This is a genomic window from Vicinamibacterales bacterium (genome assembly GCA_035699745.1).
Classification (GTDB): Bacteria; Acidobacteriota; Vicinamibacteria; order Vicinamibacterales; family 2-12-FULL-66-21; genus JAICSD01.
Genome location: DASSPH010000061.1, coordinates 57672 through 103122, shown reverse-complemented (window position 1 = coordinate 103122; position 45451 = coordinate 57672). Strand labels below are relative to the sequence as shown.

At 68.3% G+C, this 45451-nt stretch carries 41 protein-coding genes (1 of these 41 running past the window's edge); 26 read left to right on the top strand and 15 right to left on the bottom strand.

Annotated elements, in window-relative coordinates:
• From VFK57_13685 to VFK57_13675, 3 genes are all read right to left on the bottom strand, one after another.
• On the bottom strand, window positions 1-452 hold a 452-nt coding region (locus tag VFK57_13685; GenBank protein HET7696759.1), incomplete at its 3' end, for a DNA methyltransferase.
• A gap of 150 nt (window positions 453-602) precedes the next feature.
• The gene (locus VFK57_13680; GenBank protein ID HET7696758.1) at window positions 603-812 is read right to left on the bottom strand and encodes a hypothetical protein; all 210 of its coding nucleotides are present in this window, start codon (window positions 810-812) and stop codon (window positions 603-605) included.
• Between the two features lie 151 nt (window positions 813-963).
• Window positions 964-1476, bottom strand: coding sequence for a hypothetical protein (locus VFK57_13675; GenBank protein HET7696757.1), 513 nt, complete (start codon window positions 1474-1476; stop codon window positions 964-966).
• A gap of 308 nt (window positions 1477-1784) precedes the next feature.
• Here VFK57_13675 and VFK57_13670 point away from each other — a divergent pair, with 308 nt between their 5' ends.
• Window positions 1785-2852, top strand: coding sequence for a serine hydrolase (locus VFK57_13670; protein HET7696756.1), 1068 nt, complete (start codon window positions 1785-1787; stop codon window positions 2850-2852).
• 63 nt (window positions 2853-2915) lie between these two features.
• On the opposite strand, the gene VFK57_13665 is transcribed toward VFK57_13670, so the two are convergent.
• The gene (locus tag VFK57_13665; GenBank protein HET7696755.1) at window positions 2916-3767 is read right to left on the bottom strand and encodes a formate dehydrogenase accessory protein FdhE; all 852 of its coding nucleotides are present in this window, start codon (window positions 3765-3767) and stop codon (window positions 2916-2918) included.
• 282 nt (window positions 3768-4049) lie between these two features.
• Here VFK57_13665 and VFK57_13660 point away from each other — a divergent pair, with 282 nt between their 5' ends.
• Both VFK57_13660 and VFK57_13655 read left to right on the top strand, forming a co-directional pair.
• Entirely contained in the window at window positions 4050-4355 is a 306-nt protein-coding gene (locus tag VFK57_13660) for a hypothetical protein (GenBank protein HET7696754.1), read from the top strand.
• 7 nt (window positions 4356-4362) lie between these two features.
• Window positions 4363-7086, top strand: a complete 2724-nt coding sequence (locus tag VFK57_13655; GenBank protein ID HET7696753.1) for a TonB-dependent receptor — start codon at window positions 4363-4365, stop codon at window positions 7084-7086.
• Window positions 7087-7636: 550 nt separating this feature from the next.
• On the opposite strand, the gene VFK57_13650 is transcribed toward VFK57_13655, so the two are convergent.
• Window positions 7637-10021, bottom strand: coding sequence for a sulfatase-like hydrolase/transferase (locus VFK57_13650; GenBank protein HET7696752.1), 2385 nt, complete (start codon window positions 10019-10021; stop codon window positions 7637-7639).
• A 20-nt stretch (window positions 10022-10041) separates the two neighbouring features.
• Between VFK57_13650 and glgA the strand changes: the two genes are divergently transcribed.
• From glgA to trxB, 3 genes are read left to right on the top strand one after another with little or no spacing between them, the layout of a single operon-like run.
• Window positions 10042-11778: a glycogen synthase GlgA gene (gene glgA, locus VFK57_13645; protein HET7696751.1), complete on the top strand. Its 1737-nt coding sequence runs from the start codon at window positions 10042-10044 to the stop codon at window positions 11776-11778.
• A gap of 4 nt (window positions 11779-11782) precedes the next feature.
• Window positions 11783-12112 (top strand): thioredoxin, encoded by a 330-nt coding sequence (gene trxA / locus VFK57_13640; GenBank protein ID HET7696750.1) that lies wholly within the window; start codon window positions 11783-11785, stop codon window positions 12110-12112.
• Entirely contained in the window at window positions 12112-13089 is a 978-nt protein-coding gene (gene trxB / locus VFK57_13635; GenBank protein ID HET7696749.1) for a thioredoxin-disulfide reductase, read from the top strand. Before trxA ends, trxB begins: the two co-directional genes overlap by 1 nt.
• A gap of 26 nt (window positions 13090-13115) precedes the next feature.
• Here trxB and mnmA read toward each other — a convergent pair whose 3' ends face one another.
• Together mnmA and VFK57_13625 are read right to left on the bottom strand one after the other, a co-directional pair.
• Window positions 13116-14174, bottom strand: a complete 1059-nt coding sequence (gene mnmA, locus VFK57_13630; protein ID HET7696748.1) for a tRNA 2-thiouridine(34) synthase MnmA — start codon at window positions 14172-14174, stop codon at window positions 13116-13118.
• A 10-nt stretch (window positions 14175-14184) separates the two neighbouring features.
• Entirely contained in the window at window positions 14185-15345 is a 1161-nt protein-coding gene (locus VFK57_13625) for a cysteine desulfurase family protein (protein ID HET7696747.1), read from the bottom strand.
• Window positions 15346-15719: 374 nt separating this feature from the next.
• Here VFK57_13625 and VFK57_13620 point away from each other — a divergent pair, with 374 nt between their 5' ends.
• The 3 genes from VFK57_13620 (at window position 15720) to VFK57_13610 (ending at window position 17677) form a co-directional block, all read left to right on the top strand.
• On the top strand, window positions 15720-16121 hold the full coding sequence (locus VFK57_13620; GenBank protein ID HET7696746.1) for a polymer-forming cytoskeletal protein: 402 nt from the start codon (window positions 15720-15722) through the stop codon (window positions 16119-16121).
• A 91-nt stretch (window positions 16122-16212) separates the two neighbouring features.
• Window positions 16213-16884, top strand: a complete 672-nt coding sequence (locus tag VFK57_13615; protein HET7696745.1) for a class I SAM-dependent methyltransferase — start codon at window positions 16213-16215, stop codon at window positions 16882-16884.
• Window position 16885: 1 nt separating this feature from the next.
• On the top strand, window positions 16886-17677 hold the full coding sequence (locus VFK57_13610) for an SAM-dependent chlorinase/fluorinase (GenBank protein ID HET7696744.1): 792 nt from the start codon (window positions 16886-16888) through the stop codon (window positions 17675-17677).
• Window positions 17678-17755: 78 nt separating this feature from the next.
• Here VFK57_13610 and VFK57_13605 read toward each other — a convergent pair whose 3' ends face one another.
• Window positions 17756-18268, bottom strand: a complete 513-nt coding sequence (locus VFK57_13605) for a four helix bundle protein (protein HET7696743.1) — start codon at window positions 18266-18268, stop codon at window positions 17756-17758.
• Window positions 18269-18579: 311 nt separating this feature from the next.
• Here VFK57_13605 and VFK57_13600 point away from each other — a divergent pair, with 311 nt between their 5' ends.
• The 8 genes from VFK57_13600 to VFK57_13565 all read left to right on the top strand — a co-directional run bounded on the left by VFK57_13600 (window position 18580) and on the right by VFK57_13565 (window position 29007).
• Complete coding sequence (locus tag VFK57_13600; GenBank protein HET7696742.1) at window positions 18580-19785, top strand: acyl-CoA dehydrogenase family protein; 1206 nt, start codon at window positions 18580-18582, stop codon at window positions 19783-19785.
• Window positions 19782-20771, top strand: a complete 990-nt coding sequence (gene glpX / locus VFK57_13595; GenBank protein ID HET7696741.1) for a class II fructose-bisphosphatase — start codon at window positions 19782-19784, stop codon at window positions 20769-20771. Before VFK57_13600 ends, glpX begins: the two co-directional genes overlap by 4 nt.
• Window positions 20772-20988: 217 nt before the next feature.
• Window positions 20989-22230: an MFS transporter gene (locus VFK57_13590; protein ID HET7696740.1), complete on the top strand. Its 1242-nt coding sequence runs from the start codon at window positions 20989-20991 to the stop codon at window positions 22228-22230.
• Window positions 22230-22880, top strand: coding sequence for an L-threonylcarbamoyladenylate synthase (locus VFK57_13585; protein HET7696739.1), 651 nt, complete (start codon window positions 22230-22232; stop codon window positions 22878-22880). The genes VFK57_13590 and VFK57_13585 overlap by 1 nt, the downstream gene beginning before the upstream one ends.
• Before the next feature lie 72 nt (window positions 22881-22952).
• On the top strand, window positions 22953-24242 hold the full coding sequence (hflX, locus tag VFK57_13580; GenBank protein HET7696738.1) for a GTPase HflX: 1290 nt from the start codon (window positions 22953-22955) through the stop codon (window positions 24240-24242).
• A 6-nt stretch (window positions 24243-24248) separates the two neighbouring features.
• Entirely contained in the window at window positions 24249-25598 is a 1350-nt protein-coding gene (locus VFK57_13575) for a tetratricopeptide repeat protein (protein ID HET7696737.1), read from the top strand.
• Between the two features lie 25 nt (window positions 25599-25623).
• Window positions 25624-26184 carry a CDP-alcohol phosphatidyltransferase family protein gene (locus tag VFK57_13570; GenBank protein HET7696736.1) on the top strand — a complete coding sequence of 187 codons (561 nt, stop codon included), beginning with the start codon at window positions 25624-25626 and terminating at the stop codon, window positions 26182-26184.
• Window positions 26185-26313: 129 nt separating this feature from the next.
• Window positions 26314-29007, top strand: a complete 2694-nt coding sequence (locus VFK57_13565; protein ID HET7696735.1) for a hypothetical protein — start codon at window positions 26314-26316, stop codon at window positions 29005-29007.
• Between the two features lie 82 nt (window positions 29008-29089).
• On the opposite strand, the gene VFK57_13560 is transcribed toward VFK57_13565, so the two are convergent.
• The 7 genes from VFK57_13560 to VFK57_13530 all read right to left on the bottom strand — a co-directional run bounded on the left by VFK57_13560 (window position 29090) and on the right by VFK57_13530 (window position 37023).
• The gene (locus VFK57_13560; GenBank protein ID HET7696734.1) at window positions 29090-30019 is read right to left on the bottom strand and encodes a UDP-glucuronic acid decarboxylase family protein; all 930 of its coding nucleotides are present in this window, start codon (window positions 30017-30019) and stop codon (window positions 29090-29092) included.
• Window positions 30020-30102: 83 nt separating this feature from the next.
• Complete coding sequence (locus tag VFK57_13555; GenBank protein HET7696733.1) at window positions 30103-31539, bottom strand: undecaprenyl-phosphate glucose phosphotransferase; 1437 nt, start codon at window positions 31537-31539, stop codon at window positions 30103-30105.
• The gene (locus VFK57_13550; protein HET7696732.1) at window positions 31539-32813 is read right to left on the bottom strand and encodes a glycosyltransferase; all 1275 of its coding nucleotides are present in this window, start codon (window positions 32811-32813) and stop codon (window positions 31539-31541) included. Before VFK57_13550 ends, VFK57_13555 begins: the two co-directional genes overlap by 1 nt.
• Before the next feature lie 56 nt (window positions 32814-32869).
• Window positions 32870-33985: a glycosyltransferase family 1 protein gene (locus tag VFK57_13545; protein HET7696731.1), complete on the bottom strand. Its 1116-nt coding sequence runs from the start codon at window positions 33983-33985 to the stop codon at window positions 32870-32872.
• A gap of 1 nt (window position 33986) precedes the next feature.
• The gene (locus tag VFK57_13540) at window positions 33987-34811 is read right to left on the bottom strand and encodes a glycosyltransferase family 2 protein (protein ID HET7696730.1); all 825 of its coding nucleotides are present in this window, start codon (window positions 34809-34811) and stop codon (window positions 33987-33989) included.
• Window positions 34811-35914, bottom strand: a complete 1104-nt coding sequence (locus VFK57_13535) for a glycosyltransferase family 1 protein (GenBank protein HET7696729.1) — start codon at window positions 35912-35914, stop codon at window positions 34811-34813. The genes VFK57_13540 and VFK57_13535 overlap by 1 nt, the downstream gene beginning before the upstream one ends.
• Window positions 35911-37023: a glycosyltransferase family 1 protein gene (locus tag VFK57_13530; GenBank protein HET7696728.1), complete on the bottom strand. Its 1113-nt coding sequence runs from the start codon at window positions 37021-37023 to the stop codon at window positions 35911-35913. Before VFK57_13530 ends, VFK57_13535 begins: the two co-directional genes overlap by 4 nt.
• Before the next feature lie 95 nt (window positions 37024-37118).
• Here VFK57_13530 and VFK57_13525 point away from each other — a divergent pair, with 95 nt between their 5' ends.
• The 9 genes from VFK57_13525 to priA form a co-directional block, all read left to right on the top strand.
• Window positions 37119-38417, top strand: coding sequence for a UDP-glucose/GDP-mannose dehydrogenase family protein (locus VFK57_13525; GenBank protein ID HET7696727.1), 1299 nt, complete (start codon window positions 37119-37121; stop codon window positions 38415-38417).
• Window positions 38414-39490, top strand: a complete 1077-nt coding sequence (galE, locus tag VFK57_13520) for a UDP-glucose 4-epimerase GalE (protein HET7696726.1) — start codon at window positions 38414-38416, stop codon at window positions 39488-39490. Before VFK57_13525 ends, galE begins: the two co-directional genes overlap by 4 nt.
• Window positions 39487-41271 carry an ABC transporter transmembrane domain-containing protein gene (locus VFK57_13515; GenBank protein HET7696725.1) on the top strand — a complete coding sequence of 595 codons (1785 nt, stop codon included), beginning with the start codon at window positions 39487-39489 and terminating at the stop codon, window positions 41269-41271. Before galE ends, VFK57_13515 begins: the two co-directional genes overlap by 4 nt.
• 8 nt (window positions 41272-41279) lie before the next feature.
• Complete coding sequence (locus VFK57_13510; protein ID HET7696724.1) at window positions 41280-42152, top strand: YicC/YloC family endoribonuclease; 873 nt, start codon at window positions 41280-41282, stop codon at window positions 42150-42152.
• Entirely contained in the window at window positions 42142-42783 is a 642-nt protein-coding gene (gmk, locus tag VFK57_13505; protein ID HET7696723.1) for a guanylate kinase, read from the top strand. Before VFK57_13510 ends, gmk begins: the two co-directional genes overlap by 11 nt.
• Window positions 42780-42938: a DNA-directed RNA polymerase subunit omega gene (gene rpoZ / locus VFK57_13500; GenBank protein HET7696722.1), complete on the top strand. Its 159-nt coding sequence runs from the start codon at window positions 42780-42782 to the stop codon at window positions 42936-42938. The genes gmk and rpoZ overlap by 4 nt, the downstream gene beginning before the upstream one ends.
• A 5-nt stretch (window positions 42939-42943) precedes the next feature.
• Entirely contained in the window at window positions 42944-44185 is a 1242-nt protein-coding gene (coaBC, locus tag VFK57_13495) for a bifunctional phosphopantothenoylcysteine decarboxylase/phosphopantothenate--cysteine ligase CoaBC (protein HET7696721.1), read from the top strand.
• A gap of 59 nt (window positions 44186-44244) precedes the next feature.
• Window positions 44245-44934 (top strand): uracil-DNA glycosylase, encoded by a 690-nt coding sequence (locus tag VFK57_13490; protein ID HET7696720.1) that lies wholly within the window; start codon window positions 44245-44247, stop codon window positions 44932-44934.
• Window positions 44935-45007: 73 nt separating this feature from the next.
• On the top strand, window positions 45008-45451 hold the beginning of the coding sequence (gene priA, locus VFK57_13485) for a primosomal protein N' (protein ID HET7696719.1). 1971 nt of this gene lie beyond the right edge of the window; 444 of the gene's 2415 nt are visible here — the first part of the coding sequence; its start codon is at window positions 45008-45010; the stop codon falls past the right edge of the window.

Genomic DNA, 45451 nt, shown 5'->3' with positions numbered 1-45451 from the left:
ACCCCGACGGCGCGGCGGTCGAGCGGCGTGCGCCCCCCGGGCGTGAACTGAAAGATGAACTCCTGGCAGTCGTTGACGAAGCGGTCGCTGTTGATCGGCTTGTAATGACCGACGTTGAGATCGCGCGTCAGCCCGGCACCGGCGCCGGCGGCGTCCTGGTCGATCGCAATCGACTTGATCCAGTGGATGGTGTTCTGGAGCGCCAGGTGCGGACGCGCCGCCTGGGCGACGTCCATCGACGTCCACGGATCGGTCGGCTTGGCGCCGACGTTGAGGAACAGCGAGCCGTCGGCGTCGAGCGTCCGCGCCGCCGCCGCGATCCATTCGCCGGTCCACCCCAGGTACCGCTCGCGCGGGACCGTGTCGTCGTAGCTGCGATAGCGGACGCCGAGGTTGTAGGGCGGCGAGGTGACGATTACAGAAATGGTGCCGGGCGTGAGAGAACGGAGCACATCGAGGCAGTCGCCAAGGTAGAACCTCAACGTGCCGCGGCGGGTCTGTATCAGGGTATGGGGCGTGGGCAACGGGGGAAGTCGCGGCGACTTCCGGGGACTGGGCATCCAGGGAATGGTAGCAGTTCGGCGGACGCGCGAGCGCCGCGCCTAGCTGGCGCGCGCGACGGGAACCGGGTCGACGCTGCCGAACCGCGCCGGGGCGAGCGTGTGATTGCGCCGGTGGCCGTGATGCTGGCAGCCGGTGCCCTTCTCCTCGACGTAGGTCACTTCGCGGTGGGTCGCGATCTCACGGTAACGCCCCGTGACGCAGCCGCATCCCAGCGTGGTGAACCCGAGCAACCGAACCAGACTCATCATGACGCCCCCTCCGCACTGGCCGGGACAGCAATCTCTGTACCGCAGAGTCACGATCGCGGAGGCCTCGTTTTGCTCAGGATTTCGCCGCGCGCGTATGGATGCGCGTCGCCGCGACGATCAATTGTTGAACGAGTGACAACAAATGGTTGGATCAGGATCCCTTTATGGCGACGAACCGTTCGAGATCTTTCTGGCGCTGCTGCGACGCGCGGCTGCGCGCGGTCCCGATGTGGAAGGCGAGCATCAAGTGCAGCAGCCCGCCGGTCGCCAGCTCCGGGGTCGTCCCGCCGAGTGCGACCGGGAGATAGTTGATGGCGGTGGCGACGAGAAAGAGGGCGCTGAAGAGCGCGTCAGGACCGCGCCCGGGGAAGCGGCGTCCAAACTCCATCGCCACGTGTTCCCAGCCGCCGTCGGGTTCGTGAAACACCTGCAGGTAACGGCCGATTCGTTCGACGTTGATGTGCAGCGCGTAGATGGCCTCGAAGCCGGCGGCCAGCACGACGAGCGGCAGGATGGCGGCGATCGGGAGCTGGATGGCGGCGGTGGTGGCGATGGCGACGCCGGCCCAGATGGCGAAGACCACCGGCAGCAGCAGCATGCGCGCGGTGCCGCGCTCGCGGATGGTGGCGCGCAGCGCCGCGTATTCCTGTTCGTGATGCGTCATGCCGGCTCGTGGTCTCGCAGTCTCGCGCCGAAAATAGCATATCTGCCCTGGCGCCCCGGCGAGCGGGCGGGGAAGGGGGCGGCGAGCGGACTCCCTCGGCGCCGCCCGGCGGCGTATGGAACGGGTCTTGTATTACGGCAGAGCCCGCCGCCCCCTCCGGGGGAGAGGGGTTCGCGGCGTTCCGTACGGTTGAGGTCTATAAGTGGTTGCATCTGCGGGTGCTTATGCTACACTGCCGATGTTCCACCAAGTTTGACACCCACGCGGCCGCTCCCAGCCGGCTGCGAAGGACGGTTCCCGGAGGACGCGTGCGCCTGATCCGCCCGACTTTTGTCTCCCGTCTGTTGCCGGCGCTGCTGGGCGCCGTCATCGCGCTGCCCGTCTCGGCCATTCCGGCCGACGCCGGCCAGGCCAGAAAGACCACCACTCGTACCGCCTCCGCGACCGCGAAGAAGAAGGTCGCCTACTCGGCGCGTTCGTCGCGGGCCCGGCGCACGTCGCTGGCGCGCGCCCGCGCGCTCGCCCGCGCGCGCGAGGCCGCCCGGCTCCGCAGCCTCCGTCAGCTGCAGGAGGCGATGACGCCGCAGTACAAGACCGACGCGGCCGGCCAGGTCGTGCCGGACGTCCGCGCCGCGGCCGCGATCATCTTCAATCCGGTCACCGGCCAGATCCTCTACGAGGAGAATTCGCAGGACAAGCGGTCGATCGCCAGCATCACCAAGGTGATGACCGCGCTGGTCTTCCTCGAGGACAACCCCGATCTGACGGCGCCGATCACCATCGAGCGCAGCGACGTCTACGCCGCCTCGACCACGTATCTCAAGGCCAGGGATCAGATCACCGCGGGCGAGCTGCTGCACCTGCTGCTCATCGCGTCCGACAACGCTGCCGCCCGCGCGCTGGCGCGCAACTCGCACGGCGGCATGGCCCCGTTCATCGAGCGGATGAACGAAAAGGCGATCGAGCTGGGCCTGCAGAACACGACCTTCGCCGACCCGTCCGGCCTGAACGCCAACAACCTCTCGTCAGCGTTCGATCTCTCGCACCTCATCACCTTCGCATCGAGCGACGAGCGCATCGCCTCGATCATGCGCACGCCGACCTACACCGTCACCACCAACCGCCGTCAGATCCCGATCCACAGCACCAATCAGCTGGTCATGAAAGGCGACGTCGAAGTGATGGGCGGCAAGACCGGCTTCATCAGCAAGTCCGGCTACTGCCTGGCGACGCTGCTGCGCCTGCCGACCGGCAACCCGATCGCCGTGGTCGTGCTGGGCGCCAACTCCAACAACGGCCGCTTCTGGGAAACGCGTCACCTGTTCTCGTGGTTGAACACGAAGGCAGGCGAGCTGTTCAAGGATCAGCCGAAGTAGCGTCCGGCTTCCAGCTTTCCGCTTTCAGCTTTCGGCTTTCAGCTCCCGGTTCCCGGCTCCCGGCTACCGGTACCCTTTCTGCACGGCGGCCGCATCCAGCGGCAGTGTGGCGATCGCATCCACCGCCGGCATCACCTGCCGGCTCGTGTGGCGGCCGTCGAACGACTTGATGTAGCGGCTGCACACGTCGCAGCCGTTCAGGCGATAGCGTCCGTCGCGGGTGGCGAACGACGTGATCCGCGTGCGGTCCGCGTTCAGGCAGAACGGGCAGGCGAGCGGGTGGAAGCGCCAGCGCGAGGTGCACCGCGAGCAGATCAGCAGGCGGTCCGCCGCGGGCGTGAAGTACGAGAAGTCCGGCTCGCCGCCGCACAGCGGACAGTTGCCGTGCGGCCAGCCCTGGAACAGGGAGCGCGCCATCACCGCGTCGGCGCAGCGCGACAGGAACGGGCGCATCGCCTGCAGCAGCAGCGGTTCGAGTCCGGCGATCTCGGGGCCGACGTCGCGGCCGCCGGCGGGAACAGCGCGGGCCGCTTCGAACCATTCGCGAATCGCCGGCGGCAGCCGCGCCGCGTCGCGGGTCAGCGCCTCGACCCGCCGGTAGTCCTCGCTCTCGATCGCGTCATGATTCCGCATCGCGTCCGCGGTCGATCGCACCAGGAACCGCAGATCGCTCCAGTCGATCGGGATCTGCTCGAAGGTGAGGATCGGCTTGCCGGCGCCGAGGACCTTTTCGAGGTGCGCCGCATCGAGGTTCATCGGCGGCAGCGGGACGCGTGACTGCACGCGGCGCTGCAGCTGCAGCAGTTCGATCTGCAGGTCGATGGCCTGCGCGAGGTCGGGTTGCTCCTCGCGCAGCTGCCGCAGTTCCACGATTTCGCGGGTCTCCGATCGCTGCGGCCTCTCCGGCTTGTTCACCATCGGCATTCTAAGACAACGTGCGGCGCCGGACGTCAATCCAACAATCCGGAGCGGGATAACCGGCGCGATGGATTCGGGGACGAGACGTGGGGCCAAATCATTGAAAAACCACGGCAAAAGCCGCGGATTCCGGTATACTCCGCGCGGGAGAGCCGTATGCATTCCACGGCCCGTTCCCCGGCGGGCGCACGCCTGTCGATCAAACCCCTGCATGGACGGAAGGAGAGAACCGTGACACTGAGGTTAACTCGCTGGCGCGGGTGGCAAGGCCGGGCCGTGATGCTCGCCCTCGCCCTCGCGCTGATCCCGCTGCCCGTCGGCGCAAGCGAAGCGGCGCCGCGGACGCCGGCGGCGCCCGCGGCGAAGACCAGCCACGTGTCGTTGAAGGACAGCGCCGCCCGCGCCGCGGCGAGCACCCGGCTCGCCCCCGCACGCCGCGCCGCTCAGGACGCGGCCGGCAAGGATTCCCCCTCGTTCTTCAGGACCAAAGGGGGAGCGGTGGCCCTGGCGGTGATGGTGATCGGCGTCGGCTACGCGCTGTATTCCGCCAAGAACGATCGCATCACGTCACCCGCGAAGCAGTGAGAGGCCTATGAGGACACACATTACACGGCTCATGGCGCTGCTGCTGGCCGCGGTCCTGATGTCGACCGCCGCCGCGGCGCAGACCTCGGTCAGCACCGTCGAGGGCACCGTCACCGACGAGCAGGGCGCGGTGCTGCCCGGCGTGACCGCGACCCTCACCGGCCCGCGCGGCGACCAAACGGTCCAGACCGACGAGCGAGGGATGTACCGCTTCATCGGCGTGCAGCCCGGCACCTACATCCTGAAGATCGAACTGGGGACCACGTTCGCGGCGCAGACGCGCGAAGTCAGCGTCGGCCTCGGCAAGACGGCGGTGGTCGATTTCACGATGAAGATGGCGGCGCTCGCCGAGACGGTCAACGTCGTCGGCGGTTCGCCGGTCGTCGACGTGAAGAGCGCGGCCACCGACACGTCGGTGTCGCAGAACATGCTGCAGATGACGCCGCTCTATTCGTCGACCGCGACCGGCCTGCTGAATGCGGCGCCCGGCGTCAACAGCTCGTCGGCGTACGGCGGCCAGGGCAGCTACGGCAACGCGCTGCTGCTCGACGGCGTCGACACGCGCGATCCGGAAGGCGGCTCCGCCTGGACGTTCTTCAACCAGAACCTGATCGAAGAGATCCAGATCGGCGGCCTCGGCGCGCCGGCGGAGTACGGCGGGTTCACCGGCGCGATCATCAACACGGTGACCAAGTCGGGCGGCAACATGTTCTCCGGTCTGTTCTCGATGCGCTACACCGACAAGGATCTGGCGTCGAAGAACATCAGCGCGAAGCAGCTCGAACAGAACGCCAACCTGGGCAACGCGGCGGTGCTGAAGAAGCTGAAGGACTACACGGTGCAGATGGGCGGTCCGATCGCGCGGAACAAGGCGTTCTTCTTCGCGAGCGTGCAGCGCTACTCGGCGCTGAGCGATCCCGTCGGTCCGGTGGCCAACTCGCAGGACATCAGCCCGCGCATCAACCTGAAGTTCACGCTGCAGCCGACGTCGCGCGACACGCTGATCTTCGGCACGCAGTACGACCAGTACAACCTCACCGGCCGCGTCGGCTACTGGCCGTCGTCGCAGGCGACCGACCGGCAGACGGTCGAAGAGGACGCGCCCGAGTGGGTGTGGAACGCGCAGTGGCGCCGCTCGTTCGGCACCAGCGCGCTGTTCGAGGCGAAGTTCACCGGCTACAGCGGGTATTACTACCTGGATCCGGTGGATCCGTCGCCGTTCACCTATGACGGCGGCACCAACACCTACAGCGGCGGCGGCGGCGGCCAGTACTATGCGGACCGCGACCGCAACCAGCTGCAGGCCTCGCTGACGAAGTACGCGCAGAAGTTCGGCAGCCATTCGTTCAAGTTCGGCGCCGAGATCGAGCGCAGCGGCGTGCGCAGCCGGTATCAGCCGTACGGCCCGGCGGGCTTCTACAACTACGCCTACTACGGCGTCCCCTACTATCGCGTCAGCTACGGCTACGACGTGCAGGGGGACAACCGCCGGACCTCGGCGTACGTCCAGGATCAGTGGAGCGCCGGACGGGCGACGCTGAACCTGGGGCTGCGGATGGACCACATCCGCGGCTTCAGCCCGGTCCTCGATCGCACGGTCTACACGCCGAAGACGGCGTGGGGCCCGCGCGTCGGCGCGGCGGTCAATCTGACGGAGAGCTCGACGTCGGTGCTGAAGGCGTTCTGGGGCCGCTACTACGAGGGGGCGGCAAGCGCGTTCTACACCGCGGCGACGCCCGGGATCCAGGACTACACCCACACGCCGGTCGACGACAACTTCAACCCGATCGGTCCGCCGGAAGTCATCATCCCGGCGCAGGTGTACGGGATCAGCGACGACATCAAGCATCCGCGGACGGACGAGTTCAACGTCTCGTTCGAGCAGCAGCTGATGCGGGGGATGCGCTTCACCGCCACGGGCATCTGGCGCTGGGGCGGCAACTTCATCAACAACGTCATCGCCGGCGCCCGATGGTCGCCGCGGACGCTGAACAACTCGCTGACCAACCAGCCGTTCACGGCCTACGCGTGGACCAACCAGAGCGCGTCGAACAGCACGTTCCGGGTGCAGAACACCGAGGGCTTCCAGTATCTCGGCGCCGACGGATCGGTGGTCGCGACCGCGGATCCCCAGCGCAAGTATCGCGGGCTGATGCTGGTGCTGTCGAATTCGCTCCGCGGCCGGGTGGGCTACCAGTTCTCCTACGTGCTCTCGAAGGCGGAAGGGAACGTGGACAACTCCGGCTTCGGCGCCTACCTGGGCGGATCGCCCTGGACGTCGCCGAACAACTTGATCAACGCCTACGGCGAGCTGACCAACTCGCGGCGGCACGAGATCAAGGCCTACTTCACCTACAACGTTCCGAAGGTGGACATCATGGTGGGCGGCAACTACACCGGCCTCAGCGGCCGGCCGTACACGGCGTCCTTCGTCTACACCAACTCGCAGCTGCCGACCGGCGGCTCGGCGCGGCGGACGATCTTCCTCCAGCCGCGCGGATCGAGCGGACGCAACGACTTCGTCCATCAAGTCGACCTGCGGACGGAGAAGGTGTTCAACCTGCAGGGGCACCGCTTCGGCGTCTACGCCGATATGGTGAACCTGTTCAACGACAACGCCGTCACCGTGCGTCAGGCCACGTACCCGACGTCGGGCGGCATCGCGTACCAGTCTCCGACCGGGATCCAGGGGGCACGACAGATCACGTTCGGAGGACGCTGGAGCTTCTAATCGCTAATCCCTGATCGCTGATCCGGAATCGCGAATCCCGAATCCCGAATCCCGAATCCCGGATCACGAATCCCGCATCGTTCGTCGAAGGCCCGGCACTTTCAGTGCCGGGCCTTTTCTTTCAGCCTGGTCAGCGATTCAGATTCAGGACTCAGATTCAGGACTCCGATTCAGGACTCCGATTCAGGACTCCGATTCAGGACTCCGATTCAGGACTCCGATTCAGGACTCCGATTCAGGACTCAGATTCAGGACTCGGATTCAGGATTCCGATTCAGGATTCCGATTCGGGATTCCGATTCAGGACTCAGATTCAGGACTCAGATTCAGGACTCAGATTCAGGACTCAGATTCAGGACTCAGATTCAGGATTCAGATTCGGGATTCCGATTCAGGACTCGGATTCAGGATTCAGATTCGGGATTCCGATTCAGGACTCGGATTCAGGATTCCGATTCAGGACTCGGATTCAGGATTCCGATTCAGGATTCCGATTCAGGATTAAGGATCCGCGATTCGGGATTCGTGATTCAGGATCAGCGATCAGGGATTAGCGATTCGGCCGCTGTTCGAGCGCGCGGCCGCGTGCGGCTTCGCGCGCGCTTTCGGCCGGGCGTCCTTGCCGGCTGTAGATGTCGGCGAGGACGTAGTGCGCGAGCGGGGCGATTTCCGGTGAGGGGTGCAGCCCGGCTCCTTTGCGCGCCAGCTGGATCGCTTCGTCGAAGTTGCGGCCGGCGTCGAGGTAGGCTTTGGCCAGGAAGATGTGTCCTTCCGCGAACTGCGGGTTGCTGACGATCGACTGCTTCAGCGCGGCGATCTGCCCCTCACGATCGCCGACCTTCTCGTAGAGGCGGGACATGTTGAACGCCGCCTTGTAGGCTTCGGGATGCGCCTTCAGCTCCTCGAGGTACTCGCGTTCCGCGGTGCGCAGGTCGCCGCGCTGCTCGGCGATCAGCGCGAGATTGAAGTGGCCGAGCCGGACGTTGGGCTTGGTGGCGATCGCTTCGCGGATCAGCCGCTCGGCGCCGGCGGCGTCGCCGCGCTGCAGCGCCATCACGCCGAGGGCGTTCTTCGCCGCGGCGACCTGCGGATCCAGCTCCAGCGCCTTGCGGAACAGTCCCTCGGCCTTCGCCGTGTCGCCGCGGTCCATCCAGATTTCTCCCATCTGGTAATGGACGAACGCGTCGTTGGGATCGAGCGTCAGGTAGTGCTCGAATCCCGCCAGCGCCGCGGCATCGTCGCCCATGCGACGGTAGGCCTGCGCCAGGTTGTGAACGGCGAGGTCGTAATCCGGCTTGAGCGCCAGCGTCTTCTTGAAATACTGCACCGCCTTCTCCGGCTGGCCGTGGGTCATGTGCTGGGTGCCGAGCATGAACCAGGCGTCGATCACCTCCGGATCCGTGCGCAGGATGTCTTCGAGCAGCGCGACCACTTCGGGGAACTGCGACTGTCCCTCTTCGTCGGGCTCTTTCGTCATCTCGGTGGCGCGGCCGAGCTTGTTGAACACGCCGATCTTGTCTTTCGGATCGGCGCGGTTGGTGCGCGAATCGGACGCCGTCGCGACGAACGAGCCGACGTAGCCGAGCGCGGCGAGCCGCTGCCGCGCCTCGGGGTCGACGTCCGCCGCCGGCAGGGCCGCCTCGGTTCTGGCGAACTTCGCCTCCATGGCGCGCAGCTGCGTGATCATCGTGTCGCCGAGCTGCCGCCGCGCCTCGAACAGGTTGGCTGCTTCCTGCGGATCGCGCTCGAGGTCGTACAGCTCCGGCCGCGGCGCGTCGATCACCTTGTAGCGCCCGGACCGCAGCGCGCGCAGATCGCTCCAGCCGTAATGGTGGAGCGGATACAGCGCCTCCGAGTAGGCGTCCAGCCCCAGTTCGCGCCGGCTGCCGGCGAGCAGCGGGGCCAGCGAGACGCCTGAGATGCCCGCCGGCGCGGCGACGCCGAGCAGGTCGAGCGCGGTCGGCATCACGTCCACCGAGCGGACCGGATCGGCGACGCGGCGCCCGTGCATCGTGCTGAACGGCGCGCGGACGACGAACGGCACGTTGACGACGCTGTTGTAGATGAAGAAGCCGTGGGCCGCTTCGCCGTGATCGCCGAGGCTCTCGCCGTGATCGCCCATCACCAGGATCACGGTGCGGTCGTAGACGCCGAGCGCCTCGAGCTTCGCCAGGACGCGCGCGACCTGTGAATCGGCGAACGCGATCTCGCCGTTGTACGGATGCCCCTTGTAGCGGGTCGCGAAGGGCTCGGGCGGACGGTAGGGGGAGTGCGCGTCGTAGAGGTGCAGCCAGGCGAAGAACGGCTGCTGCGCGTTGGCGTCCAGCCAGGGCAGCGCCTGATCGACCACCTCGTTCGCGGTGCGCTGGATCGCGCCGAGCGACACGCCGCGCGACTCGCTGAGATCGAACTTGTCGTAATAGGTGTCGAAGCCCTGGCCGATGCCCCATTTCGAATCGAGCACGTACGCGCCGACGAACCCGGCAGTGCGGTAGCCCCGCCCTTTCAGCACCTCGGCCAGCGTGACCTGCTCGTTGCCGAGGAAGAAGCCGCCGTTGTCGCGCACGCCGTGCTCCGGCGGAAACTTGCCGGTGAACAGGCTCGAGTGAACCGGGAGCGTCAGCGGCGCGACGGAGACCGCGTGCTCGAACAGCACCCCCTCCCGCGCCAGCCGATCGAACGCCGGGGTCTCGACGCCGGTGTTGCCGTACGCCCCCATGCGATCGGCGCGCGTCGTGTCGAGGGTGATGACGACGAGGTTGAGCGGCCCGCCTCGCGCCGTGCCGGGCAGCGTGCCCAGATCCACGCCCGAGCTCGTGCGGACGGATCGCGGCAGGAGCCGCCACGCCGCGAACGCGGCTGCGGCCGCGAGCAGCACGACGGCCGCCGCCATCGCGATCCGCCGGGATTTGTTCATGACGTTCAATCGTCTCATGGCATCATAAAGGGATCGAAATGGCCAAGAAGCCCAGGGATACAAAGAAGCCGCAGGACATCAAGGAGCCGAAGGCCGCCGCCGAGCCGAAGGTCGTCAAGGAACCGAAAGCCGCAAAGGAACCGAAAGCCGCAAAGGAACCGAAAGCCGCAAAGGAACCGAAAGCCGCAAAGGAACCCAAAGCCGCCAAGCAGCCGACGGCCGCGAAGCCCGCCGGCGCCGCGCCGAAGCGTCCGGCCGCCCGGACCCGCGCAGCGACCGCCGCGGCGAGCGCCAACGCGAGCCCTGCCGAGCGCGCGGACGATGCGCTGGACATTCTGATGATCACGTCGGAGGCGCGCCCGTTCGCCAAGACGGGCGGGCTGGCGGACGTCGCCGGGGCGCTGCCGCAGGCGCTGGCCCGGCTCGGGCACCGCGTGACCATCGCGGTGCCGAGGTACCGCGGCACCGAGACCGACGGATCGGCCGGGGAAGCGGCGCACGTGCCGTTCGGGATGCACGAATACCCCGTGCGCTTCATCGAGCAGCCGGTCTCGGACGGCGTCACCGCGGTGCTGATCGACGCGCCGGCGCTCTACGACCGCGACGGCCTCTACGGGGATCGCAGCGGCGAATACGGCGACAACGCGTTCCGCTTCGCCGTGCTGTCGCGCGGCGCGCTCGAGTACGCCCGGCTGCGCAGCCGCCGCTACTCGGCGATTCACGCGCACGACTGGCAGGGGGCGCTGGCTCCCGTCTACGCCCGCACGGTGCTGCGCGACGATCCGTTCGTCGGCGGCGTGCGAACCGTGCTCACGATCCACAACCTCGCGTTCCAGGGGGCGTTCGATCCGAAGGAGCTGACCTGGATCGGCCTCGGCGCCGATCTCTACACGCCCGGCGTGCTCGAGTTCTACGGCCGCGCCAGCGCGCTCAAGGGGGGCGTGGTGTTCAGCGACGTGATCACCACGGTCAGCCCCACCTACGCCCGCGAGATCCTCACCCCCGACTACGGGTTCGGCTTCGACGGCATCCTGCGCACGCGGGCCGCCGACCTGGTCGGCATTCTCAACGGCATCGATACGGCGGCATGGAATCCGGCGACCGACCGTTTCCTGCCGGTGCACTTCGACGCCGCCACGCTGGACCGCAAGCCGGAGATCAAGCGTCTCCTCCTGGAGCGCGCCGGCCTGACGGCGGACGCCGGCGCCATGCGCCGCCCGCTCATCGGGATCGTCACGCGGCTGACCCACCAGAAGGGGTGCGACCTGTTCGCCGCGGCTGCCGATCGGCTGATGGCGCTGGATGCGAGCTGGGTGATGCTGGGCAGCGGCGACGGCTGGTGCGAGGACCTGTGGCGGCAGCTGGCGGCGCGGTTTCCGCAGCGGGTTGCCGCGAAAATCGGCTTCGACGAGGAACTGGCGCACCTGATCGAGGCAGGCTCCGACCTGTTCCTGATGCCGTCGTGGTATGAACCCTGCGGCCTCAACCAGATGTACAGCCTGCGCTACGGCACCCTGCCGATCGTCCGCGGGACGGGCGGTCTGGAGGACACGGTGGTGGACGCCGATCAGCCGGCGGGCGACGCCAACGGGTTCAAGTTCTTGCACTATACGGGGGAGGCGCTGATCGCCGCCGTCGAGCGGGCCCTGGAAGTGTATCGAAACGAGCCGTCGCGCTGGCGGACTCTGCAGCAGAACGGGATGCGGCGCGATTTCTCCTGGGACGTTTCGGCTCGCGAATATGTCAAAGTGTATAGAGCGCAAAAGAGGACCTGACCCGATGGCATCCGACAAGGTACACACGATCACGGACGGCAATTTCGACGAGACGATCAACGGCGGCAAGCCCGTGCTGGTGGATTTCTGGGCGGAATGGTGCGGCCCCTGCCGGCGTCTGGCGCCGACCGTGGAGGAGCTGGCCGGCGATTACGACGGCAAGGTCCTGGTCGGCAAGCTGAACGTCGACGAAAACCCCAACACCGCCTTCAAGTTCAGCATCCGGGGCATTCCGACGCTGCTGCTCTTCAAGGGCGGCCAGGTCGTCGAGCAGGTCGTCGGGCTCGCCGACAAGGACTCGCTCAAGAAGGTCATCGACAAGCACGTCGCGTGATGGCCGTGGCGGGAGCGGTTCGCAACGTCATCGTGATCGGGTCGGGGCCGGCCGGCCTCACCGCGGCGCTCTATACCGCGCGCGCCAATCTCAAGCCGCTGGTGATCGAGGGGCTCGAAGCCGGCGGTCAGTTGATGCTCACGACCCTGGTCGAGAACTGGCCGGGGCATCGCGACGGCATCATGGGCCCCGACCTGATGGCCGACATGCGCGCCCAGTCGGAGCGCTTCGGCGCCGAAATCATCCGCGGCCACGTCACGTCGGTCGACGTGCTGTCCAGCCCGTTCGTGGTCAAGACGTCGGAGGCCGAATACCGCACCCGCGCTCTGATCATCGCGACCGGGGCGTCGGCGCGACTGCTGGGCCTCGCGTCCGAGCGCACGCTGATCGGCCACGGCGTGTCCACCTGCGCGACCTGCGACGGCTATTTCTTCCGCGGCAAGCCCATCGCCGTGGTCGGCGGCGGCGATTCGGCGATGGAGGAAGCGATTTTTCTCACCCGCTTCGCCTCCCACGTGACCGTCGTCCACCGCCGCGACACGCTGCGCGCGTCCAAGATCATGCAGGACAAGGCGTTCGCGAACCCGAAGATCTCGTTCGAATGGAACAGCGAAGTCGACGAGATCAAGGACACCGGCAAGGGGGCAGTGACCGCCATCGCCCTGCGCAGCAACGTCACCGGCGAGCAGAAGGAGATCCCGGTGGAGGGGGTGTTCGTCGCCATCGGCCACACCCCCAACACGGCGCTCTTCCGCGGGCAGGTCGAGACCGACGCCAACGGTTACATCGTCACGCACTCCGGCTCGCGCACCAGCGTGCCCGGTGTGTTCGCGTGCGGCGACGTGCAGGATCACGTCTACCGGCAGGCGATCACGGCGGCCGGTTCGGGATGCATGGCGGCGATCGACGCTGAGAAGTACCTGGAAGGGCTGCCCCAGCACCTCGGCGAAGGGCAGCATCTGACTGTCAGTGGCTAGCTGTCAGGCGTCAATTCCCAAAGCCGTCAATCGATCCATCCGCCTCCGAGAAGAACGTCGGCTTCGTAAAAAACGACCGCCTGCCCGGGCGTGATGGCGCTCTGCGGCTCGTCGAACACCACTGATACCCGATCGCGGTCGAGCGGCGTGATCGTCGCGGCGGCCTCGCGGTGGCGGTAGCGGATCCGGGCATGCGCGCGAACCGGTGACGTCGGCGTCTCGCCGCTGATCCAGTTGACGCGCGACGCGGTCAGCGACGTTCGCTCGAGATCCTCGCGCGGTCCGACCGTCACCGCGGCCGTCCCGGCGTCGATGTTGACGACGTACAGGGGGATGCCGGTGGCGAGGCCGAGACCCTTGCGCTGGCCGATGGTGAAGCGGTGTACGCCGTCATGGCGGCCGAGCACCTGCCCCTCGCGATCCCGGATGACGCCGGCCGGTATCTCGGTGCGCCTGCCGACGAAGCCGGCGTGCTCGCCGGCGGCCACGAAGCAGATCTCCTGGCTGTCCTTCTTCTCCGCGACGCGCAGATGGAGCCGGCGCGCCTCCTCGCGGACCGCCGCCTTGTCGAGCGCGCCGACGGGAAAGCGCGCGCGGGCGAGCTGCGCCTGGGTCAGCGTGAACAGGAAGTACGACTGATCCTTCTGCGCGTCGACGCCGCGCGCGAGGCGGTAGCGGCGGGTCGCCTCGTCGAACTCCACCTGCGCGTAGTGCCCGGTGGCCACCGCCTGCGCGTCGAAACTCTCGGCGCGGTCCACCAGCGACGCGAACTTCAGGTCGCCGTTGCAGTGCACGCACGGGATCGGGGTGCGTCCGGCCGCGTACTCGCGGACGAAGTCCGACACCACGTGCTCCTCGAACTTGCGCTCGAAGTTGACGATGTAGTGGGGAATGCCGATCGCGGCGGCGACCCGCCGCGCGTCGTACAGATCGTCGAGCGTACAGCAGCTGCCGAAGCGGATCTCCCCCTGGCTGTGATCGTAGAGCTGCATCGACAGCCCGATCACGTCATGCCCGTCGCGGGCCAGCAGGGCTGCTGCCACCGACGAGTCGACGCCGCCGCTCATCGCTACGACTACACGCATATCAACCGCGCTACCTGCGTACCAACGTCCGAAGTTTCGCGACCACTGCCGGCAGCTTCTCGAGCAGCGCGTCGACCTGCTGCTCCGTGTTGCCGGCGCCGAGGCTGAAGCGGATCGAGTTCTGCGTGCGCGGCGAGCCGAACCCCATCGCGCGCAGCACGTGCGAGGGCTCGAGCGTCCCCGAGGAACAGGCCGATCCGGTCGATACCGCGAAGCCCTCGAGATCGAGCGCGATCAGGAGCGACTCGGCCTCGACGCCGTCGAAACTGATGTTCGTCGTGTTCGGAACGCGATGCTCGGTCGAGCCGTTCACCTGCGTCCCGCTCACGGCGGCGAGAATGCCGCGCTCGAGCCGGTCCCTGAGCGCCCCGATCCGCGCCGCCTCGCCGGCGAGCTTCTGCTGGCCGAGCCGCGCCGCGATCCCCAGGCCCGCGATGCCCGGCACGTTCTCGGTGCCGCCGCGGCGGTTCCGCTCGTGCTTGCCGCCGGTCATCGTCGACACGAGGCGCACGCCGCGTCGCACCCACAGCGCGCCGGCTCCCTTGGGGCCGTTGAACTTGTGCGCCGACAGGGCCAGCGTGTCGACGCCCAGGGCGCGGACGTCGACGGGAATCTTGGCGATCGACTGCACCGCATCGGTGTGGAACAGCGCGCCGTGCTCGTGCGCGATGGCGGCGAGATCCGCGATCGGCTGGATCGTGCCGATTTCGTTGTTCGCGTGCATCACCGACACGATCGCCGTCGACGGCGTGATGGCCGCGGCCAGTGACGCGGGGGAGACGATCCCGGATGCGTCGACGGGCAGCAGCGTCGCGGTCCAGCCGCGCCTGGCCAGCGCCTTCACCGTATTGAGGACCGCCTCGTGCTCGATTGCCGCGGTGATGATGTGGCGGCGCGTCGCCGCCCCGGCCAGTTCGACGGCCTCGGCGGCGCCGCGGAGCGCCAGGTTGTCCGCCTCGGTCCCGCCGCTGGTGAACACCACCTCGGCGGGCTCGGCACCGATCAGATTCGCCACCGCCGACCGCGCCTCGTCCAGGACCGCCTTGGCGCGCTGTCCGTAGTGATGAATGCTCGACGGGTTGCCGATATCTTCAGACAGGGCGCGGACGACGGCCTCGATGACCGCCGGGTCCGGCGGGGTCGTGGCGTTGTGGTCGAAGTAACTGCGCATGGGGATTTGGAAATTTGGGAATGTGGGAATTTGGAAATGTTCAGATTTCCAAATTCCCCGATTTCCACATTTCCAAATTGTACCATTGGCCTGTAAGTCTCAGCAGTAAAAGGACTAGACAGGGTCCGAAGGCCATGCGTATACTGACCTGACCTGCTGCCTCAGCGAACCAAACCGAGACACCCTGCGAAAAACGGCCTCGGACAGGTGGAGAGTGTGCCATGTGGAAACGGGATGACGCGGTAAAGCCGACGCCGCCGGGCTCGGCCCCCGCGGGAAACGTCCAAACTCAAACGAACCAGAACATCAACACCGCGCCGGCTCCCGAGCCCGTGCGCAGCAGCGACTCGATTCGCGGAATGGAGAAGGGTCCCGTGAATATCGGTAAATCCGTCGTGATCAAGGGCGAGTTGACCGGGAGCGAGGACCTGACCATCGAAGGGCACGTCGAGGGGAAGATCGAGCTCCGGCAGAACGTGCTCACGATCGGGCCGAACGGCAAGATCAAGGCCCAGGTATTCGCGAAGTCGGTCGTGATTCTCGGCGAGGTGACGGGCAACGTCACGGCGAGCGAGAAGGTGGACCTCCGCGACAACGGCTCGGTCGACGGCGACATCGCCGCACCGCGCGTCGCGATTGCCGAAGGGGCGCACTTCCGCGGCAGCATCGACATGCAGCGGACGGGCGGCAAGGGGGAGAGCAAGCCGGCCGCCTCGGCCAGCCAGGCGTCGGCGCCGGCGTCGCAGCCGGCCACGGCTGCCGCAGGCTCACGCTAATCGGGCGATCTGCTGATCGGGTGATCCGGCGATCGGACGACCCGTCCGATTCCCAGATTCCCCGATCACCCGATCACCAGATCCACTGATCGTGTCAATCTCCGATCTCCTGAAGTTCGGCGGCAAGCGATCCGAGACGCCGCGGCTGGCGTCGCTGGGGGATGCTTCTGCGCCCAAGGGGCCGGAACAGACCATTCAGTCCAAGGCGCTGCCGAAGTTCATCAGCGCCCTGTCGAATCACCCGGGGCCGCTGCTGATCGATTTCGGTCCGGTCATCGGCACCAACGTCGCCTTTTTCGGGGAGCAGCTCGGCTGCAAGCTGTTCATCGAGGATCTCGCCGCCGAGATCGACAAGCACACGCGGGGCAAGACGCGCGACACGCTTCCCGACGCCCTGGCCAAGCGCTTCACGCAGGCCGACGACAGCGTCGACGGGGTGCTGTGCTGGGACATCTTCGACTTCCTCGAGCCGGCGGCGGCGAAGGCGCTGGCGCGCCAGATCGTCCGCGTGCTGCGGCCGGGCGGGGCGGTGATGGGCTTCTTCTGCAGCACCAGCAAGCCGATGGAGCGCGTGCCGTTCTCGAAGTACGAGATCGTCGCGGCGAACTCGTCGCTGCGCCAGCGGCATCATCCGGGCACCGGCGGACCGAAGTTCGTGATGCAGAACCGCGACATCCTGCGGATGTTCGAGGGGCTGGCGGTCGCGGAGTCGTTCCTGCTGAAGAGCAACACGCGCGAGATCCTGTTGAGGAAGCGAGCGTGATGTGCGCCCGGTCATTGCGCTGCTGACCGACTTCGGCACCGCCGATCATTACGCGGGGACGATGAAGGGGGTGATCCTCGGGATCTGCCCCGACACCACGCTGGTCGACATCACCCACGACATCCCGCCGCACGACGTCATGGCCGGCGCGCTCGAGCTCGCCGCCGCCTACAAGTACTTTCCGGCGGGCACCATCTTCGTCGCCGTCGTCGATCCGGGCGTCGGATCGGCGCGCCGCGGCGTTGCGGTCGACACCGGCGAGTACCGGTTCGTCGCGCCGGACAACGGCGTGCTGACGCAGGTGCTGCGGGAAGCGCCGGCGAAGAAGATCGTCGAGCTGACCGAGCGCCGCTACGCCCGGCCGACGGTGAGCCGCACCTTCGAAGGGCGCGATCGCTTCGCGCCGGCGGCGGCGTGGATCGCCAAGGGGACGCAGTTCGCCGCGCTCGGCCGCGCCGTCGCCGACATCCAGAAACTGCCGATCCCGGTGGCCGAGACGAGCGCGGACACCGTCCGCGGCGTCGTCTTGCGCGTCGATCGCTTCGGCAACCTGGTCACCAACATCGATCGCAAGACGGTCGAGCGCCTCGGCCAGGGAGGCGCGATCACCATCGACGCCGGCGGTCAGCGCGTGTCGCGCCTGGTCGCGACCTACGCCGAGCTGCCGGCGGACGGCGTGGGGGCCCTGTTCGGCAGCACGGATCACCTCGAGCTGGCGGCGCCGTCGGCCAGCGCAGCGGAGCGGCTCCAGCTTGGCCGCGGCGCGGAGGTCACGGTGGGGCGGCAGGGGTAGCGGGGGCTGTTCCGGGTTCTACGGGTTCTACGGGTTCTACGGGTTCGGGTTCTACGGGTTCTACGGGTTCTTCGGGTTCTACGGGTTCGGGTTCTGCGGGTTCTGGGTTCTGCGGGTTCTACCGGTTCGCCACGGCCGGGACTCCGGGTTTTTCGGCGGGCGCCTCAGGCCCGCCTTGATCTCCGCCTCGATTCGCGTCCGATGCCCTTCATAGAATCGCGCCGCCTCCGGGGATTCCAGGTAACGCCACCAGCCGCGAATCGCGCCTTGCGTTCGCTTCAGCAGTGACCGGGCCCGGTTGTAGTCGGACTCCGACCAGTAATGCGAGTCGAGTCCGTCAAGCAGCGCATCGGCTGTTTCGTCGAGCGATGACTTGGCATAAGCCAGGAAGCGCAGAATCTCCGAGGGAATGAAGCGCGAGAAGCCTTCGGCGATGTTCCGCGTCCCGCCGCGCGCCGCGTCGCGAATCTGCGCGACGAACTTGTAGTCGCTGCACACCGGCGCCGTGCCGGTCAGCCGCACCACTTCGCGCCGCACCATCCGCGCGAGCTTCCAGCAATCGAGATCCTGAAACCGCCGCACTCCAGCCATGCACCACGACGGTGCATAGGAAGTGCCGGCCGCTTTTCCTAAGAAACTCGAACGGGCCCCGCGAAGGTACGCAGATCGTTCATCACGCTCCCGTGCTCGATGACGGCAAAACTTCAGCGCACAACCGAGCACAACCGCGAACCCGGAGAACCCCGAACCCGTAGAACCCGAACCCGAAGAACCCGGAGAACCCGTAGAACCCGTAGAACCCGTAGAACCCGTAGAACCCGTAAAACCGTAAGCAGTGTTGCTTCTAACCCCCACACCCCCCGAAGTACAATGAGCTGTTTGCTGATGCCACGAGGAGCTTCATGCTCGATTTCGATCTGACAGAGGAACAGCGGCTGCTGGAGCAGTCGGTCCGGGAGTGGGGGGCGCGCGAGGTGCTCCCGAAGATTCATGACCTCGATCGGGAGCACCGTTTCGATCGCGGCATCCTGCCGCAGATGGCCGATCTGGGGCTGCTGGGCGCGTCGGTGCCGGTGGACTACGGCGGCGCCGGGATGGACTACGTCAGCCTCGGCATCATCAGCGAGGAGCTCGAATACGTCGACACGTCGTTGCGCGTGATCATGTCGGTGCATGCTGGGTTGAACTGCCTGTCGCTGCTCACGTGGGGCACCGAGGACCAGAAGCAGCGCTACCTCGTGCCGCAGGCGCAGGGGCGCAAGATCGCGACCTATGGACTGACCGAGCCCGCCGCCGGCAGCGATGTCCGCGGCATGCAGACGACGGCGGTGAAGAAGGGGGATCGCTACTTCCTCACCGGCGAGAAGATGTGGATCTCGCTGGCCGACGTCGCCGACAACTTCCTCGTCTTCGGCTGGACCGATCTCGAGAAGAAGAAGCAGAAGGACCCCTCCGGCATCAGCGCCTTCATCGTCGAGCGCGCGTTCAAGGGCTTCTCCAGCGGCACGCTGAAAGAGAAGTGGGGGATCCTCGCCGGCAATACCGGCTACTTCAAGATGGACGACGTGGAGGTGCCCGAGGCGAACCTGGTCGGCAAGCCCGGCGAGGGCTTCAAGATCGCCATGTTCGCCCTCGACCAGGGGCGCTACACCGTGGCGGCCGGCGCCACCGGGCTGATCCGCGCCTGCCGCGACGCCAGCGTCAGATACGCGAAGCAGCGCAAGACCTTCGGCGTCGAGATCGGCCAGCACCAGCTGGTCAAGGAAATGATCGCGCAGATGGAGAGCGACTACCAGGCCGCCCGTCTGCTGTGGATGCGCGCCGGATTCCTCAAGAACAGGGGGCGCCGCAACACCCGCGAGACCGGGCTCGCCAAGTGGTTCGCGACGGTCGCCTCCGAGCGCGCCGCGGGTGATTGCGTGCAGGTGCACGGCGCCAACGGGTATTCCGACGAGTATCCCGCCGGCCGCTTCTACCGCAACTGCAAGGGGGCGGTGATCTACGAGGGCACGCGCGAAATCCACAAGATCATGCAGGCGGACTATCTGCTCGGGTACCGCGTCGACAAGCCGACCCGGTGCGAACTGCCGGCGCACACACAGGTATGAACTCCGATCTCTCGCTCGATTTCCTGCGCGTCGTCGAACAGGCGGCCATCGCCTGCGCGCATACGATGGGGCAGGGGGACGCGCACAAGTCCGACGCGGCCGCGGTCGAGGCGATGCGCGAAGCCCTCGACACCGTCATGATCGACGGCACCATCGTCATCGGCGAAGGGGAGCGCGACCAGGCGCCGATGCTCTACATCGGCGAGAAGGTCGGCCTCGGCGCGAAGGGGAAGCTGCCGTGGGGCATGCTGCCGACCGTCGACATCGCGGTCGATCCGCTCGAAGGGACCAACCTGTGCGCCACCGGCGCCGCCAACGCGATCGCGGTGCTCGCCGCCTCGAGCCGCGGCGGGCTGCTGCACGCGCCCGATCTCTACATGGAGAAGCTGGTCGTCGGTCCCAGCTCGAAGGACGCGGTCAGCCTCGACGCGACGCCGGCCGACAACCTCGCCGGCATCGCGCGGTCGCTCGGCCGCGATGTCGAGGACCTCGTCGTCGTCGTGCTCGATCGTCCGCGCCATGAGCAGCTGATCGCGCAGATCCGCGCCACCGGCGCGCGCATCCGGCTGATTGGCGACGGCGACCTGTCGGCGGGAATTGCCGCCGCCGTCGTCGGCACCGGCGTGCACGCGGTGATGGGGACCGGCGGCGCGCCGGAAGGGGTGCTCACCGCCGCCGCGATGCGCTGCCTGAACGGCGAGATCTACGCCCGCCTGGTCCTCAGAAAGCCGGAGGACGGGGAGCGCCTCCGCAAGATGGGCGTCCCGGATCCCAGGAAGATCTACACCTCGAAGGAGCTGGCGTCGGGCGACGGCATCATCTTCGCCGCCACCGGGGTGACGGACGGCTCGCTGATGCGCGGCGTGCGGTTTTTCGGCGACGGCACCCGCACCAGCTCGATCGTCATGCAGAGCGATCCGCCGCGCATCCGCTTCATCGACACGATTCATGTCGAGTCGCACAAGGATGTTCGCATCCGCTTCTGACTCACGCGCGGATGCGAAGTGGCGATGGCCGATTGCAGAGTGCCGATCGACAAGTGATGATTGGTGATTGGCGATCGACAGATTGCCGATTGACGGATTGCCGATCGACAGATTGGCGATTGGCGATTGGATCTGTCGATTCCGCAATCGTCAATCCGTCGATCCCCAATCTCCAATCGCCAATCGTCGATCTTCACTCTACACTCGCCAATCTGCAATGACCTACGCCCGCAACCTGTTTGCGGTGACCTCCGCCTCGTTCATCGGCTTCATGGGCTTCACGCTGGTGATGCCCTTCCTGCCGCTCTATTTCAATCAGCTCGGCGTGCACGACGTCGGCCGGGTCGCGATGTGGTCGGGGCTGAGCCTCGGCGTCACGCCGGCGCTCACCGCGATGCTGGCGCCGTTCTGGGGCCGGCTCGCCGACCGCTTCGGCCGCAAGATCATGGTCGAGCGGTCGCTCGCCAGCTTCGTCGTGGTCATGTCGGCGATGGCGTTCGTCACCCAGCCCTGGCATGTGTTCGCGCTGCGCGTGATCCAGGGATTCTTCGCCGGCTACGGCGCCCTGACTTTGACGATGGCGGCCGACTCGGCGCCGAAGGGACGGATGGCGCAGGCGATCGGCACGGTGCAGACCGCGCAGCGGCTCGGACCGGCGATGGGGCCGGTCTTCGGCGGGACCATCGCCGCGTTCGTCGGCCTGCAGCACGCGTTCTTCGTCGCCGCGGCGTTCTATTTCGTCGCGCTGGCGGTGGTGTTCGTCATGTACACCGATCCGCCCGGCTCGCGCGCCAGAGACGACGCCGGCGCGGCGGACGAGACGGCGCGTCCGGTGACGTTCCGCAGCGTGCTGGCGTTCGAGAACTTCGTGCTGATGGCGGTGGTCATCTTCGGCCTGCAGTTCGTCGATCGGAGCTTCGGGCCGGTGCTGCCGCTGCACGTCGGCGCGCTCGGCACGCCCGCGGCGCGAATCCCGTTCGTGTCGGGCGTCCTGTTTTCGATCGCGGCGGGCACCGGCGCGATCGGCCATCACTACTGCGCGCGGCTGCTGCGGCGCTACAGCGCCACGCAGGTGATTGCGGCGTCGTGCGGCGTCGCGGCGATTGGCGCGCTCCCGTATACGGTGGCCGGGGGCATCGGCTGGCTGTTCGCCGCGACTCCCGTCTTCGGCCTGGCGATCGGCGTGGCGACGACCGCCGCCTATACCGCCGCCGCGGCGGTGATCCCGGCAAACGTGCGCGGGACGGGTTTCGGCCTGCTGACGACGGCGTCGTTGATCGGCCTGGCGGTCAGTCCGGTGGTGTGCGGGTTTCTTGCCGGAACGTCAATCCGCGCCGTGTTCGGCCTCGACGTGATCGGACTTGCAGCACTGGCGGCCGCCGTGCATCGTCTGGGCGGCAACGGGGATCGGGCGCCGAAGGGGCCGGCGGCCGAGGAGCCGGTGCCGGAGAATCTGTGATGCCGCTGATCCTGCCGCTCGGCGACGGCCGCGACGCGGACGCGGCCATTCAGCGGGCCGCGGACCTGATCCGGCAGGGATTCGTGGTGGCGTATCCCACCGACACGCTGTATGGCCTCGCCGCGGATCCGCGAAATGCGTCTGCCGTACGGCGGCTGTTCCAGTTGAAAGGGAGGCCGGAGACCTCGGCGTTCACTTTGATCGCCGCCGACGTGGACCAGGCGCGCGACGCCGGGCAGATGAACGCCGCGGCGGAACGGCTGGCGGCGCGCTGGTGGCCCGGTCCGCTGACGATCGTGATTCCCGCGCGCGCGGTGCTGGCGCCGGAGACGCTCGCCGGCGGACGTACTGTCGGGATTCGCGTGCCGGACCATCCCGCCGCGGTGGCGCTCGCCCGTGCCGCCGGATTCTGCATCACGGCGACCAGCGCGAACCGCTCGGGTTCGCCGGCCGTCTCGGACGCCGATGCTGCCGCCGCGGCGCTGCCCGGGGTGGACGCCGTGCTCGACGCCGGCGCCGCTCCCGGCGGGCCGCCGTCCACCATCGTCGACGCATCGGCAGAGCCGCTGACGCTGGTCCGCGCCGGCGCGGTGCCGTGGGACCGCGTGCTAAGATCTCTGGGGTCGGACGGACGCGGAAGTACAGATTGAGCTGATGCAGCGGCAACAGGCGAGCGGAATCGAGCGGCCGTCGAAGCGGCCGCGTAATGGGACGAGCCGCACATGAAAGAGCGGGCCGCGCTCGTCGGTTTGTTCAAGGATTCCCCGCGACACTTCGATCCCGAACATGCGCTCGAGGAGCTGGCGGGCCTCGCCGAAGCGGCGAACGCCGAGGTCGTGCTGCGCGTCCAGCAGGAGCGCGCCAAACCGGATCCCGCCACCTTTCTCGGCAAAGGAAAGATCGAGATGCTGGCCGCGGCCGCGGCCGAGGCCCGCGTCGACGTCGTCATCTTCGACAACGAGCTGACGCCGGCGCAGCTGCGCAACGTCGAGGATGCGATCGATCGCCGCGTCATCGACCGCACCCAGTTGATCCTCGACATCTTTGCCCGCCGGGCGCGGACGCGCGAAGGCAAGCTGCAGGTGGAACTGGCCCAGCTCCGCTACCTGATGCCGCGCCTGGTCGGCTCGTCGGACGCGCTGTCCCGGCAGGGAGGCGGCATCGGCACGCTGGGCCCCGGCGAAACCAAGCTGGAGACCGACCGCCGGCGGATCCGCCACCGCGTCAGCGTCATCGCGAAGGAGATCGAAGCGGTGCGGCAGCGGCGCTCGCAGCTCCGCGAGCGCCGGCACAAGGCGGCGGTACCGACGGTAGCGCTCGTCGGCTACACGAACGCCGGCAAGACGACGCTGTTCAACTCGCTCACCGGCGACAACGCGGTGGCGTCGAACGCGCTGTTCGTCACGCTGGATCCGCTGGTCCGCCGCGTCAAGCTGCCGGATCGGCGCGAGCTGCTGGTGTCCGACACCGTCGGGTTCATCGATCGGCTGCCGCACTCGCTGGTGGCGGCGTTCCGGGCCACGCTCGAGGAGGTCGCCGAGGCGGATCTGCTGCTGCACGTGATCGATGCCGCCGCTCCCGATCGCGAGCGGCGCATGGCGGCGGTCAGCGCCGTGCTCGCAGAAGTGGGGGCGCAGCGCGTCCCCTGCATCGACGTCTTCAACAAGGCGGACCAGCTCGACGACGGGGAGAAGGCGAGGATTGCGGCGCTCTATCCGCGCGCGCTCTGCGTGTCGGCGCTCACCGGCGCCGGCCGCGACGAGGTGATCGCGGCGATGGAGACGAAGCTCGCGTTCGACACCACGACCGTGACGTTCGAATTCGATCCGCAGAATCCCGCCGATCGCGCGCACATCGGCGATCTGTACCGCTTCGGGCGCATTCTGCGGCATGTCGCGTCGGATACGAGCGTGGTCATCGAAGTCGAGCTGCCGCGACGGCTGCTGGCTCGCTTCCAGCGTGAGACGGCGCAGGCCGCGGCCGAGTTCGTACCGCGGCGGGCGCGAGCCTAGGGGCGTATGCGCAGGCGTGCCGCCGTTGCGCTCGTGCTCCTGTTCGCGCTGGCCGCGTGCGCGAAGAAGCCGGCAACGCTGCCCGCCCCCGGAGCGCCGCGGTTCGCCGACTTCATCTATCCTGCCGGACCGTCCACGCTGGGGTCGCCGGAGACGTGGGAGAGCCATCAGGCCGCGTGGGCGGCCTTGCAGGCGGGCGATCCCCGCACCGCAGACCGGAGCTTCAGCGCGCTGCTGAAACAGTCGCCCGGGTTCTATCCCGCGTCGGCGGGGCTTGGCTATGCGGCGCTGGCGCGAAAGGACACGCAATCGGCGCTCGCGCATTTCGACCGGGCGCTGCAGGCGAACCCGACCTACGTGCCGGCGCTCGCCGGGCGCGGCGAGGCGCTGCTCGCCGCCGGCCGCGCCGATGCGGCGCTGGAGGCGTTCGAGGCCGCGCTCGCCGCCGACCCGGCGCTCACGTCCCTGCGCAGCCGCGTCGACGTCCTCAAGTTCCGCAACGTCCAGCAGCACATCGAGAGCGCGCGCAAGGCCGCGGACGCCAACAAGACGGAGGACGCGCGGCGGGAATACCTGGCGGCGATTGCCGCGTCGCCGCAGAGCGCGTTCCTGTATCGCGAGCTCGCGGTGGTGGAGCGGAAGTCGGGAGACACGGCCTCCGCGCTGGTGCACGCCGAGCAGGCAGTGGCGCTCGATGCGGCGGACGTGCGGGCGCTGATGCTGATCGCCGAACTGCGCGAGGCCGCCGGCGACTGGGCCAGGGCGGCTGACGCGTATGCGGCCGTGAATGCCGTCGAACCCGGCGAGGCCGTCGGCGCGAAGATCGAGGCGATGCGCGAGAAGGCGGCGTTCGACGCGCTGCCGGCGGAATACCGCGGGATCGAAACGTCCGAGACCGTCACCCGCGCCCAGCTCGCCGCGCTGCTCGGCGTCCGGCTCGAGGAGCTGCTGCGCGGCACCCGCTCGGCCAACGTTGCCGTCATGACCGACGTCCGGGGCAGCTGGGCGGCGCCGTGGATCCTGGCGGTCGCCCGGGCCCGCGTCATGGAGCCGTTTTCCAACCACACGTTCCAGCCGTCGGCGATCGTCCGCCGCGGCGACCTGGCGCAGGCGGTCAGCCGCGTGCTGGCGCTGATCGCGCTCGAGAAGCCCCGGCTCGCCGCGCGCTGGCGCGATCCGCGGCCGAAGTTGGCGGACGTCTCACCCGGCCATCTGCAGTATCCGGCGGTGGCGCGCGCCGTTTCGTCAGGGGTGCTGAGCACGGCGGACGGGGAGGCATTTCACCTGTCGCGCCCCGTCACCGGCGCCGAGGCGGTGGAGGCCGTGACCCGGCTCGCCGCGCTCGCAAGACGATGAAGGAGGGCGACGCCCCTCGGAAACGATGGCCACTCTCGGACCGATCTTCACGCCCGCCAACCAGCTGACCCTCATGCGGATGCTGCTCATCCCGGCATTCGTGATCCTGCTCGTGTACGGCTACCGGGGCTGGGCGGTCGTGACCTTCCTCGCGGCCGGCGTGACCGACCTGTTCGACGGCTTGATCGCCCGGATGACCGGGGAGAAGACGGTGCTCGGCGCCTGGCTCGATCCGATGGCGGACAAGATGCTGCTGGTCACGATGTTCGTGATGCTGACGCTTCCGGACATCGGCGGGCCGAACCGGCTGCCCCTCTGGTTCACCGTCCTCGTGATCTCGCGGGACGTCGCCATCGTCGCTACCGTCGCGGTGGTCAACCTGGCGATCGGGCCGCGCACCTTCCGCCCCTCCATGTACGGCAAGGTTGCCACGGCGCTCTACATCGTGACCGGCGTGGCCGCGTTGTATTTCAACTACCTCGAGCAGCCTTCGCTGGTGGTCCAGGCGCTGATCTACGCGTCGCTGGCGATCACTTTCATCTCGGCCGGGCATTACGCCTTTCAGGTCTTTCGCATGGTGCACTGACGGCGCGGGGGGGCGTCGCGTCGGTCTCGCCGGGCGCTCTACAGCTTTACTCCTGAGGTTGCGATAAAAGCGTGAAGGGGCTATTCTTGGCCGCCCCCCCACACAATCCAGCGCAGGGAGAACTCCGTCATGCTTGACGCGTTTAAGAAGACTGGTGCGACCAGGCTGCAATCGGACGAGTTGCAGGCGCTCATCGCCCAGTCCCGGGAGGAGCGGGCGGCGCTCAGCACGATGCTCACGCAGATGCAGATGCAGAGCGCGAAGCTCGCATCGGCGGGCAAGTCGCTGCAGGAGGTCGACGAGAAGGCGGACAAGGCGCACGCGCGGCTCGACGAGGTGAGCGAGCGGCTGGAGCAGGCGGCCAGGCGGACCGGCGAGCTCGAGGCCATCGACGCCCGCATCCAGGCTCTGACGGACGCCGTCACCCGCGCGGAGGCGGAGACGGGGCGGCTGACCGCGCCGGACGGGAGGCTGGAGCGGCACAAGGAGACGCTCGAGGCGCTGGCCGGCCAGGCGGCGGAGACGCGCGCCAGCCTCGATGCGCTGAAGGAAGACCAGCAGAGACTCGATACCCTCCGCGGCGAGCTGCGTCAGGCGCAGCAGGAAATCAGATCCTCCAGCGAGCGGACCGAGCACCTGAAGGGGGACTACGACGAGCTGCGGACGCTCTCGTCGGACCTGTCGCAGGAATACGCCCGCATCCGCGAGACCTCGCGCCAGACGCACGAGGAGACCAACGCCACCGTGGAGCTGGCGCGCGAGATGGAGAAGCGCCTCAGCTCGCTGTCGCAGCTGCAAGAAATGAGCAAGTCGACGGAAGAGCGGATGGCCTCGCTGAACGCCCTCGCCGAGCACGTCGGCCAGAAGATCAAGGCGCTGGAGAATCAGAAGCACACCGTCGAGCGCGCCGTCGTCGAAGCCAACCGGCTGAACGAGATGGTCTGGGCGATGGAAGTCCAGATCAACAAGTTGAACGAGGGAGCCCGGCAGGCGGCGCGCACCGAGGACATGATCGAGCGGGTCGAGAAGCTCGCGCGGGACGTCGGTGCGCAGCTCGAAGGAGGCATGAAGGCGCGCGACGCCTTCGCCGCCGAGATCGAGACGCTCGAGAAGGAGCGCGGATCGCTCACCGACTTCGTGCGCAGCTACATGGAAAAGCTGTCGCTCGAGCGGCGGGCCTTCGACGCGTTCGACCAGCGCGTGAAGGCGCTGCAGGCCGCGGTCACCGTCGCGGAGAAGGGGATGGAGTCGCTGGGCGCGCGCGATCGGCTCGCCGCGTCGGTGGCGCAGCGCGTCGATCAGCTCGCCAGGCAGTTCGAGACGATCGACGCGAGCGCCGACGAGCTGCTGCGCAAGCAGGCGGCGCTCGACGGGCTGCACGCGTCGCTGTCGCAGGTCGACGCGCTGTCGGCCCGCACTGCGTCACAGTACGAGGCACTCGAGCAGAGCCGCGCGGATCTCGAGACGCTGCGGCAGGAACTGAAGGAGGTCCACGTCTCGCACGCCGCCGCCGCACAGCTGCGCGACCGGCTGGCCGCCGACCGCGCGTCGCTCGAGTCGTTCCTCGACCGCATCACCGCGTTCAGCGTCGGACTCCCGGATCTCGACGCCAGGATCGCCGCGGTCACCAGCAAGCTCACCGTGGTCGACGAAGGCACCCACAAGGCCGCGAACCTCGTCTCGATCGCGGAGGACCTGGAGCGGCAGATGGGCCGCATCGCCGCCCAGCAGCAGTTCGTGCAGCGCATCGAGGAGCGCCTCGACGGCCTGAGCGGCCTGAGCATGGAAGTGGACCGCAAGCTGGATGCGCAGATCGAGCGCGGCCACGAGCTGGAGTCGATGCGCAGCCAGATCGAGGGCGTCGCGATCGCGGTCATGGACGCCCGGCAGAAGCTCGACGCCGTCAACGCGCTTCAGACCAAGGTGGGTCCCCTCGGCGGCGAAATCGCCGCGCTCAAGAGCGAGATCGAAACCGTGTACGAGCGGTTCGTGGCGGCGCAGCAGGAAGAATCGAAAGTCGCCGAGCAGGAAAAGCGGCTCACCGCGATTCTCACCGCCAGCCGGAGCGCCGCGAGCGACGCCGCCGAGCGCCTCGCGCAGGTGCAGGGACTCGCCGACCAGCTCGCGCAGTCCTCGGCGGTGAAGAACGAACTGCTGCAGGAGCTGGCGCAGCTGCAGGGGCGTCAGCGCGACGTCGCCGGGCAGATGGAGGCGGCGGAGCAGCAGCTCGCCCGGGTCCAGGAGGCGTCGAAGGCGCTCGAGCAGCGGCGCTCGCAGCTCGCGGTCTCGGAGAAGCGCATTGCCGCGTTCGAGGCGCGGGCCGCGGAAGCCGCGCAGCTCACCGACGGCATCGACGCCAGGCTGGCGGAGATCGCCAGGCGCGAGGCGGTCGTCGAGGCGATTCGCCGGGAGGTCGCCGGCGTCCACGAAGTCAGCGCCCGCAGCAAGGCGGATCTCGAGTACGTCGAGGCGCGCCGCAACGACGTCGCGTCGCTTCGCGAGCGGGTCGATGAAGCGCTGGCCGCCGCCCGCGAGACCGAAGCCCGCCTCGCGCAGATCGAGGCGCAGCGCCGCATGGTGGAGGACGTCCAGCTCAAGACGAACACCATCACCAACATGCTCGAGGACGTCCGCATCAATCTCGAGGCGCTCGGCGAGCAGAAGGCCTTCGTCGACCACGTGATGGAGAACGTGACCCGCCTGAACGAGCGCGTCCAGGAAGCGCAGAGCACGCTCCGCTCGCTTCAGACCGAACGCGCGCTGGCGGAGCGGATCGAGGGCGGGATCAAGAAGCTGCGCAAGGGCGAGAAGAAGAGCGCCTGAGAGATTTGGAAATTTGGAAATGTGGGAATTTGGAAATGTTCAAGATTTCCAAATTTCCAGATTTCCAGATTTCCAAATCTTCTTACACTTTTCCCCGGAAGTACTCCAAGGTCCTGGCGAGCCCTTCTTCGAGCCCGACCTTCGGCTCCCAGCCGAGCAGCGTGCGGGCCCGGGTGATGTCCGGCTGCCGCACTTTCGGATCGTCCTCCGGCAGCGGACGGTAGACCAGTTTGCTGCTCGACCCCGTCATGCGGATGATCGTCCGGGCGATCTCTTCGATCGTCATCTCGTGCGGGTTGCCGATGTTGACGGGGTCGTTCAGGTTCGACTGGGCGAGCCGCAGGATGCCATCCACCAGATCGCTGACGTAGCAGAAGCTCCGGGTCTGCTTGCCGGAGCCGAAGATCGTCACGTCTTCGCCGCGCAGCGCCTGGCTCATGAACGCCGGCACGGCGCGGCCGTCGTTCAGGCGCATCCGCGGTCCGTAGGTGTTGAAGATCCGCACGATCTTCGTGTCCAGGCCGTGATACCGGTGGTACGCCATGGTCATCGCCTCGGCGAAGCGCTTGGCCTCGTCGTAGACGCCGCGCGGGCCCACCGGGTTGACGTTCCCCCAGTAGGTTTCTTTCTGCGGATGCTCGAGCGGGTCGCCGTAGACCTCGGAGGTCGAGGCGATGACGAACCGCGCGTGCTTGGCCTTGGCCAGGCCGAGTGCCTTGTGGGTTCCGAGCGCGCCGACCTTCAGCGTCGGGATCGGCAGCTCGAGATAGTCGATCGGACTCGCCGGGCTCGCCCAGTGCAGCACCAGATCGACGGGACCGTCGACATAGATGTAGTTCGTGACGTCGTGCTTCACGAACATGAAGTCCCGCCCGGCGAGATGCGCGATGTTGTCGACGCTGCCGGTGAGCAGGTTGTCGATGCCGACGACAGACCATCCGCGGTCGAGCAGCGCTTCGGACAGGTGGGAACCGATGAACCCGGCGGCCCCGGTGATTACGGCTCTAGGCATCGCTGAAAACTGGCAACTGGCTACTGGCAACTGGCAACTGGCAACTGGCTACTGGAAACTGGCGACCGGCAACTGGCGGCCGATCAGAACGCCGGCCGCTGGAGCCCGCGCACCAGCGTGAGCCACATGATCTTGAGGTCGAGCGCCACCGACCAGTTCTCGATGTAATACAGGTCGTATTCGATGCGCTTCTCGAGCGACGTGTTGCCGCGCCAGCCGTTGACCTGCGCCCAGCCGGTGATGCCGGCCTTGACCTTGTGGCGCAGCATGTACTGCGGGATGCGGTGCTTGAACTGCTCGACGAAGTAGGGGCGCTCCGGGCGCGGGCCGACGATCGACATGTCGCCGCGCAGGACGTTCCACAGCTGCGGCAGTTCGTCGACGTCGGTGCGGCGGAGCAGCCGCCCGATCTTCGTCGCGCGCGGATCGTCGTCGCGGGCCCACACCGGACCGGTGTCATCCTCCGCGCCGACGTGCATCGAGCGGAACTTGTAAACGGTGAAGGCCTTGCCGTCCAGCCCCATCCGCTCCTGGGTGTAGAAGACCGGGCCGGGGGAGGCTCGCTTGATCAGCGCCGCGATGATCGCGAATGGAATCGCGAGGAAGAGCAGGGCGGTCGCGGAAATGGCGATGTCGATGGCGCGCTTCAGCACGCTGTTGAAGCCGCGCAGCGGCACGTCGTTCAGGCTGATGATCGGGACGCCGTCGAGATTCTCCAGCCGCGCGCGCAGGGCGATGAATTGCAGCAGGTCAGGGACCACGTGGATGTCGACCCCTTCGCGGTTGGTCGCCTCGACGAGGGAGAGCATCTTGACGTGCTCGTCGAGCGGCAGCGCGACGTAGACGTGGTCGACCGCTTCGCGGCGGATGATGTCGTCCGCTTCCGACAGGGTGCCGATGAGCGGGATGCCGCGGTAGCCGATGTTGTCCCCCGGACGATCGTCGATGAAGCCGACGATCTTGAAGCCCAGCTCGCGGTGCTCGAGGACCTTGTCCGCGACCACGCGTCCGAGATCGCCGGCCCCGGCGATGAGCACGCGCTTCAGCCCGATGCCGGCGCGCCAGCGGCGCTCCAGCGCTTCCCGCACCAGCTCGCGCGACGAGTACGCGAACCCGACGTTCAGCGTCAGGAACAGCAGCCAGACGAACTGGGAGACCTCGTAGAGGCCGACGTCCTTCGCCGGCTCGGCCGTGTAATACGTCTGGTAGTACAACGTGCCGCCGAGGCCGAGGACGACGGCGAGGATGGTGCCGACGAAGACGCCGAAGAAATCGTCCACCCGCGATCGGCCGCGCCGCAGGCGATACAGCCCCTGCACCTGGAAGGCGATCGGCACCAGCACGCCGATGAACGGCGCGATGCGGAGATACTGCGTGAACGGCGGCACCCCTTTGACCACCGGCAGGAGCCCGTCGAGCAGCTCGAATCGCAGCAGGTAGGCGGTGAGGAACGCGATCACACCGAGCAGCAGGTCGCCGATGATGAAGAAGGCGACCAGCAGCCGGTTATACCTTCGCATCATTGTTTGTTCTCGCGAGCGGCAGGACTGCCGCGGCGTTGCGCATACCTTGCGGCGTCCCGCGCGGCAGGACTGCGGCCGCGTTGCGCATACCTTGCGGCGTCCTGCGCGGCAGGGCTGCCGGGGCGCTGCACCTGACTTGCGGCGTCCTGCGCAGCAGGACTGCCGGGGCGCTGCGCCTGACTTGCGGCGTCCTGCGCGGCAGGACCGCCGCCGCACACGCTGTCGACGAGTTCGGCAAACCGGGTCTGGAACCGTTCCTTCCCGAACGACTCCGCGTGCCGGCGAATGACCACCGGATCGAACTGGCGCCCGCCGGCGTCGTTCATCGCGCCGGCGAACGCCTCGACGCTGGGTTCCCGAACCAGAATGCCGGTGACGCCGTCCACCACGCTGTCGAGCGCGCCTCCCTCGGCGAGGGCGACGACGGGGCGTCCGCACGCCTGCGCTTCTACGGGGACCATTCCGAAGTCTTCGATGCCGGGCATCAACACCGCGCGTGAGCGGCGGTACAGCTCCCGGACCTCGACATCCGGCAGCCAGCCTGAAAAGGTCACCGCCGCCCCGGTCGACGAGGCCAGGGCCCGCAGGCGGGACTCCTCGGGTCCGCGGCCGACGATGGTCAGAGCGCCTCCGATGCGGGCGGCTGCCCGAATCGCGATGTCCAGCCGTTTATAGGGAACCAGTGCCGAGACGGCCAGGAAGAACGGCTCGGGATCCCGCGCCGGGTCGGGGGTGTAGAAGCCGGTATCTATGGGCGGATGCACAACGGACGACCTGCGATTATAGTATCGGCCGATTCTCCCCGCAACATAATGAGAATTCGCCACATAGCGGTCCACGCGGCCCGCCGTGTCGCGGTCCCACCGGGCCAGCCGCGCCAGCACCGGTCTCAACAGTTTCGACCGCGTCTCTCCGACCTGGCCGGGTCCGAAGTACGAATCGAACTGATCCCACGCGTAGCGCATCGGCGAGTGGCAATAACAGATGTGTCGGGCGCGGCCCGGCACGACAACCGACTTCGCCGCGCAGTGGCTCGTGCTGATCACCAAATCGCAATCGTCGAAATCGAACTGCTCGATCGCGGTGGGGAAGAGCGGCAGGTAATTGCGGTAATGTCGCGCCGCCCCCGGCAGCCACTGCACGAACGAGCGGCGCTTCGACCGACGCTCGAGCAGCGGCGAGACGGATCCGTGGACGTGGAGCAGCGAGTGGATGGCGGCGGCGGGATACAGCTCGGCGATCGCCTCGAGAACCTTCTCGCCGCCCCGCATCCCGGTGAGCCAGTCGTGCACCAGGGCGACGCGCCGTGGTCCGGCGTCCGCCGGCGTCACTGCATGACCTCTTCGTAGATCTCCCGCACCCGGCGGATCGAGCGCTCCCAGGAGAAGTCGCGCGCCCTGGCGAAGCCGCGCCCCTGCAGGTCCACGCGCAGATCGGTGTCGGTCAGGACTCGCGCCATCGCGTCGGCGATCGCGGCCGGATCGTAGGGGTCGATCATCAGCGCGGCGTCGCCGACGACCTCGGGCAGCGAGGAAACGTTGGAGGTGATGACCGGTGTGCCGCTGGCCATCGCTTCCAGCGGCGGCAGCCCGAACCCTTCGTACAGGGAAGGGAAGACGAACACGTCGGCGAGACGGTAAAGCGCCGCCAGCGTCTGGTCCGACACGAAACCGAAGAAGCGCACGTGCTTGTGGAGCTTGTGGCTGTGCACCGCCCGGCGCAGCGTCGCGTACTTCGAGATCTCGTCGCCGATGATCAGCAGCTGGACGTCCTTCAGGTTCGGATCGCCCTGCCGCATCAGGTGGAACGCCTCGATCAGTCGCTCCAGGTTCTTGTGCGGCTTGATGTTGCCCGCGTACAGCACGAACGGATCGGTCAGGCGATAGCGGTCGCGGACGCGCCTGACCTCCTCGACGTCCGGCTCGAGCCAGAACCGTTCGTCGATGGCGTTGTAGATCACGTCGATCCGCGATTCCGGCACGCGGAAGTACCGCAGGATGTCGCGCTTCGACGCCTCCGACACGGTGATCACGCGGGCCGCCTTGTGCGTCGCCGCCCACATCTGCCCGCGCGCGTAGGCATAGCCGAGCCGGCTCGGCAGGTACTGCGGAAAGCGCAGGTGAATGCAGTCGTGAATCGTGACCACCGAACGGCACGGCGCCAGCGGCGGCAGCACGTAATGGGGCGCGTGGAACAGGTCCACCGCCTCGCGGCGAAGGTCCAGCGGGATCGCGAACTGCTCGGCCACCGAGTAGGCGCCGGCGGTTTCGACCACGGCGCGGAAGCGCGGTCCCGATTCTTCGACGATCTCGCAGTCCGCCTCGCGGCAGAGCACGACGTACTCGTGCGCGTCCGGCTGGCGTCCGAGCTGACGCAGCAGGTTGCGCACGTAGGTGCCGATGCCGTAATCACGAAGCTTGCGGGCGTCGATGGCGATGCGCATGTCAGCCGCCCGCCGGGCGCTTGCCGCTGTCCGCGTGCCGCTCCCGGCCGGGGAGAGGTTCGCCGCGGAGGCGGAGGTACAGCTTCAGCAGCGGTGCCCAAAGCGGATGATGTTTCTCATAGAAGGCGACGTGGCTCTGGCGGTAGGCGCGCTGGCTCGCCTCGGGGCGGGTCGATCGCGAACGGCCGCGCAGGTGGGTGATGGTCGCCACAGGTGTAAACAATACCTTGCGGCCGAGGAATCTGACCGCATGACAGAAGTCGACGTCCTCGGTATAGAGGAAGAACCGCTCGTCGAGGAGCCCGGCGCGCACCGCATCCTGGCGCCGGACCAGCAGGCACGCGCCGGAAACCCAGTCGACGAACTGCTCGCGCCCGGTTTCCCGCGCGATCCAGGCCTCGCTCCGCCGCTGCTGCCACAGCTCGTTGAGCGGCGAGATCATCCGGCCGAACGACAGCTCCGGGCGCCCCTCGGCGTCGATCAGGCGCGGGCCGGCGATGGCCGCGGCCGGCATCGCCCCCAGCCTCGCCGTCAGCGCGTCGAGCGCGCCGGCCGGCACCAGGGTGTCGCTGTTCAACAACAGCAGCAGGTCGCCGCGGCTGACCGCGATGCCGGCGTTGTTGGCCGCCGCGAATCCGGCGTTGCGTCCCATTTCGATGACATGAACGCCCGGAACCTTCTGCGCCGCCGCCACACTGTCGTCGGTCGAGGCGTTGTCGACCACGATGATCTCGTGCGGCATGGCGGGCGGATGCGTCTTCAGCGACAGCAGACAGTTCACCAGGTCGGCGCGCGCGTTGAAGCTCACGATTACGATCGACAGCATCACGGCCTCGCCGCTCCTTCGATCCCGGCGAGCGTCTCGGCGGCGGCGGTGTCCCACGAGTATCGCGCGAGCACCGCCGGAGCCGACGCGAGCAGCCGCGCGCGGCTGGCTTCGTCCTCGAGCAGCGTGCGGATCGCCTGCGTGGCGGCGCGGACGTCCGCGTCCCGCGGCACGTACCAGGCGGCGTCGCCGTACACTTCGCGCGCCACCGGGGTGTCGAGCACGACGATCGGCACGCCGGCCGAGAGCGCCTCCAGCGGCGTCAGGCCGAACCCTTCGTACTCGGAGAGAAACACGAACACCGAGGCGCGCGCGTAGAGCGCGTCGAGCTCGGGCTCCGGGACGTAATCGCGGATCTCCACCCGCTTGCCGACACCGGCAGCCGCGGCGAGCGCCGCGAGGTCGAGCGCCGGGTAGCTGCGGTCCGCCCCGGCGATGACGAGCTGCGCTTCGGGCCGCGTCGCCGTCGCCGCCGCGAACGCGGTGATCGTCGCCGGCAGCCGGCGGCGGTTGAGGATCGTCCCGGCGAACAGGACCAGCGGCTCGCGCGGCGCGTCGGTAGGCGAGCGGAGCGTCACGCCGGGCGGAATCACCTTGACGCGCTCCGCCGGCACCCCGAGCCGTTCGAGGATCTCGCCGCGCGAGAAGAGTGAGTCGGTGAAGACGATCTCCGCGGCGCGCGCGGCCTGGCGGGTGAGCAGCCGCCGGCGGGCGCCTTCGCGCGGACGGAACCACTCCGGATGCGCCGCGAACGACACGTCGTGGATGGTCACCGCCAGCGGCACGCCGAGCGCCAGCGGCGCGGTGTAGGCGCCGGCGAAGAACACGTCCGGCGGCGCCGAGCGGACCGCGCGGCGCAGATGCGTCTGTTCCCACCACGTGCCCCGGCCCGATCCGGCCACGACCTCTCGAAGGTTGGATCCCGCGGGGGCGGCCGCCACGAACGGCAGCGGCTCCGGCGTGTACAGCACGAAGTGGCGCGACGCCGCGTCCGGGCGCACGATCCAGCGGCGCAGGAGCTCGCCGAGGTATCGGCCGACTCCGGTCGGTTCGCCGAGCAGCTCGCGGGCGTCGATGCCGATCGTCAGTGGGGTGTCGCTCATGCGAGCTCGCGATAGCGGGCGAGCAGCCCGGCGGCGCTCGCGTCCCAGGAATACTGTCGCGCGCGGAGGACTCCATTCCGCGCCGCGCTCGTCGCCGCCCCCTCCGCGTCATCCAGGTACCGTTCCATCGCCCTCGCCAGGCCCTCGACGTCGTCGGGCTCGATCACCTGCGCCGCGCCGCCGGTGACCTCCGGCAGCGCCCCACGATTGCTGACGATGACGGGGACGCCGGCGGTCATCGCCTCGAGCGCCGGGATGCCGAAGCCCTCGAGATGCGACGGCAGCACCAGCATGGACGCCTGCGTGTACAGGTCGTAGCGCCGCTGACTCTCGACGTACCCGAGCTGTTTGACGTGCCCGGCTAACGGCGGTTGCTCGATGGCGCGCAGCCAGTCGGCTGCCGCCGGCGTCGCGCCTCCCGCCAGCCACAACTCGGGGACGGGCCGGCGGGCTTCGGCATCGTTCGTGCGGCCCCGCAGCAGGCCGGCGTAGGCGGCGAGCAGCACGCCGACATTCTTTCGCGGCTCGAGCGTGCCCATGAAGAGAATCGGGCCGGCGGGCCGCCGATCCGGCCGCGCCGCCCAGGCCGGTGCGCCCGGCGAGCAGACGGCGATCTTCTCGCGCGGCACGCCGAGACGCCGCTGCACTTCCCCCGCGGTGAACTGCGAGACGGTGACGACGAGATCGGCGCGCGCGGCGTGGGCGGGGGCGAGCGCCGCGTAATCGCGGCGGATCTCGCCTCGGGTGCGCTCCGGGTGATCGAGAAAGTCGAGATCGTGCACCGTGATTACCTGGCGGGCACGGCGGGCTGGCATGAGCAGGGGATGCATGGAGTGCGCGATGTCGATCGCCCCGGCAAAGAGTTCGACCGGCGGCCAACCGAGCCTGTGCCACGCGGCGTTGAGCACGCCGACCGGCACGCGGACGTCAACCTGTGCGGCCCCGGCGACCCGGGCGGGGGCCAGCCGGTCTTTCCACGAGCTCGAGAACAGCGTGAGCGCGTCGGGCGGCTGCAAGCGGCGGGCGAGCGCGGCGGCGAGCTCGTGCGCGTACTCTCCCACGCCGGTCCGCTCGCGGAGCGCGGGCCGATAGTCGAGCAGGATCCGCAAGTCGCGGCCATGGTAGCACAACCTGTTGTGGCGCCAACTCCTTATGCCTCTATTAATTGACGTCATTCTTGAAATCGTGTTAGCGTTACGGGTTTATGAAAATCGCGGTGATCGGCACGGGCTACGTGGGGCTGGTGGCGGGCGCCTGCCTCGCCGAAAACGGGAACGACGTGGTGTGCGTCGACAAGGATTCGGCGAAGGTGCGCGCGCTCCAGCGCGGCCGCATCCCGATCTACGAGCCCGGCCTCGAGGAGCTGGTCCGCCGCAACCGCGCCGAGAAGCGCCTGCTGTTCACCACCGACCTGGGCAAAGGGGTGCGCAGCTCGCAGATTGTCTTCATTGCCGTCGGCACGCCCACCGGCGAAGACGGCTCGGCCGATCTCCGCCACGTCCTCGAAGTGGCGCGGCAGATCGGCAAGGCGATGAACGGCTACAAGGTCATCGTCGACAAGAGCACCGTGCCGGTCGGCACCAGCGAGAAGGTGCGCGAGACGATTCGCAAGGAAACCTCGCATCCCTTCAGCGTCGTCAGCAACCCCGAGTTCCTGAAGCAGGGGGCGGCGATCGAGGACTTCATGAAGCCTGACCGCGTGGTCATCGGCGCCGAGGATCAGCGCGCGGCAGAGATCATGAAGGAGCTGTACGCGCCGTTCACCCGCACCGGGGCGCCGATCATGATGATGGACTGCGCCAGCGCCGAGCTGTGCAAGTACGCGGCGAACGCCATGCTGGCGACCCGCATCTCGTTCATGAACGAGGTCGCGAACGTCTGCGAGGTGGTCGGCGCGGACGTGGATCAGGTGCGGCGCGCGGTGGCCTCGGATCGCCGGATCGGTCCGGCGTTCCTGTTCCCGGGCGTCGGCTACGGCGGCAGCTGCTTCCCCAAGGACGTCAAGGCGATGATGAAGTTCGCCTCGTCCAAGAATTACCAGTTCGAGATCCTGCAGGCGGTCGAGAACGTGAACGAGCGGCAGAAGGTCCGGCTGCTCGGCAAGATGAAGCAGCACTTCGGCTCGCTCAGGGGGAAGCGGATCGCGGTGTGGGGCCTCGCGTTCAAGCCGAAGACCGACGACATGCGCGAGGCGCCGTCAGTGCCGCTGATCAAATCGCTGCTCGAGGCCGGCGCGTCCGTCGCGGCGTACGATCCGGAAGCGGCCAAGGTGGCGCGGACGATCTTCGGCAGCGCGGTCGACGTGAAGGACAAGAGCTACGAGGCGCTGGCGGGGGCCGACGCGCTCGCCATCGTCACCGAGTGGCACGAGTTCCGGGAGCCGGACTGGACGCGCATCAAGAAGCTGCTGAAGACGCCGGTGATCTTCGACGGCCGCAACATCTACAACCCCGAGCACCTGCGCGGGCTGGGCTTCGCCTACTACTCGATGGGGCGGCGGTGAGCGTCCTCGTCACCGGGGGCGCGGGGTACATCGGCAGCCACACGGTGAAGGCGCTCCGCGCCGCCGGGTCCGATGTGGTGATTTACGACGACCTCAGCGCCGGCCACCGGCGTGCGGCAAAGGCGGCGGGCGCGCCGCTCGAGCAGGGCCGGATCGGCGACACCGCGCGGCTGCGCGAGGTGATGCAGGCGCACGGCGTCGAGGCGGTCATGCACTTCGCCGCCTGGCTCTCGGTGTCCGACTCGGTGCGCGACCCGGCCGGCTACTACGAGAACAACGTCGGCGGCGCCATCTCGGTCCTGCGCGCGGCCGCGGAGTGCGGCGTGGCGCACTTCATCTTCTCGTCCACCGCGGCGACCTTCGGCGATCCGATCCGGACCCCGATTGACGAATCGCATCCGCAGCAGCCGATCAACGCCTACGGCGAGAGCAAGCTCGCCATCGAGCGCGCGCTGCCGCACTTCGAGCGCGCCTACGGCATCCGCTCGGTGGTCCTGCGCTATTTCAACGCCGCCGGCGCGGATCCCGACGGGGCGCTCGGCGAGGACCACGACCCCGAGTTCCACGTGATCCCCCGCGCCATCGACGCGGCGCTGGGGCGGGCGGACTTCGCGATCTACGGCGTGGATTACGACACGCCCGACGGGACCTGCCTGCGGGACTACGTCCACGTGACGGACCTCGCGGCGGCGCATCTGCTGGCGCTCGATTCTCTTCGCGCCGGCGCGCGGTCGACGGCGTACAATCTCGGCAACGGTAAACCGGTGTCTGTCCGCGAAGTCGTGAACAGCGTCGAGCGCGTGACCGGGCGCAGGCTGCCCGACAAGACCGGGCCGCGCCGCCCCGGCGACCCCGCCGTGCTGTTCGCGTCGAGCGGGAAGATTCGCCAGGAACTGGGGTGGGCGCCCCGCTACGAAGCCATTGACGTCATCGTCGAAACCGCCTACCGGTGGCGCGACAAGCACCCGAACGGATACGGTGATCGGGGATCGGGCGTCGGCGACCGGGCACCGGGGAACGGGGAGCGGGGAGCGGCCAGCGGAGAGCGGCCAGCGGGGACCACGCGCCGTTGACCCGGGAACCCTTGCGGCGGCTCCTCGCGTTTTCGCGGCCGTACCGCGGGCGATTCAGCCTGGCCGTCGGCGCGATGCTCGTCTACGCGGCGGCGTCGGCGTACGTCGGCTATCTGGTCAAGCCGATCATCGATCAGGTGCTGCCCGGCACCACGGACGTGCCGTTCTCGATGTGGGCCGCGCTGGTCATCGGCGCCTATGTGGCCAAGGGGCTGGGATCGTACTTCTCCACCTACCTGATGACCGACGTCGGCCAGCGCGTCGTCCGGGACATCCGCAACCAGCTGTTCCGGCACATCCTCGATCAATCCGCCGCCTTCTTCAGCCGCCGCACCACCGGCCAGCTGATGTCGCGCATCACCAGCGACGTGACGCAGGTGCAGCAGGCCGTGTCCGAGACGATCGGCGATCTGATCCGCGAGGGGCTCTCGGCCGTCGGCTGGATCGCGCTGATGTTCTGGTGGGACTGGAAACTCACGCTCGTGACGATGACCGGCGCCCCCCTGGTGCTGTATCCGCTCGTCCGCCTCGGCCAGCGCGTCCGCCGATCGACGCGCCGCAGCCAGGAAGAGCTCGAGCATCTGTCGCATCTCACGGCCGAAGCGTTCACCGGGCATCGCATCGTGAAGGCGTTCGGCGCCGAGGCGCACGAAGCGCAGCGCTTTGGCGCGGCCTCGCATCGGCTCTACCGCACGAACCTGAAGGTGGTGAGCACGGTCTCGATCCTTCCGCCGATCATGGAGTTCCTCGGCGGCGTCGCGATCGTCGCGCTGCTGTGGTACGGGCAGCGCCGCATCGCTGCCGGGATGACGGCGGGGGCGTTCCTGGCGTTCATCTTCGCCGCCTTCATGCTCTACACGCCGGTGAAGCGCCTCAGCCGCGTCAACGCCAATCTGCAGCAGGCGCTTGCCGCGGCCACCCGCATCTTCGAGGTCCTCGACACCCATTCCGAGGTCCGCGAGCGTCCCGGCGCGAAGCCGCTCGCGCCGCTCGCGCGCGGCATCGAGTTCCGCGACGTCAGCTTCGCGTATGACGACGGGGCGGGAAAGACGGTGTTGAAGAACGTGTCGTTCTCGGCCAAGGCGGGGCAGGTGATCGCGCTGGTGGGGCTGAGCGGCGCCGGCAAGACCACGCTGGTGAACCTGCTGCCGCGCTTCTACGACGTGACCGGCGGCGCGATCCTGATCGACGGCGTCGACATCCGCGATGTCACGCTGGCGTCGCTGCGCCGGCAGATCGGGATCGTCACGCAGGAGACGGTGCTCTTCGACGACACGGTCGCCAACAACATTGCCTACGGACTGCCGGGCACGAGCCAGGCGGCGATCGAGGAAGCGGCACGCGCCGCGCACGCGCACGAGTTCATCGTACGGGACCTGCCGAACAAGTACGAGACGCGGATCGGGGAGCGCGGGCAGCGCCTCTCCGGCGGGCAGCGGCAGCGCCTGGCAATCGCGCGCGCGATCCTGAAGGACTCGCCGATCCTCATTCTGGACGAAGCGACGTCGTCGCTGGACGCGCAGTCGGAGCTGCTGGTGCAGGATGCGCTGGCCAATCTGATGCGCAACCGCACCGCGTTCGTCATCGCCCACCGGCTCTCGACGGTCCGCCGCGCGGACGCGATCGTCGCGCTCGAGCGCGGGCGCGTCGCCGAGATCGGCAGGCACGAGGAGCTGCTGGCGCGGCCCGCCGGCGTCTACGCCAAGCTCTACGCGCTGCAGATCTTCGGCCGCGAGCCGCAGCCGCCGGCGGCGGCCGTCGGTCCGCACAGACCATCATGATCCGATCCATGACCGGGTTCGCCTCGCTGACGCACGAGGGAGCCGCCGCGACCGTCACCGTCACCGTCAAGGGCGTGAATCACCGCTTCCTCGACCTGCAGCTGCGCCTGCCGTCCACGCTCGCGCCGATCGAGTCGCGGCTCCGTGCGATCGTGCAGCAGAAGGTCGCGCGCGGACGCATCGAAGCCACCGTTGCGGCGCAGGGGCGTTTCACCACGGCCGCGATCGCCGTCGAAGTGAACGACGGCGTCGTCGAAAGCCTCTCGGCGGCGCTCGAGCGCGCCCGGGAGCGGGGCCTGGTCGCCGGCCCGCTGACGCCGGGCGATCTGCTGCGCTTCCCGCAGGCGATCACGGTCACGGAAGCCAAGGAGTCGGCCGCCCCCGAAGTGTTCGCCGACGTCGAGTCGGCGCTCGGCCGCGCGCTGGATCAATTGAACGTCATGCGCGCCAGTGAGGGCCTGCTGCTGCGCGGCGATCTCGACGCGCGGCGGGTGCTGCTGGGCGAGATGTTCGAGCGTGCGGCCGCCGCCGCGGAGGCGGGCGCCGGAACGCTGCGCGCGCGTCTCGCCGATCGGGTGAAGGAGCTGCAGGCGGACGCGGCGGTGGACGCCGCGGCGATCGCGCAGGAGATCGTGCGGTTCGCCAACCGGTCGGACATCACGGAAGAGACGGTGCGCTTTCGCGCCCACCTCGAGCACTGGCGCGGGCTCAGCGACGCGCCGGAGCCGTGCGGACGCAAGCTCGATTTCCTGCTCCAGGAGATGAACCGGGAAGTGAACACCCTCGGGTCCAAGGCGGAAGGGCTGGGCGTCACGGAGCTGGTCGTGGCGCTCAAGGCCGAGCTGGAGAAGATGCGGGAGCAGGTCCAGAATGTCGAGTAGCCGGCGGGGGCTGCTGTTCGTCGTCTCGGCCCCGTCGGGGACCGGCAAGACGACGGTGGTCGAACGGTTGGTGCAGGTCGTCCCGGACCTGGCCCTGTCGCGCTCCTACACCTCGCGGGCGATGCGTGCAGGGGAAGCGGACGGGGTGGACTATAATTTCATTACACGCCCACGGTTCGAGGCGATGATCGCGGAAGACGCCTTCCTCGAGTGGGCGGACGTCTTCGGCAACCTCTACGGTACCTGCCGGGACGATGCCGAACAGGAGCTGGCGGGGGGGCGCGACCTCGTGCTCGTGATCGACGTGCAGGGGGCGCGGCAGGTGCGCTCGCGCGGGGCGCAGACGATCGGCGTGTTCGTGCTGCCGCCGTCGTTCGACGCGCTCGAGCAGCGGCTGCGGGGACGCAGCAAGGACTCGGAAGAGGCGATCCGGAAGCGGCTGGCGACGGCCCGCCGCGAGGTGCGCGCCGTCGCCGAGTACGAATACGTCATCGTGAACGATCAGTTGGAGAGTTGCGTCGATCGCCTCCGCGCCATCGTCCTCGCGGAGCGGTCGCGGTCGCGGGTGATGGCCCCCGCGGTCGCGCAGATTGCCGCGTCTTTTGCGGTCAGTGGAAAGGATCCAGAGTGAACAAGTTCGAGTTCGTCGTGGTGGCGGGTGAGCGGGCGAAGCAGCTGCAGCGCGGGTGCACGCCGCGCGTCGAGGGCAGCGACAAGAAGGCGCGCCTCGCGATGAAGGAAGTCAAGCTCGGAAAGGTCGAGAAGGTCCAGCCGGCCGAGGACTGATCGGCATGTTGATCGCGCTCGGCGTCACCGGCGGAATCGGCGCCTACAAGGCCGTCGAAGTCGCGCGCGGGCTGCAGAAGCGCGGCCACGACGTCGTCGCGATCATGACCCGCTCGGCGCGCAAGTTCGTCGGCGAGGTCACCTTCGAGGCGATCACGCGGCGCGCCGTGATCACCGATCAGTACGCCCGCGGCGCCAACGCCAGCATCGAGCACATCGCCCTGGCGACCGACATCGGGCTCCTGCTGGTGGCGCCGGCGACGGCGAACACGATCGGCAAGCTGGCCAACGGCATCGCCGACGATTTCCTCACCTCGCTCTATCTCGCCACCCGGGCGCCGGTGCTGCTCGCCCCGGCGATGAACACCAACATGCTCGAGCACCCGGCGGTGCAGCGGAACCTGCAGACGCTGGCGTCGCGCGGCGTTCGCTTCGTCGATCCCGGCGAAGGGTTTCTCGCCTGCGGGTGGATCGGGAAGGGGCGGCTGGCGGCGCCGGAGGCCATCGTCGAGGCCGCCGAGCAGATGCTGAAGCCCGCCGGATCGCTGCTCGGGCGCCGCATTGTCGTGTCCGCCGGGCCGACCTACGAGGACATCGATCCGGTCCGCTACATCGGCAATCGCTCCAGCGGCCGCATGGGGTACGCGATCGCCGCCGAGGCCTCGCGGCGCGGCGCGCACGTGGTGCTGGTGACCGGACCGACGAAGCTCGATCCGCCGGCCGGCGCGCAGGTCGAACGGGTGCGCAGCGCCCTCGAGATGGCGGCCGCCGTGACCCGGCACGCGCAAGGAGCCGACGCGGTCGTCATGTCTGCGGCGGTCGCCGATTACATGCCCGAGGGAGGCGCCACCGCCGGCAAGATCGTCAAGACCGACGGCCCGATGACGCTGACGCTGGTGCGGACCCCCGATATCCTCGCCGAACTGGGGCGCGCCCGCGGCGCCGCGCGCACGCCGGTGCTCGTCGGCTTCGCCGCCGAGACCGGGGATCCGCGGCCGCGCGCCCGGCAGAAGCTCGCCTCCAAGCAGGTCGATCTGATCGTCGCGAACGACGTCTCGCGCGAAGGCGCGGGGTTCGACGTCGAGACGAACGCCGCCTGGCTGATCGCCGCCGATGGTGAAACGGAGACGCCGCTGCAGGCGAAAGCGGTGCTGGCGGCGAGCATCCTGGATCGCGTCGAGCAGATGCTGTCCGGCGCCCGGCGCCCGGCGACCGGCGTCGGCAGGCCGGCATCCGAAACTCGATGAGCGACACGCGGCAACTCGCAGAGCACCTGCGTTTCTTCACGGAGCTGGGTGCCACCGGCGTGAGCAGTGATCCCCGCTGGTCTGGACGCCCCGACGCCGCTGATCACGCCCGGACGCCCGACGCCGGATCCGGGACGTCGGACGCCGCCGCGCCGCTCCGCGTCTTCGGCAGCGCCGGCGAAGCCCTCGCGGCCGTCCGCACGGAGGTCGGCGACGACTGCTCCCGCTGCAAGCTGCACACCCTCGGTCGCACGCAGGTGGTCTTCGGCGTCGGCAATCCCGACGCGGATCTGATGTTCGTCGGCGAGGCGCCGGGGGCCGACGAGGACATCCAGGGCATCCCGTTCGTCGGCCGCGCCGGGCAGCTCCTGACGAAGATGATCGAGGCGATCAACCTGCGGCGCGAGGACGTCTACATCGCCAACGTGATCAAGTGCCGTCCGCCCGGCAACCGGAACCCCGAACCCGACGAGATCGCGGAGTGCGCCCCGTTCCTGTTGCAGCAGATCGCCGCGATCAATCCCAAGGTGATCGTGGCGCTCGGCTCGTTCGCCGCCAGGACGCTGCTGCGCAGCGAGGAATCGATCTCGCGCCTGCGCGGCCGCATCTACGACTTTCAGGGGGCCCGGCTGATCCCGACGTTCCATCCGTCGTACCTGTTGCGCAGCCCCGATCGGAAGCGCGATGCGTGGGAGGATCTCAAACGCGCCCGCGCCCTGCTGACCTCGCCGGTCACGACCGTCAAGTAACGTTCACGTCGGGATGAGCGGCGCGCACGAGGCAACGCTCCCGGGGGTCCCCCCCTCCGGGCGAGTGATTTCGGTGGCCGTTCCCGTTCCCGGGATCGGCGCGCTGACCTACGCCGTCCCGGACGGCTTTCCGGATCCGCCGATCGGCGCCCGCGTCCTCGTCCCCCTCGGCAAGCGCACCCTGACCGGCATCGTTATTGCGCAGGGGTCAGACCCGGGTCTGACCCCTTTTGGCCGCGGAGAGGCGGTCGAGGTCAGGCCGCTGGTGGACGTGCTCGAGACGGAGCCGTTTCTGCCCGCGCACGTCGTAGAACTTGCCACCTGGGTGGCGGACTACTACGCCGCCGGCGTCGGCGAAGCCATCGCCACCGCGATGCCGCCCCGCGCGTGGATCGAAAGCGAACGGCACGTCGCGATTACGGACGCCGGCGAAGCCCGCCTGCTCGTGGAGCGCGGCGCGCGGCGCGAGATGCTCGAGCATCTCACCGGCGGACGCGTCGTCTCCGTCGCGGCGCTG

Coding starts and splice junctions, on each gene's coding strand:
- VFK57_13680 (HET7696758.1), bottom strand. CDS start 812: ATGATGAGTCTGGTTCGGTTGCTCGGGTTCACCACGCTGGGATGCGGC.
- VFK57_13675 (HET7696757.1), bottom strand. CDS start 1,476: ATGACGCATCACGAACAGGAATACGCGGCGCTGCGCGCCACCATCCGC.
- VFK57_13660 (HET7696754.1), top strand. CDS start 4,050: ATGCTCGCCCTCGCCCTCGCGCTGATCCCGCTGCCCGTCGGCGCAAGC.
- VFK57_13655 (HET7696753.1), top strand. CDS start 4,363: ATGAGGACACACATTACACGGCTCATGGCGCTGCTGCTGGCCGCGGTC.
- VFK57_13650 (HET7696752.1), bottom strand. CDS start 10,021: ATGAGACGATTGAACGTCATGAACAAATCCCGGCGGATCGCGATGGCG.
- glgA (HET7696751.1), top strand. CDS start 10,042: ATGGCCAAGAAGCCCAGGGATACAAAGAAGCCGCAGGACATCAAGGAG.
- trxA (HET7696750.1), top strand. CDS start 11,783: ATGGCATCCGACAAGGTACACACGATCACGGACGGCAATTTCGACGAG.
- trxB (HET7696749.1), top strand. CDS start 12,112: ATGGCCGTGGCGGGAGCGGTTCGCAACGTCATCGTGATCGGGTCGGGG.
- mnmA (HET7696748.1), bottom strand. CDS start 14,174: ATGCGTGTAGTCGTAGCGATGAGCGGCGGCGTCGACTCGTCGGTGGCA.
- VFK57_13625 (HET7696747.1), bottom strand. CDS start 15,345: ATGCGCAGTTACTTCGACCACAACGCCACGACCCCGCCGGACCCGGCG.
- VFK57_13605 (HET7696743.1), bottom strand. CDS start 18,268: ATGGCTGGAGTGCGGCGGTTTCAGGATCTCGATTGCTGGAAGCTCGCG.
- VFK57_13600 (HET7696742.1), top strand. CDS start 18,580: ATGCTCGATTTCGATCTGACAGAGGAACAGCGGCTGCTGGAGCAGTCG.
- glpX (HET7696741.1), top strand. CDS start 19,782: ATGAACTCCGATCTCTCGCTCGATTTCCTGCGCGTCGTCGAACAGGCG.
- VFK57_13590 (HET7696740.1), top strand. CDS start 20,989: ATGACCTACGCCCGCAACCTGTTTGCGGTGACCTCCGCCTCGTTCATC.
- VFK57_13585 (HET7696739.1), top strand. CDS start 22,230: ATGCCGCTGATCCTGCCGCTCGGCGACGGCCGCGACGCGGACGCGGCC.
- hflX (HET7696738.1), top strand. CDS start 22,953: ATGAAAGAGCGGGCCGCGCTCGTCGGTTTGTTCAAGGATTCCCCGCGA.
- VFK57_13575 (HET7696737.1), top strand. CDS start 24,249: ATGCGCAGGCGTGCCGCCGTTGCGCTCGTGCTCCTGTTCGCGCTGGCC.
- VFK57_13570 (HET7696736.1), top strand. CDS start 25,624: ATGGCCACTCTCGGACCGATCTTCACGCCCGCCAACCAGCTGACCCTC.
- VFK57_13565 (HET7696735.1), top strand. CDS start 26,314: ATGCTTGACGCGTTTAAGAAGACTGGTGCGACCAGGCTGCAATCGGAC.
- VFK57_13560 (HET7696734.1), bottom strand. CDS start 30,019: ATGCCTAGAGCCGTAATCACCGGGGCCGCCGGGTTCATCGGTTCCCAC.
- VFK57_13555 (HET7696733.1), bottom strand. CDS start 31,539: ATGCGAAGGTATAACCGGCTGCTGGTCGCCTTCTTCATCATCGGCGAC.
- VFK57_13550 (HET7696732.1), bottom strand. CDS start 32,813: ATGCGGGGCGGCGAGAAGGTTCTCGAGGCGATCGCCGAGCTGTATCCC.
- VFK57_13545 (HET7696731.1), bottom strand. CDS start 33,985: ATGCGCATCGCCATCGACGCCCGCAAGCTTCGTGATTACGGCATCGGC.
- VFK57_13540 (HET7696730.1), bottom strand. CDS start 34,811: ATGCTGTCGATCGTAATCGTGAGCTTCAACGCGCGCGCCGACCTGGTG.
- VFK57_13535 (HET7696729.1), bottom strand. CDS start 35,914: ATGAGCGACACCCCACTGACGATCGGCATCGACGCCCGCGAGCTGCTC.
- VFK57_13525 (HET7696727.1), top strand. CDS start 37,119: ATGAAAATCGCGGTGATCGGCACGGGCTACGTGGGGCTGGTGGCGGGC.
- VFK57_13510 (HET7696724.1), top strand. CDS start 41,280: ATGACCGGGTTCGCCTCGCTGACGCACGAGGGAGCCGCCGCGACCGTC.
- gmk (HET7696723.1), top strand. CDS start 42,142: ATGTCGAGTAGCCGGCGGGGGCTGCTGTTCGTCGTCTCGGCCCCGTCG.
- coaBC (HET7696721.1), top strand. CDS start 42,944: ATGTTGATCGCGCTCGGCGTCACCGGCGGAATCGGCGCCTACAAGGCC.